The organism is Microcoleus sp. B4-C1 (assembly GCF_036705285.1).
GTDB lineage: Bacteria > Cyanobacteriota > Cyanobacteriia > Cyanobacteriales > Microcoleaceae > Microcoleus.
In genome coordinates, this window is sequence record NZ_JAUBUC010000034.1 from 1 (window position 1) to 57,671 (window position 57,671).

General features: G+C 45.6%; 47 protein-coding genes, 4 pseudogenes and 1 riboswitch. Of the genes and pseudogenes, 26 read left to right on the top strand and 25 right to left on the bottom strand.

Annotation, left to right across the window (positions count from 1 at the left end):
• Positions 1 to 277 precede the first annotated feature (277 nt).
• Together QUB26_RS15345 and QUB26_RS15350 are read right to left on the bottom strand one after the other, a co-directional pair.
• On the bottom strand, positions 278 to 1,636 hold the full coding sequence (locus QUB26_RS15345; protein ID WP_333318677.1) for a DUF3370 domain-containing protein: 1,359 nt from the start codon (positions 1,634 to 1,636) through the stop codon (positions 278 to 280).
• 136 nt (positions 1,637 to 1,772) lie between these two features.
• Entirely contained in the window at positions 1,773 to 2,696 is a 924-nt protein-coding gene (locus QUB26_RS15350) for a nucleoside hydrolase (RefSeq protein WP_333318679.1), read from the bottom strand.
• A 78-nt stretch (positions 2,697 to 2,774) separates the two neighbouring features.
• Between QUB26_RS15350 and QUB26_RS15355 the strand changes: the two genes are divergently transcribed.
• Entirely contained in the window at positions 2,775 to 4,736 is a 1,962-nt protein-coding gene (locus QUB26_RS15355) for a S9 family peptidase (protein ID WP_333246599.1), read from the top strand.
• 236 nt (positions 4,737 to 4,972) lie between these two features.
• Positions 4,973 to 5,191, top strand: a complete 219-nt coding sequence (locus tag QUB26_RS15360) for a hypothetical protein (RefSeq protein ID WP_333055713.1) — start codon at positions 4,973 to 4,975, stop codon at positions 5,189 to 5,191.
• A gap of 210 nt (positions 5,192 to 5,401) precedes the next feature.
• Here the strand turns inward: QUB26_RS15360 and QUB26_RS15365 are convergent, their stop codons facing one another.
• The 4 genes from QUB26_RS15365 to ntrB all read right to left on the bottom strand — a co-directional run bounded on the left by QUB26_RS15365 (position 5,402) and on the right by ntrB (position 9,742).
• Positions 5,402 to 6,187, bottom strand: coding sequence for a universal stress protein (locus QUB26_RS15365; protein ID WP_333242055.1), 786 nt, complete (start codon positions 6,185 to 6,187; stop codon positions 5,402 to 5,404).
• A gap of 46 nt (positions 6,188 to 6,233) precedes the next feature.
• Positions 6,234 to 7,073, bottom strand: coding sequence for a nitrate ABC transporter ATP-binding protein (locus QUB26_RS15370; RefSeq protein ID WP_333242057.1), 840 nt, complete (start codon positions 7,071 to 7,073; stop codon positions 6,234 to 6,236).
• Positions 7,074 to 7,355: 282 nt separating this feature from the next.
• The gene (locus tag QUB26_RS15375; protein WP_333318682.1) at positions 7,356 to 8,786 is read right to left on the bottom strand and encodes an ABC transporter substrate-binding protein; all 1,431 of its coding nucleotides are present in this window, start codon (positions 8,784 to 8,786) and stop codon (positions 7,356 to 7,358) included.
• Positions 8,787 to 8,893: 107 nt separating this feature from the next.
• Positions 8,894 to 9,742 (bottom strand): nitrate ABC transporter permease, encoded by an 849-nt coding sequence (ntrB, locus tag QUB26_RS15380; RefSeq protein WP_333318684.1) that lies wholly within the window; start codon positions 9,740 to 9,742, stop codon positions 8,894 to 8,896.
• A 99-nt stretch (positions 9,743 to 9,841) separates the two neighbouring features.
• A riboswitch (cyclic di-AMP (ydaO/yuaA leader) is annotated at positions 9,842 to 10,054 on the bottom strand.
• A 520-nt stretch (positions 10,055 to 10,574) separates the two neighbouring features.
• Here ntrB and QUB26_RS15385 point away from each other — a divergent pair.
• Positions 10,575 to 11,768, top strand: coding sequence for a sensor histidine kinase (locus QUB26_RS15385; protein WP_333318686.1), 1,194 nt, complete (start codon positions 10,575 to 10,577; stop codon positions 11,766 to 11,768).
• A gap of 140 nt (positions 11,769 to 11,908) precedes the next feature.
• On the opposite strand, the gene QUB26_RS15390 is transcribed toward QUB26_RS15385, so the two are convergent.
• Positions 11,909 to 13,246 (bottom strand): ArsB/NhaD family transporter, encoded by a 1,338-nt coding sequence (locus tag QUB26_RS15390; protein ID WP_333318688.1) that lies wholly within the window; start codon positions 13,244 to 13,246, stop codon positions 11,909 to 11,911.
• Positions 13,247 to 13,452: 206 nt separating this feature from the next.
• Here QUB26_RS15390 and QUB26_RS15395 point away from each other — a divergent pair, with 206 nt between their 5' ends.
• Positions 13,453 to 14,736 (top strand): HAMP domain-containing sensor histidine kinase, encoded by a 1,284-nt coding sequence (locus QUB26_RS15395; protein ID WP_333242067.1) that lies wholly within the window; start codon positions 13,453 to 13,455, stop codon positions 14,734 to 14,736.
• A 34-nt stretch (positions 14,737 to 14,770) separates the two neighbouring features.
• Positions 14,771 to 16,963, top strand: coding sequence for a VWA domain-containing protein (locus QUB26_RS15400; RefSeq protein WP_333318691.1), 2,193 nt, complete (start codon positions 14,771 to 14,773; stop codon positions 16,961 to 16,963).
• An 82-nt stretch (positions 16,964 to 17,045) separates the two neighbouring features.
• Here QUB26_RS15400 and QUB26_RS15405 read toward each other — a convergent pair whose 3' ends face one another.
• Positions 17,046 to 17,369, bottom strand: a complete 324-nt coding sequence (locus tag QUB26_RS15405; protein WP_333242071.1) for a PEP-CTERM sorting domain-containing protein — start codon at positions 17,367 to 17,369, stop codon at positions 17,046 to 17,048.
• A 530-nt stretch (positions 17,370 to 17,899) separates the two neighbouring features.
• Here QUB26_RS15405 and QUB26_RS15410 point away from each other — a divergent pair.
• The 4 genes from QUB26_RS15410 (at position 17,900) to ppk1 (ending at position 25,620) form a co-directional block, all read left to right on the top strand.
• Positions 17,900 to 18,628 carry a Bax inhibitor-1 family protein gene (locus QUB26_RS15410; RefSeq protein ID WP_333242072.1) on the top strand — a complete coding sequence of 243 codons (729 nt, stop codon included), beginning with the start codon at positions 17,900 to 17,902 and terminating at the stop codon, positions 18,626 to 18,628.
• Between the two features lie 242 nt (positions 18,629 to 18,870).
• Positions 18,871 to 20,454 carry a tetratricopeptide repeat protein gene (locus tag QUB26_RS15415; protein WP_333242074.1) on the top strand — a complete coding sequence of 528 codons (1,584 nt, stop codon included), beginning with the start codon at positions 18,871 to 18,873 and terminating at the stop codon, positions 20,452 to 20,454.
• A gap of 9 nt (positions 20,455 to 20,463) precedes the next feature.
• On the top strand, positions 20,464 to 23,199 hold the full coding sequence (locus tag QUB26_RS15420; protein ID WP_333242075.1) for a HEAT repeat domain-containing protein: 2,736 nt from the start codon (positions 20,464 to 20,466) through the stop codon (positions 23,197 to 23,199).
• A 237-nt stretch (positions 23,200 to 23,436) separates the two neighbouring features.
• Positions 23,437 to 25,620, top strand: coding sequence for a polyphosphate kinase 1 (gene ppk1, locus QUB26_RS15425; protein WP_333242078.1), 2,184 nt, complete (start codon positions 23,437 to 23,439; stop codon positions 25,618 to 25,620).
• A 386-nt stretch (positions 25,621 to 26,006) separates the two neighbouring features.
• Here the strand turns inward: ppk1 and QUB26_RS15430 are convergent, their stop codons facing one another.
• Together QUB26_RS15430 and QUB26_RS15435 are read right to left on the bottom strand one after the other, a co-directional pair.
• On the bottom strand, positions 26,007 to 26,177 hold the full coding sequence (locus QUB26_RS15430) for a hypothetical protein (protein ID WP_333242080.1): 171 nt from the start codon (positions 26,175 to 26,177) through the stop codon (positions 26,007 to 26,009).
• Between the two features lie 202 nt (positions 26,178 to 26,379).
• Positions 26,380 to 26,880, bottom strand: a complete 501-nt coding sequence (locus QUB26_RS15435; protein WP_333055727.1) for a hypothetical protein — start codon at positions 26,878 to 26,880, stop codon at positions 26,380 to 26,382.
• A gap of 80 nt (positions 26,881 to 26,960) precedes the next feature.
• On the opposite strand from QUB26_RS15435, the gene QUB26_RS15440 reads away from it, so the two are divergent.
• The gene (locus QUB26_RS15440) at positions 26,961 to 27,512 is read left to right on the top strand and encodes a DUF2854 domain-containing protein (protein ID WP_333245842.1); all 552 of its coding nucleotides are present in this window, start codon (positions 26,961 to 26,963) and stop codon (positions 27,510 to 27,512) included.
• Positions 27,513 to 27,846: 334 nt separating this feature from the next.
• Here QUB26_RS15440 and QUB26_RS15445 read toward each other — a convergent pair whose 3' ends face one another.
• The 4 genes from QUB26_RS15445 to QUB26_RS15460 all read right to left on the bottom strand — a co-directional run bounded on the left by QUB26_RS15445 (position 27,847) and on the right by QUB26_RS15460 (position 31,013).
• Positions 27,847 to 28,191, bottom strand: coding sequence for a DUF779 domain-containing protein (locus QUB26_RS15445; protein ID WP_333242084.1), 345 nt, complete (start codon positions 28,189 to 28,191; stop codon positions 27,847 to 27,849).
• A 167-nt stretch (positions 28,192 to 28,358) separates the two neighbouring features.
• On the bottom strand, positions 28,359 to 29,879 hold the full coding sequence (exaC, locus tag QUB26_RS15450; protein WP_333318694.1) for an acetaldehyde dehydrogenase ExaC: 1,521 nt from the start codon (positions 29,877 to 29,879) through the stop codon (positions 28,359 to 28,361).
• A gap of 547 nt (positions 29,880 to 30,426) precedes the next feature.
• Complete coding sequence (locus QUB26_RS15455) at positions 30,427 to 30,624, bottom strand: hypothetical protein (RefSeq protein ID WP_333242088.1); 198 nt, start codon at positions 30,622 to 30,624, stop codon at positions 30,427 to 30,429.
• Between the two features lie 161 nt (positions 30,625 to 30,785).
• Positions 30,786 to 31,013 (bottom strand): hypothetical protein, encoded by a 228-nt coding sequence (locus QUB26_RS15460; RefSeq protein WP_333242090.1) that lies wholly within the window; start codon positions 31,011 to 31,013, stop codon positions 30,786 to 30,788.
• A gap of 71 nt (positions 31,014 to 31,084) precedes the next feature.
• On the opposite strand from QUB26_RS15460, the gene QUB26_RS15465 reads away from it, so the two are divergent.
• Both QUB26_RS15465 and QUB26_RS15470 read left to right on the top strand, forming a co-directional pair.
• Positions 31,085 to 32,305 carry a phytochelatin synthase family protein gene (locus QUB26_RS15465; protein ID WP_333242092.1) on the top strand — a complete coding sequence of 407 codons (1,221 nt, stop codon included), beginning with the start codon at positions 31,085 to 31,087 and terminating at the stop codon, positions 32,303 to 32,305.
• Positions 32,277 to 32,459 (top strand): annotated as a pseudogene (locus QUB26_RS15470) (homoserine kinase); the annotation flags it as partial. The gene QUB26_RS15465 and the pseudogene QUB26_RS15470, both read left to right, overlap by 29 nt.
• Here the strand turns inward: QUB26_RS15470 and QUB26_RS15475 are convergent.
• From QUB26_RS15475 to QUB26_RS15485, 3 genes are all read right to left on the bottom strand, one after another.
• A complete protein-coding gene (locus tag QUB26_RS15475; protein ID WP_333242096.1) occupies positions 32,451 to 33,806 on the bottom strand; it encodes a serine/threonine-protein kinase in 1,356 nt (451 codons plus the stop codon). The pseudogene QUB26_RS15470 and the gene QUB26_RS15475 sit on opposite strands and share 9 nt — an antisense overlap.
• Positions 33,807 to 33,835: 29 nt before the next feature.
• The gene (locus QUB26_RS15480; RefSeq protein ID WP_333318696.1) at positions 33,836 to 36,361 is read right to left on the bottom strand and encodes an ankyrin repeat domain-containing protein; all 2,526 of its coding nucleotides are present in this window, start codon (positions 36,359 to 36,361) and stop codon (positions 33,836 to 33,838) included.
• Positions 36,362 to 36,566: 205 nt separating this feature from the next.
• Complete coding sequence (locus tag QUB26_RS15485; protein WP_333242101.1) at positions 36,567 to 36,701, bottom strand: DUF4058 family protein; 135 nt, start codon at positions 36,699 to 36,701, stop codon at positions 36,567 to 36,569.
• Between the two features lie 323 nt (positions 36,702 to 37,024).
• On the opposite strand from QUB26_RS15485, the gene fbp reads away from it, so the two are divergent.
• From fbp to QUB26_RS15550, 13 genes are all read left to right on the top strand, one after another.
• Positions 37,025 to 38,098, top strand: a complete 1,074-nt coding sequence (gene fbp, locus QUB26_RS15490) for a class 1 fructose-bisphosphatase (protein ID WP_333318698.1) — start codon at positions 37,025 to 37,027, stop codon at positions 38,096 to 38,098.
• A gap of 244 nt (positions 38,099 to 38,342) precedes the next feature.
• Complete coding sequence (gene tal, locus QUB26_RS15495; protein ID WP_333318700.1) at positions 38,343 to 39,497, top strand: transaldolase; 1,155 nt, start codon at positions 38,343 to 38,345, stop codon at positions 39,495 to 39,497.
• Between the two features lie 261 nt (positions 39,498 to 39,758).
• Complete coding sequence (gene zwf, locus QUB26_RS15500) at positions 39,759 to 41,288, top strand: glucose-6-phosphate dehydrogenase (protein ID WP_333318702.1); 1,530 nt, start codon at positions 39,759 to 39,761, stop codon at positions 41,286 to 41,288.
• 176 nt (positions 41,289 to 41,464) lie between these two features.
• Positions 41,465 to 42,829, top strand: a complete 1,365-nt coding sequence (gene opcA / locus QUB26_RS15505) for a glucose-6-phosphate dehydrogenase assembly protein OpcA (protein WP_333318704.1) — start codon at positions 41,465 to 41,467, stop codon at positions 42,827 to 42,829.
• Positions 42,830 to 43,208: 379 nt separating this feature from the next.
• A complete protein-coding gene (locus QUB26_RS15510; protein ID WP_333318706.1) occupies positions 43,209 to 44,759 on the top strand; it encodes a cobyrinate a,c-diamide synthase in 1,551 nt (516 codons plus the stop codon).
• Positions 44,760 to 44,851: 92 nt separating this feature from the next.
• On the top strand, positions 44,852 to 45,361 hold the full coding sequence (locus tag QUB26_RS15515; RefSeq protein ID WP_445299610.1) for an ureidoglycolate lyase: 510 nt from the start codon (positions 44,852 to 44,854) through the stop codon (positions 45,359 to 45,361).
• Between the two features lie 93 nt (positions 45,362 to 45,454).
• Positions 45,455 to 46,375 carry an FkbM family methyltransferase gene (locus QUB26_RS15520; protein WP_333242114.1) on the top strand — a complete coding sequence of 307 codons (921 nt, stop codon included), beginning with the start codon at positions 45,455 to 45,457 and terminating at the stop codon, positions 46,373 to 46,375.
• Positions 46,360 to 46,644 (top strand): amidohydrolase family protein, encoded by a 285-nt coding sequence (locus QUB26_RS15525; protein WP_333318708.1) that lies wholly within the window; start codon positions 46,360 to 46,362, stop codon positions 46,642 to 46,644. The genes QUB26_RS15520 and QUB26_RS15525 overlap by 16 nt, the downstream gene beginning before the upstream one ends.
• Before the next feature lie 26 nt (positions 46,645 to 46,670).
• Positions 46,671 to 46,979, top strand: coding sequence for a hypothetical protein (locus tag QUB26_RS15530; RefSeq protein WP_333318709.1), 309 nt, complete (start codon positions 46,671 to 46,673; stop codon positions 46,977 to 46,979).
• An 11-nt stretch (positions 46,980 to 46,990) separates the two neighbouring features.
• Complete coding sequence (locus tag QUB26_RS15535) at positions 46,991 to 47,443, top strand: hypothetical protein (protein ID WP_333318711.1); 453 nt, start codon at positions 46,991 to 46,993, stop codon at positions 47,441 to 47,443.
• 168 nt (positions 47,444 to 47,611) lie between these two features.
• Positions 47,612 to 48,103, top strand: coding sequence for a KGK domain-containing protein (locus tag QUB26_RS15540; RefSeq protein ID WP_333318713.1), 492 nt, complete (start codon positions 47,612 to 47,614; stop codon positions 48,101 to 48,103).
• A gap of 119 nt (positions 48,104 to 48,222) precedes the next feature.
• On the top strand, positions 48,223 to 48,399 hold the full coding sequence (locus QUB26_RS15545) for a DUF4089 domain-containing protein (RefSeq protein ID WP_333318715.1): 177 nt from the start codon (positions 48,223 to 48,225) through the stop codon (positions 48,397 to 48,399).
• 24 nt (positions 48,400 to 48,423) lie between these two features.
• Positions 48,424 to 49,887, top strand: a complete 1,464-nt coding sequence (locus QUB26_RS15550) for an AtzE family amidohydrolase (RefSeq protein ID WP_333318717.1) — start codon at positions 48,424 to 48,426, stop codon at positions 49,885 to 49,887.
• 11 nt (positions 49,888 to 49,898) lie between these two features.
• Here the strand turns inward: QUB26_RS15550 and rpsU are convergent, their stop codons facing one another.
• The 4 genes from rpsU to QUB26_RS15570 form a co-directional block, all read right to left on the bottom strand.
• Positions 49,899 to 50,093: a 30S ribosomal protein S21 gene (gene rpsU, locus QUB26_RS15555; RefSeq protein WP_006632476.1), complete on the bottom strand. Its 195-nt coding sequence runs from the start codon at positions 50,091 to 50,093 to the stop codon at positions 49,899 to 49,901.
• A gap of 254 nt (positions 50,094 to 50,347) precedes the next feature.
• Positions 50,348 to 51,464 (bottom strand): peptide chain release factor 2 gene (gene prfB, locus QUB26_RS15560; RefSeq protein WP_333318719.1). Its coding sequence is split into 2 segments (ribosomal slippage): positions 50,348 to 51,391 and positions 51,393 to 51,464, totalling 1,116 coding nucleotides; the frame shifts between segments, so codons are not numbered across the junction.
• Between the two features lie 66 nt (positions 51,465 to 51,530).
• Complete coding sequence (locus QUB26_RS15565) at positions 51,531 to 51,713, bottom strand: hypothetical protein (protein WP_333318722.1); 183 nt, start codon at positions 51,711 to 51,713, stop codon at positions 51,531 to 51,533.
• A gap of 211 nt (positions 51,714 to 51,924) precedes the next feature.
• Positions 51,925 to 52,143 carry a helix-turn-helix transcriptional regulator gene (locus QUB26_RS15570; RefSeq protein WP_333055754.1) on the bottom strand — a complete coding sequence of 73 codons (219 nt, stop codon included), beginning with the start codon at positions 52,141 to 52,143 and terminating at the stop codon, positions 51,925 to 51,927.
• A 306-nt stretch (positions 52,144 to 52,449) separates the two neighbouring features.
• On the opposite strand from QUB26_RS15570, the gene QUB26_RS15575 reads away from it, so the two are divergent.
• The gene (locus tag QUB26_RS15575) at positions 52,450 to 52,920 is read left to right on the top strand and encodes a hypothetical protein (RefSeq protein WP_333242135.1); all 471 of its coding nucleotides are present in this window, start codon (positions 52,450 to 52,452) and stop codon (positions 52,918 to 52,920) included.
• 279 nt (positions 52,921 to 53,199) lie between these two features.
• Here the strand turns inward: QUB26_RS15575 and QUB26_RS15580 are convergent, their stop codons facing one another.
• From QUB26_RS15580 to QUB26_RS15595, 4 genes and pseudogenes are all read right to left on the bottom strand, one after another.
• Complete coding sequence (locus QUB26_RS15580; protein ID WP_333055756.1) at positions 53,200 to 54,588, bottom strand: UDP-glucose/GDP-mannose dehydrogenase family protein; 1,389 nt, start codon at positions 54,586 to 54,588, stop codon at positions 53,200 to 53,202.
• Positions 54,589 to 54,809: 221 nt separating this feature from the next.
• Positions 54,810 to 55,238, bottom strand: a pseudogene (locus tag QUB26_RS15585) (GDP-mannose 4,6-dehydratase); the annotation flags it as partial.
• Positions 55,239 to 56,594, bottom strand: a pseudogene (locus QUB26_RS15590) (LAGLIDADG family homing endonuclease); the annotation flags it as partial.
• Positions 56,577 to 57,095: pseudogene (locus QUB26_RS15595) on the bottom strand (GDP-mannose 4,6-dehydratase); the annotation flags it as partial. The pseudogenes QUB26_RS15595 and QUB26_RS15590, both read right to left, overlap by 18 nt.
• Positions 57,096 to 57,671: the final 576 nt, after the last annotated feature.

The window sequence follows — 57,671 nt, forward strand, 5'->3', positions numbered from 1 at the left end:
TCCAAAAAAGACGGGCGGGACGCCCATCCCACAATAACTATTAAAATTGTAAGTTATTTAATTCGCGATCCTTAAACGCTCTCAAACACATTGTCGAGATGGGAAATCCGGTTAATATCATGTCCGCTCGATTGACCCTAATATCCCGGTCGGGCGGGTTTTTGAGATTGTTAATTATTGGCAGATATTGTTTGTGAACCCGCCCCTACCTGATTTCTGGTAATCGACCGGACATAATATAATTGCTAATCTTAAACAAGTTCAAATCAAATCAAATTTAATTTGTTCTCACTGTCAAAACTTGTGGAGGCGACGCATCGGGCGGATAAATAAAATCTACTTGTACAAGTCGCTTTTCTCCCGATTTCATCTCTAATTTTACCAAAGGTTCCCCCTGCTGTCCCCGCCGCTGCACTAAATGCACGTACCGAGTTTGAGGCACTTTATTGTCATCAGTATACCGCACTCTGACCGTCCCCCTAAAAAAAGTTTGAGGTGCCGGAGGTTCTAAAAAACTAAGTCCTCCTGAAGTTAATTTGTCTGTCTTAATTGGAGTTTGAATTGCGACAGTTACAGTTTGATTGTTGCTGGTAGAATTGTACAGCGGCAAGCTGAGACTGTATTGAATTCCGTAATTGCCGTGGGCGCGGTATGCTGTATCTGGGTAGCGGACTAACATTCTCGCACTTTGCACTTGATTTGTGCCCAGCATTCCGCGCGGGAGGCTGCTTAATGGGTAGGAAAATGCTGTTCCGGGTTGGGGAATTGCTAGGCTTGAGGTGGCGGGGTTGTCTGAGAGAAGTGCTCGCCATTGTGAACCTAATGCTACACCGGCAACTCGGCCGTAAATTATTTGACCTTCGGTGATTTCGGGCGGTGTGGGAGTTCGATCGCGCGGCCCGGCTATATTACCATTGTCTAATAAGTTTTGCCATTCTGTTAAATTGGGCGATCGCTCGTTTCCCTGTCCGTTTTCCTCTGGGTCAACTCGGGCAAACATCGCCAGACTGGCAACATAGACTATACCATCGCTCCGCAACCGCATCAAGGTCGATCGACCGTTTAGCGGCGGTACCAATTCCCGCACCGGTATCGGATGATTCATCAAAAGTTGGCTTTTTCCCGGTGGAATAATTAACTGCGGCTCAAAGTCAGACTGTCTCCTTCCTCTGAGAATATCATTCACAGCGCGGCTTCCTGGCCCCGCGTAAATATTGCTGTTTGAATTATCGACTTGCGGCGGTAATTCAATAAAAGGTGCATCGGGTTGACTGAGATAACTCGCAGCTTGCAATATATCTAATGTTACAGGTTTATTGCCCGGATTATAAACAATTACTCCTTGATACAATGTTCGCAAATCTTCGGGCGAAGGTGCGCGGGCTATGTGGTGGGCAAATATGTCGAAACGTCCTTGAAACGGAAAGTTTAAATGTGCCGCCGGAAATCTTTTACTATCTGGGGGAAATGTCGAAAGCAAAATTCCTTCTTGCAGCACTAATTCGGGACTGTTGCTGTTAAATACTGGTATGTTGTCTAACTGTCCGGGGAGTGGTCGCACTTCTTGGATTTGGACGATTTCTTGAGGTGCGGGAGGGGTTTGGGCTAAGGGGATGATTGATAGAATTGGTAGCATTTTTGAGATGAGTTTTTTTTACCGCAGAGGGCGCAGAGGGCGCAGAGGAAGAGAGGGAAGAGAAGAGGATGTGAATATTTGTGTCAGGGGGGGTTTGTACGGAGATTTTGCTCGATTCTAGCAGAGATTGGGATTTTTACCGCGCCCACTGTTGTAATATGTATTTGTAAAATTTGGCTGTGTCTACTTTATCCATTGCTTGAATTTTTCGTCCTCCTATTTTAACTTTTGTGCGTCCTTGGCTGATGCCTTCGGTCACAATTTCTGTTTCCCATTCTCGCAGTTGGTAATATTCGGGATGCGCTAAATAAGCGGTTGCCAAAATGTCCCAAAAATAGTAATCTTGAGATATTGCTAGGGCATAACACTGTCCTGCTAAGTCGGAAATTGGATATTTGCGCTGTTTTGCTAAGAGATTGGAAAATTCAACAGTCAGCGGTACATTATTAGTGATGTCTAAAGGACACATGACAACGGGAATTTGGGTTTGCCAAATTCTCTCGATTGCTATCGGGTCCCAGTAAGCATTCCATTCCGCCGACATATCTTGTCCGGGTTCCATATCTTTGCTAACATTGCCGGTAACATTGAGTGCGCCTCCCATCCAGACAATTTCTTGAATTTTGCTTTCAATTTCTGGCGCGATATCTAAAGCTTGCGCTACTGTTGTTAACGGCCCCGTTACCATTAATGTGACTGGTGTGGCCGCATCCCGCAAAACTCGCACCATAAAGTTTTGTCCGGGTTCTGATATTAACGGCGTGTCAATGGTTCCTTTTTCATTTAGAATGGGAAGTCGATCGACTGCAAAGGAATCTCGCCGAAATAACACCGGAAATGGATTCAGCCCCCGCACCGTACTCGCCGCCACCGGAACCTCTGAACGCCCCATCAAATCGAGGATTTTGCGCGTTGCACTCACGGCCGGTTGAATGTAGCAGTCCGCAGGAGTTACAATTACTCCCAGAGTTTCGACTTCCTCCATTGTCATCAGCAACACGACTGAGAGATAGTCGTCAACTGCACCGTCGTGATCCATTATTACGAGTTTTTTAGACATTTTGCTTCCCGGTAACTGAATTAGTGTAAAGTACAAATATTAATTTTTTTGTGCGAGAAACACAACTGCCTCAACTATATGAATACAGTATCACCTTACGGCTCTTGGAAATCACCTATTTCTTCCGATTTAATTGTTTCTGGAACTGTCGGACTGGGACAAATTGCTATTGACGGCGATGATATTTACTGGGTGGAGGGAAGACCTTCGGAAGCGGGAAGAAGCGTCCTCGTGCGGCGCACTCCTGACGGTACAATCAACGACGTGACACCGCCTCCTTTTAATGTTCGCACTCGCGTTAACGAATACGGTGGCGCTGCTTTTGCAGTTGCTGGCGGTGTTGTCTATTTCTCTCATTTTGCTGACCAACGTATTTATTCTCAAACATTAGATTCTCAACCCGAACCTCTGACTCCTGCTGCTAATTGTCGCTATGCAGATGCGATAGTTGACAAGCAACGAAATCGCCTGATTTGCGTGCGCGAAGACCATGCGGGTGAGGGGGAACCTGTCAATACTATTGTTAGCATTAATTTAGATAACGGCGAAGATATTCAAATCTTAACTCAGGGCAAGGATTTTTATGCTTCCCCTCGTTTAAGTCCAGACAATTCTCTACTTTCCTGGATTTGTTGGAACCATCCAAATATGCCGTGGGATGGCACAGAATTGTGGGTAGCAGAAATTAAGGCTGACGGTTCTTTAGGTGAAAAATACTTAGTTGCTGGCGGGGTTGATGAGTCGATTTTTCAACCGGAATGGTCGCCCGATGGAGTTTTGTATTTTGTTTCTGACAAGTCGAACTGGTGGAATTTCTACCGCTGGCCATCTAGAACCCCCCTCAATCCCCCCTTGGTAAGGGGGGAAGCAGAGATAGAAACCAGCTTGTGCGAAATGGCGGCTGAATTCGGACTTCCTCAGTGGGTTTTTGGAATGTCTACTTATGCTGTTGTCTCGGAAAGCAAAATTATTTGCACCTACACTCAGCAAGGCAAGTGGTATTTAGCTAGTCTCGATTTAACGACAAAGCAGTTGACAACTATTGAAACGCCTTACACTGATATTTCCTCGGTCAAAGCGCGGGGAGAAACTGTGGTTTTTCTGGCAGGTTCGCCGACTGAATCTACTGCTATTGTACAACTGAATTTAGCAACAAGTCAACTAGAAATTCTGCGAAAATCGAGCGATTTAAGCATCAACTCTGGTTATCTTTCTGTACCGGAACCTATCGAATTTCCCACGGAAAACAATTTGACTGCTTTCGGTTTCTTCTATCCCCCGAAAAATCAAGATTTTGCAGCACCGGCGGGTGAAAAACCGCCGTTAGTTGTGAAAAGTCACGGCGGCCCAACTGCTGCTACTTCTAGTAGCATGAATTTGAAAATTCAATATTGGACGAGTCGTGGTTTTGCCGTGCTTGATGTTAATTACGGCGGCAGCACTGGTTACGGCAGAGAATACAGAAAAAGACTGCAAGATAGTTGGGGAATTGTCGATGTTGACGACTGCGCTAACGGTGCTAAATATTTAGCTCAAAAAGGTTTAGTTGATGGCGAAAGAATGGCGATCGCCGGAGGCAGTGCAGGGGGGTACACTACGTTGTGCGCTCTTACTTTCCGCGATGTGTTTAAGGCCGGTGCGAGCTATTATGGAGTTAGCGATTTGGAAGCTTTGGCAACGGATACTCACAAGTTTGAAGCGCGCTATCTGGATGGATTAATCGGGCCTTATCCTGAAAGAAAAGATTTGTATGTGGCTCGTTCGCCGATTCATTCCGCCGAACGTTTATCTTGTCCAGTTATCTTTTTTCAAGGATTAGAAGATAAAGTGGTTCCGCCTAATCAAGCGGAAATGATGGTAGAGATATTGAAAGCTAAAGGTTTGCCGGTTGCTTATGTTGCTTATGAAGGGGAACAGCACGGTTTTCGCCGCGCTGAAAATATCAAAAGAACTCTGGACGGCGAATTCTATTTCTATTCGCGGGTGTTTAAGTTTGAGTTAGCTGAACCTGTGGAGGAAGTGGTGATTTTCAATCTTTAGAAAACATAAAGTTTGCAGTTGCTGGGTGTTCCCTAAAACGCACCTGCAAGCTTTATCATAATTCGCCAATTTTAAATGTGATTTCCTTCACAAATTTTGCGGTTTATTGTCACAAATTTTGCGGTTTATTGTCACACATTTAAAGGCAATACAGCTATAAATTTTTATAGTGCGATCGCCTTTTGTTGTTGCAGAAACGCCCGATCGCGCGATCGTCGAGTAGAGAGTCAATTACTATGCAAACTCCTGTCCACCTGATTCCATCTGCTTTGGGCGAGCTGTTTGCCGAAGTGAATCAAAATGGCTACATTACTCTAGCGGATAGGTACGGTTTGATGGCTGCTATTTTTGATGAAACTTTGACTGAGGAAGACAAACGCTCGATCGATCGCCTGCTGCGCTCTGTGTGCCGGGGAAAGATAAAATTAGTTAACGAACTGTCTACGATCAGATAAGTGCCGATAATTTTATTTGACGAGAATTTTTAAAATTCTCCACAATCAAAAAAAGTCCTAATTGTCTCATAATTAGGACTTCGAGGGAGGAAACTATTTTTAATTTTTCATCAACTTAGGACTAAGGCAAAAAAAGTTTGGCGCGCGAATTATAGCGGTAGGGTGCGCTGCACCTTACATATTAGATTCTGGCCCAACAAGTGAACAAGTTTAACGTGCAGGTATAGTTGTCGCCAACTGTAACTTGCTCAAACTTTCTTCAGGCTGAACATCCATGTGATAGCTGAGTGCCGAAGGAATCCCGAGTACGCAGCACGGAAAATTATTGCCTAGTTCCCTAACCAGCCGATGGTTGCCAGAACCACAGCCCAAGAACAGTAAATTTGCTGATTCTAATTCAACCACATTTCTCAGTTCTGTAGCAACCCGCCCGATGCGTAAATGAGCTTTGAATAAACCGCGCCATTCCTCAGCCAAACAGCGCGCTTGCCACAGCAACTTATCTGCTACCTCGTACTCATTATTTTGACCATAAATTGCTTGGAAATAATGCGGATCGATCCAAGTGTTTTGCTGGGATACCGATGGGATTTCGGTTGGTAAAGCGAGTGCAGGTGCTGCACAATTAAGGGCGAATGTTCCCTCTAAATCAGACACTTTCTGCTGTGCCGCCAAGGCATTTGCTACAGCAAGTTTGCAACTATCTTCGCCGTAACTTTTGGGCGATTCGTCGATCACGTAGACAACTTGAACCGTGACTTCTTTAGTTGTTACTAAACGAGTTTGATGCGCCATCCAAAGGGTAATATCCAGAGCTATTTGACTTTGGGGAGAACTGTTGTAACCGACAATAAAATTGATAGTTTTTGGCTGTTGTGGAGATTTGGATTTCTTAGAAATGGGTACTTTTGGCTCCGGCAGCAACACCATTTCTTCTGCTAAATTTTGGTATCCCAATGCACTTTCAAAACGCGCTAACATTGTTTTGAGATTCACAGGCTTGACCTCTATTAAGTGAATTGTTTTCTCTGTTCGTCGGGCGTTATTCGTCTTGGGTAAAGTAGCGATCGAGAAAATTCAAAGCATAGTTGCGGAGTTCGTAATACTCCTGGGATTCCCGCAACTCTTGGCGATCGCGCGGGCGCGCAAACGGCACTGACAAAATTTCACCTATCGTCGCAGCCGGGCCATTTGTCATCAGCACAATGCGATCGGACATATAGATAGCTTCATCCACATCGTGAGTAATCATCATTGCAGCTTGTCTGTGATTTTCCCAGATGTCCAGCACCTGTTTCTGCAACTTACCGCGAGTCAGAGCATCCAGCGCTCCAAACGGTTCGTCCATTAATAACATTTTCGGTCGAATCGCCAAAGCTCGCGCAATCCCAACCCGCTGTTTCATGCCCCCTGAAATTTCGTCTGGATATTTATCGGCTGCCGATGTTAAGTTTACCATTGCTAGGTGTTCGTTGACAAGACTAATCTTCTCGGAACGGCTAAGACTTTGCAAAACTTCATCAACTGCCAGCCGAATATTTTCCCGCACCGTCAGCCAAGGCAGCAATCCGTAGTGCTGGAATACCATCATGCGATCGGCTCCCGGTTTGCGAATTTCTTTTCCTTCCAGTGTCACCATTCCCCCGCTCTGTTTTTCCAAACCCGCCACTATTTTTAGCAGCGTTGATTTGCCACACCCAGAGTGACCAATTACCGAAATAAATTCGTTTTCTCCAATACTTAAATTGATATTTTCGAGAACGCTAAATTCTGTACCGTCACCATTTTTATACGACTTGAACAAGTTGTCAATTTCTAGAAATAGACGATCGCTCTTGACGGAATTTTTGGTACTGGTAGAAGTAGAAGGGTATTGGCTCACGGTATTCTCCTAAAAAGTAGTAAAGTGCTAATTGAATTTTCGGGCTATTGCCTAAATCCTAAAATTGGTCAGTCGGTTTCAACTCACATCTTGCACCATTGTCAGCAACAGGCAAGATACCTGTTCCACAAAGAGTGAATTTTCTTGTGGAACAGGCATCTTGCCTGTTCCTAAAATGCTTATTGAGAATGGTGCAAGATATAAGTTTCAACCGACTGTCTTCTATTAGCCAGGGAATTCATTCCCTGGCGGGACATTAGGAAAAGCGCAACATCTCAAACATTAAGACTGAAAAAAAGACTGAGGGCGGTGGGCTCGAATTTCAAAACTATTCAAATAACCCACCGGATCGCTAGGATCAAATGCCTTTTTATCAATGAAAAGTTCCGCAGGTTCCACTTGGTAATCCTCCTGGGGACAATTGATACCTATTTCGGCAACAATCTTGCGGTAAAGGTCGGTTCTCCAAGCTTTTTTAGCTAATTCCTCAGCATTTTTTGGCACTTCTTTAATCTGTCCCCAGCGAGCGGCTTGAGTCATCAACCAAATACTCTGAGACTGCCACATAAATGTTGAATGATTTCCGGGTATTTGAGGCAAATTCTTAGGAATGTCATAGAAAATAGTTGCATCTTCCGATTGTATGGTGCGGTCTTTTTCGTCAAACCCTCCATAGTTGTAGTCGCCAACAATTGCCGGCCGCGTAAATTTGTCGATCGCCCCTTTTTTCGGTTTCGCCCCCGTAAACGATCGCTCAGTCAGCAGCGCCGCTATTTCACTGCGATTTTCCGGCTGGCTGCAATACTGACAAGCTTCCACCATTGCCTTAACCAGCGAGTAATAAGTCTTCGGATTTTCCTCAATGAAAGATTGCATTACTCCCAAAAGGCGATCGGGATGCCCCAGCCAAACTTCCTTGCCTTGCACGAAGGTAAAACCCACTCCCAAATTGCCTTGAATTGCCCGCGTATTCCAAGGTTCTGCCACCATGTAAGCCTGCATCGCGCCAATTCTGATATTAGTTACCATCTGCGGCGGCGGCACAATAATTACCCGAAATTCTTTGAACGGATCGACACCTGCCGCCGCCGATATGTAGCGGACAAAGTATTCGTAAATCGCAGAACTCAGAACCACTGCCCAAACTCTTTTTTCCGGCGGCTGACTGTCAAAAAAGGCTCGAAATTGTTTGCCAAATTCTTCCAAATTGCCGTTGTATTCGTGCCACGGGCGCAAACCGAAATCCCACATAGCTTTGTTCATCGTCATGGCGTTGCCGTGGCGGTGAATTGTCATTGCCGCGCACAGGGGTGCGCGCCGCGCTCCTTCGGCGCCAATTCGGGCGTTTGTGACGGCGCCGGATACGACTGGGGAGGCGTCGAGGCGGCCGAAGATTACGCCGTCGCGGGAGGTTGCCCAGCTTGCTTCGCGGTTGAGTGTGACGTTTAAACCGTATTTGCGGAAAAAGCCTTTTTTCCAGGCGATCGCAAATGGTGCACAATCGTTAACCGGTACGTATCCTACGGTTAAATTTGGTTTTTCTAAGGTTCGGTAATCGACGACCGGCTTTAGGGCTGAGGCTTCTTCTGTGAGTCCTTTTGCCGATAGATCCGCGCTAATTCCACAACTAGATAAAGCCATTCCCGCCGCCGCCGAGCCCATTCCTTGCAAAAACTCGCGGCGCTTCCATTCATTGGAAAACTTGTCACTCATATTTAATTCTCGATGGCTAATAGCTAAATGTCTGTCATCAAAAGCCCTGAGCTTTTAGCTAATGACTAATGACTGATGACTGATGACTGATGACTGATGACTAATGACTAATGACTCTGGATCGATCGATGCGTTACCAATTCCTGAACTTTGTCAACCGCAGCGTCGAGCAAAAGTCCAGTTAAGCCAATTACAAACACCGCTAAAAATACCGAACTCAGATTCAAACGGCTCCACTCATCCCACACAAAAAAGCCAATTCCCACACCGCCTGTCAGCATTTCCACCGCCACAATCACCAGCCAAGCAATTCCCAAACTAATCCGCAAACCTGTAAAAATGTATGGCAAACTCGCCGGCCAAATTATCTTGGTAATCCGCCTCCATCGCGGCATTTCCAACACTCGCGCCACATCCAGATAATCCTTGGAAACGCTAGAAACTCCCAAAGCTGTGTTGATAATTGTCGGCCACAAAGAGGTAATGAATATGACAAAAATTGCAGACGGCTCTGCTAAATTAAAAATCGATAAAGCTATCGGCAGCCACGCTAGCGGCGACACCGGTTTGAAGATTTGAATCAGCGGATTGAGCGCCATCATTGCCGGTTTCGACATCCCGATCAGAAATCCCACGGGAATCGCAACTGCTGCACCCAGGAAAAATCCCACCAATACCCGTCGCAAACTCGCTAGCAGCAGCCAGCCAATGCCTAAATTTCCAGGCCCGCGCTGGTAAAATGGATGCAATATGTAATCTAAATTAGCGATTAACGCCTGATAGGGAGTGGGAATCAAATCGCTGTTGAAGCTGGCAACAATCCACCACAAGCCAAGAATTCCCAAAAAACCGGCAGCAGGCAACAAAACTGCATCTCGGATGACAACGGGTTTTACACGCTTCCACGTTGCAACTCCTGCAACGGCGATCGCAGATAAATTAAGCTGTATGAACATTTCAGTCTCCTTCAGAGTCAGGGCAGGTACAAGAATCTTGAACAATACCAACCTGAGACACTGACGAAGCCAAACTATCTTGTTCAGAAAGTTGGCTTTTCAGTCTCTTCTCAATGCCTGCGAAGTTAGCTGACGGGCTAGGACTGAGAGATGTCCTTCTCCTTAGATTTCAAAATCAAAAACTACACTCAAGTTTGGCAATTTTTAACTTTGCTTTTTAATTCTGTAGAGATTCGCCCCGAAAATTGGTTCCTCCGCTCCAGCCACACGCTTGGTTTGATGGCGCAGTGCTGGATTAGGCTTGACTTTTTAAGCCAATTTAACATAAGGTAGCACGAGCATTTAAGTTTGTCAATATGTCTTTAGGAGTAGCCAGTGGCGATCTGCAAAGCCCAAAAGTTAACAAATTTTTCAAACAGTTAATTATTAAAGTAACCTAGAGAGATAAAATGCGATCGCTGACTTAATTTATATATTAAGAGCCGTCAGGAACCTCAGCCTAAAGGCATGAGGCTTGAAAGAGAAATATAACAAGCCATCCTGACGGGCCTAAGTCTTAACTGACTACGTTTTTTGAGTCACGACACCGGGCGGATGCGAAGCTAGTCCCCTGCTCTGTCGCTAGTAGTTAAACAACTTTAAGGTCACTCTCGGTAGTGCTGCTAGCCGGCGCAAGCTCAGAAAACCTTGGCGAAGCTAACTTTACCCCAGAAATGGGAGTGTGAGGCAACCATACCTCATCGGAGGGGCAACTATACCCCTCCACCCCGCGAGGGGATTTAAATTAATGTAAAGCCCTGCTAAAAGCACGGGGTTTCTACCCATTTTTCTGATGATAGATTTTAGCCAAGCGCTACAAGATAAAATTGACATAATTGTCCACAACTGGATCGAAGCTGTTCGCTCCGACGACCAAATCGACACCGCCAAGCAACTCACCTACGATTCCGTGCGCGACAGCCTTCCCATCGTACTGCATGCGATCGTAACTATGCTTTCCGAATCAGAAGACAGCGACCTTCGGACAGTCATACAAGAAAGTTTAGACCACGGGACTGTCAGGGCCGGGCAAGGCTACGATGCCAAAGAAATTGCGCGGGAATACCGCTTGCTGCGGAGGGTAATTTTCGATGCTTTAGAGCCAGAATTGCTAAAAGGCTCAGCCGCTGAAGTGAACCGAGCTTATCGCTTAATTGACAGTGCCCTCGACGAAGGAATTGCTGACTGTTTCCAAACCTATACCCAGGCAAGATTCCAAGAACTACAGGAGTTGCAAAACCAATTGCAACTTACAAATCAAGAGCTGACTCGCTTACTTCGCGCCAGTCAAGAGAATCTATCTCACTTAGCTCACGAATTGAAAACCCCCCTCACCTCTATTATTGGCTACTCACAATTGTTTTTGCGCCAAATAAACAATCCTAGAATTCAAGATTCTGCTCCCAATTTGGCACATATTGATAAAGTCCTCAACAACGGCAGACTATTACTTAGATTAATTAACGATACTCTCGAAATCTCGCGGTACGACACGGGACGCCTAAAATTGCAGCTAACTGCTACAAATGTGCGATCGGCGATCGGCACTGTTGTCGAAATAATCGAGCCTTTGGCCAAAGCAAAAAATTTAGAGATCGCCCTTGAATGCGATCCGGTTCTCGATCAAGTTATAACAGATTACTTGCGCTTGCAGCAAATTATCACCAACTTGACGAGCAACGCCATTCGCTACACCCAAGCTGGTACTATTACCATAAAAACCGAATTATTGTCAGACAAACATTGGAGTCTCTGCATCACCGATACAGGAATTGGCATTGCTTCAGAAGACTGCGATCGGATTTTTATGCCCTATTTTCGGGCCGACAACTCCCAGGGAGCTTACATTCCTGACAGTACCGGCTTAGGGCTAGCAATTGTCGCTCGATTAGTCAACCTCTTGCAAGGTAAAATCGAATTAGTTTCTGAAGTAGGAGTTGGCTCTTCCTTCACTGTAATTTTCCCCTTTGAATTGGAAGGATTTTAGATTCAGGACTGACTTCAACCTCTATATGTAGGCTACGCCCTAAGCACCTTACCCCTTCTTTACTTCTCTAGCAACAAAAGTAATCACTAATGACTAATGACTAATGACTAATGACTAATGACTAATGACTGATGACTTCTTCAAATCAGAAACCGAATCGTTACATAAACAGCCGCAGCCACCAATTGAACCGCCATCACAGGCAGCCCGTAACGCATAAAAGTTTGAAAAGAAATCCGGCGCCCGTGCAGTTCAGAAATTCCCGCCGCCACTATATTAGAAGAAGCTCCTACCAAAGTGCCATTTCCGCCTAAAGTTGCTCCGTACATCATCGCATAAAACAGTGGCAGCACAGCAGGTGGAAACTGCCCTGCAAAATCGGGAGCCAGCACCTCTGGCGGTGCGAGTCCGATATTGACAACATACTGTTTTAGCAGTGGCACCATGGCCACTACCAGCGGAATATTTGGCACCACGCTCGACATCAAACCCACAAAAAATAACAAAACTAAAGAACCCAGAAAAATATTCTTACCTAAAATCACTGCTAATATTCCAGATATATTGCCGATAACTCCAGTTTTTTCCAAACCGCCAATCAGCACAAAGATAGACATAAAAAATAGCAGCGTGCTCCAATCTAAATCCCGCAAAATATTATTAACAGAATCAATTTTGGAATGGTGAGCTAAAAGCATTGCCAAAGCAGCCCCCAACAAAGCAACCGCTGCCGGTGAAATAGGCACGGGCAGAGAGTCTCCTATGACAAAAAATGTCAGCACAAAAGCTATAATTAAGCTGCCCACTGCTAAGACTCGCGGGTGATTGATTTTTGGGTGCGGCAAATGTTCCAAATCGTCTAATTTTTTGTTCCAAATGTCTCGGAACATCCAAGGCAACATAACTAATATAACTGCTAATGCGATCGCCCCTCCCCAACTTAACTTTACCAGGTAATCTGCAAAGCTCATGTTAATAGCATCGCCGACAATGAATGTCGCCGGATCGCCTACGATTGTCAGCAGTCCCGAACTGTTAGCCACAAATACCATTAAAATCAGTAACGGCACAAAATCTACACCGACTTCTTCTGCCATTGGCGGAATTAATGGTGCTAGCAGCATGACTGTCGTGGCATTGGGCAAAACTGCACAAAGTGGCGTAGTAATCGCGACAATGCCCAGCAATAAATTTTTGCCTTTGCCTTTAGCCAAAATAACTATTTGAGTTGCCAAATATTCAAATACTTTGGTAGGCTCAAAGGCTCTCACCATTACCATGACTCCGAAAAATAAGCCCAGTGTTGCGTGACTCCGACTGATATATTCGATCGCGTTGTTTAACGTCATCACATGGGTAAAAACCAGAATCACCGCTCCCAGAAATGCCGCTACTGTGAGGTGTATCCATTCTGTAATTATTAAGAAAACTACACATATAAATGTTGTTGCAGCAATCACAGCTTGTACGTTTTCCATTTATTCCCCTAAAAAATTTAAAACTTAAAATTAAAAACTATTAGTGTGAGGCAATCTACTACTTTATGGCTCTTCTGTCAATAGGTTGAAGGGCTGATTATTGTAGAAACAAGCTGGGATCGACCCCTAGAGAGAGTTCCGGCACTGGGAAAAAATCACCTCAAAACTACTTCTTTTGGCAGGGTCGCGATCGCCCGAAGTTTGGTATGGCAATCTGGCGATCGCTCCACTACAATGAAGCATGGGCAATCTCTGCCAAACTCAACCCCCACGCCGACATCATGGACTACAGCCAAGTGCTCGCCGACAAAACCGATACTATCGTCAAAAACTGGATTGAAGCAGTTCGTCAGGATCGGAAAATTGAAACCGCTGATGGCTTACCGCACTCAGCAATCGAAAATCACATACCTCACCTGCTGGCGGCGATGGCCACAGTGCTTTCCCAATATCAACACAGCGAAATAAAAGTAATAATTGAAGCCAGTTTAGATCACGGATTTCTCAGAGCAGAACAAGGCTACGACGCTGCAGAAGTAGCGCGGGAATACCACTTATTGCGTCAAGTAATATTCTCGCAGTTAGAATCAGAATTGCTAGCAGGAACCACCGCCGACGTATTCAGAGCTGTTAGGCTCATAGATGCCGTAGTAGACGAAGCAATTGCCCAGTGTTTCAATAGCTACGTTGCTCAGAGGCTGCAGGAACTTCAACAAATCCAAACTCAGTTAAAACTCACCAATCAAGAACTCTCTCGCCTCGTCAGCGTCAATCAAGAAAACGTCTACCATTTGGCTCACGAACTCAAAACTCCTCTCAACTCAATTATTGGTTATTCCGAATTATTCCTGCGAAAAGAAAGATGGCAATCTGAAGTCAAAGATACCCTCCCCGGCATCGAACACATCGAGCGAGTATTGCGTAACGGCAGACAGTTGCTCCGCATGATTAATGACACACTAGAACTTTCTCGCGCCGATGCCGGAAAAATTAAACTTAACCTGCAGCGAACTAATGTACGATCGGTAATTAACACCGTAGTAGAAATGATGCAGCCCATTGCTGATGCTAAAGGACTAAAGCTCGCTGTTACCAGCGACGGCGGCCCAACACAAGTAATCTCCGACTCTGGGCGGCTGCAACAAATTCTGATCAACCTGCTGAGCAATGCCATTCGCTATACAGAATCTGGTAGCATCGAATTAAGTTGCCGCCATGCTGGAGAAGGAAATTGGGCGATCGCAATTACAGATACCGGCATTGGCATCGCCCCCGAAGATACAAACCGTATCTTTGACCCCTTCTTTCAAGCAGGAGAAGCAGGCAAACAGCTCTTTCCTACCGACAGCACCGGTCTGGGATTAGCGATAGTATCGAGGCTCGTCACGCTGCTGCAAGGCAAAATCGAGTTAGTATCAGAAATAGGAGTCGGCTCAACTTTTACCGTGATTCTGCCGCAAGAAGTTAAAATACTCCAAGAAGTAAGCTAAACATTAAGTTCAAATTTTTACATCCGAAAATCCTATGCCCGCAGCCAACCTTAGCCCTTCCACCACCGCCTTTCCCCTCACCGCCGTAGTCGGGCAAGAAGCAATCAAATTAGCCCTGCTGTTAGCAGCAGTCGATCCCGGATTGGGAGGAGTTGCGATCGCAGGCCGTCGCGGTACAGCAAAATCAGTAATGGCCCGCGCCTTGCACTCCTTACTGCCACCCATTGAAATTGTTAAAGATTCTTTTTGCAACGCCGAACCTCATGAAATTATTGCAGAACAGGCATCAGGCTTGTTACCAGAAAATGGCGGGCAAGATGGCCACACCACCGATACTAATTCCCCAAATACAGAAATAATTCCCACACCCTTCATTCAAATTCCTTTGGGTGTCACCGAAGACAGACTCTTAGGTTCAGTCGATGTCGAACAATCAGTGAAATTCGGCCAAACCGTATTTCAACCCGGACTCTTAGCCCAAGCAAATCGAGGCGTACTTTATGTTGACGAAATCAACCTCCTCGACGACAACATTTCCAACCAATTGCTAACAGTATTAACCGAAGGGCGCAACCAAATAGAGCGCGAAGGCATTAGCTTCCAACACCCCTGCAAACCTCTATTTATCGCCACCTACAACCCCGAAGAAGGGCCACTGAGAGAACATTTGCTCGATCGCATCGCGATCGTACTTTCAGCCGACGCAGCACTCGAACTACAAGAAAGAGTCTATGCAGTAGAACAAGCTTTATCCTACTCCAGCTCCCCCCAAGACTTTCTCAATCAATACAGCGAAGACACCGACAACCTCAAAACCCAAATCATCCTAGCCAGAGAATGGCTCAAAGATGTCAGCATTAAACGCGAACAAATTGCCTACCTAGTAGAAGAAGCCATCCGGGGTGGCGTTCAAGGACACCGCGCCGAAATATTCGCAGTCCGCGTCGCCAAAGCCGCCGCCGCCATCGAAGGACGCACAGAAGTTAACGCCGAAGACCTGCGCCGCGCCGTAGAATTAGTCATCGTACCCCGCGCCACCATCATCCAAACTCCCCCAGACGACGAAAACTCTCCTCCTCCTCCCCCCCCACCGCCTCCCCAAAAGCAGTCAGAACAAGAACAAGACGAACCAGAAAACGAGCAAGAAGACGAAGAAGACCAAGAGGATGAAGACAACCCGGAACCTGAAGAAGAACCAGAAAAAGATACCATTCCCGAAGAATTTCTCTTCGACCCCGAAGGAGTAATTCTCGACCCCAGCGTGCTTTTATTCGCCCAACAATCCGCCAACAAACAAGGCAAATCCGGCAGCCGCAGCACCATTTTCTCCGAAGATAGAGGCCGTTACGTCAAGCCAGTATTGCCCAAAGGCCCCGTCCGCCGCATCGCCGTTGACGCCACCCTCAGAGCCGCCGCACCTTACCAAAAAGCCCGTCGCGACAGGAATTCTAACCCCCCCCAACCCCCCCTTAGTAAGGGGGGGCAAGAGGCGAGTCAACCCCCCCGAAGCTTGGGGGGGCAACAGGCGAGCCAACCCCCCCTTAGTAAGGGGGGTCAAGGGGGGGTTCAGCGCAGTGTATTTGTGGAACAGGGAGACATTCGGGCGAAGCGCTTGGCCAGAAAAGCTGGAGCTTTAGTCGTCTTTGTCGTCGATGCATCCGGTTCGATGGCCCTCAACCGGATGCAGTCGGCCAAAGGTGCAGTCATGCAGCTACTGACAGAAGCTTATCAAAGCCGTGACCAAGTTGCTCTGATTCCCTTTCGCGGAGAACAAGCAGAAGTGCTGCTACCGCCGACTCGCTCGATAGCCTTGGCCCGCAAGCGTTTGGAACGTTTGCCCTGTGGCGGCGGTTCCCCCCTGGCCCACGGTTTGACTCAAGCCGTGCGCGTCGGAGTCAACGCGCGTCAGTCTGGAGATATCGGTCAAGTTGCGATTGTCGCCATTACTGACGGACGCGGTAATATTCCTTTGGCTCGTTCTTTGGGGGAACCGATTGTAGATGGAGAAAAGCCTGATATTAAGAAAGAATTGTTAGAAATTGCTGCCAAAATTCGCGGTTTGGGAATGCAGTTGCTGGTGATTGATACCGAGAGCAAGTTTATTTCGACTGGCTTTGCGAAGGAATTGGCCAAGACTTCTGGAGGGAAATACTATCACTTGCCGAAAGCTACCGAACAGTCGATCGCAGCTATGACTAAAAATGCTCTGCGCGACGCGATCCGCTAAAATCCTGATATCCTGATTTATCTGCGATTATCCGCGTGTATCTGCGGTTAAAAATCCAAAAATTAGACTTTTGGCTAAAAGTCTAATTTTTAACTCTCACTTTCCGGCGAGTCAGCGCCAGCGAACCCGCAACTAAACCCAACCCTACCACCGCCGAAGGCTCAGGAATTCTTGCCGGGAGAGGCTCCGGCTTTGCCGGCCCCCGGCTCGGTATTCCAGAATTTGCTTGGGTGAATTGCTCGGTATTTTTAGCCAGCAGCAAATTTTCTGAACCCTGCCCAGAAGTAGCGGTATAAACGGCTCGGACATTAGCTGCAACGGCAGGTTGACCGCCGGAAATAACGGCGGCAGCCAATAAAATTCCGGCTGTAGGTGGCAATAATTTGCGCTCAAAAAATGTGGGCATTGGACATTACCTATTTAGCAGTTTTTCGATAGAACTCGATCTATTCATTAATTTTCTGGGTATCCTCTGTCTGAGCTACCTTAGTAATTAACGGAAGCGATTTTTGATTGGCGATTTTACATTATTGAAGTTTCTGGTCTCTAGTTTAAACTAAGTCGCCCATCAAAAGCCTAAAATTAACTGTGATCCCTGCCTCTAGCATATACTCCTTAATCCGCAATCGTAAATCCCCCATCCCAAATTGATTTACATCCGCTATTTGCGATTTTATCGACTTTAAGGTAGCCCTTGACCGCAGATAGCGCCGACCTCTTAAACTCAATTATAGCTTAGCCACGACGCGCAACGGTGCGAGAGGGCGACACGGCACAGACCTGTACGCAGTCGATTATAAACAATCGATCCCTGCGTTGGAGTGATTTCACCCCCGTTCTTTATCAAATCTTTAAACTCTTTGAGGTTTTGCAAACAAAGTGTAAAGCTGTCAAAATGATAGATAGCAATTCTCAGCCAAAATTAGGTAAATCCTCGTGAGTAACACTAGCAATTTCCGCGAAGCCGTGCGCGAGGCCAAAAACCACGCGCTGGTAGGCCCCAACGTCATCTCCAACGCTCTCCCCTTCGTGGGCGGCGGACTTGTTTTAACTGCTGTCGGCACCTACGGTGGCCTCGGAGTGATTCGTAACTATCCTGGGATCTTCTTTCCCACGTTCATCGCCGCGATCGTCCTACAATTAATTCTGTTCTTTGTCGCCCGCGGCGCAGCCGAACAAAATAACAAAAATACCGCTTTGCCTCTGCTGGCAACCTACAGCTTGCTTACAGGCTACACCCTCAGCGGATTGGTGTCTATAGCCCTCAGAAGCGAAGGCGTCGGCATCGCCGGTATTGGTTTTGCCGCCCTCGGCTGTGGCATTACTTTTATCGCCGCCCGCCAAATTGGCTCCAACCTTTCTGAACAAGACGGCATGGCCCTCACCAAAACTATCAGTTTAGGTGTGATTGCTTTGTTAGTCGTCGTTGGCGGTCAGTTTCTGCTATCTCTATTTGGCGTCTACACCCCAACCTGGTTGGAAATTGGCATTTCTGGCATCGGCGTGTTTATATTTGCCGGCGCTGCGATCGTCGATTTTTACATATTACCCCGCAGCTACCGCGACGATCAGTATTTGCCCGCTGCTCTGTCGATGTACTTGACCTACGTCAACTTGTTCATTTTCATTCTGCGCCTGCTGATTGCTCTCAACGGCCGGGATTAATTGAAACTTTAGCTTAAAAAAACCGCGGCTCGATGTCGATCGAGCTGCGGTTTTTGATTAAGATTTGAAATCAAGATAGTCGTCATCGCCGCCTCGGTCTTTATACAAAAAACTTATATCATGTTCACAGCCTGCAGGCATAAGGTATAATTTTAATTTTTAATCACTCAATCACACCTCTTGTTATCTAATTGTGTCGATCGCGATTTCAATATTAATCACAAATTAATTGGAGAAAACTCATGTACTTAAAATATGAAGATATCAGGAGAGTCAGCGTAGAAATTACCTCCAGGTGCAATGCAGCTTGTCCCCAGTGTCCCCGCACCGGCAACCCGATTTTGCCGGGGGCAGAATTAAAGATGGAGGATATTGAGAGAATTTTCCCACAAGAGTTTTGCTCTCAGTTGGATTTGGTGTATATGTGCGGCAACTACGGCGATGCTATGACTAGCAATACCACAATTCCGGCGATCGAATATTGGCATCGCATGGGAGTTCCTCAAATCGGGCTTTATACTAATGGTAGCGGACGCAATCCAGACTGGTGGCAAGCCCTGGCAAAGGCGATGACAGGAGAAAACGACAGCGTAACTTTTAGTATCGACGGCTTGGCAGATACTAACAGCATTTACCGCAAAAATACCAACTGGGATAGAATAATGCAGTCGGTTAATGCCTTCATCCAAGCTGGCGGAAAAGCTGTATGGCACTACTTGATATTTGAACACAACCAGCACCAAGTAGAAGCAGCACGGGATTTAGCCCAAAAATTAGGATTTGTCGAGTTTGTACCGAAAGCAACCTCTCGTTTTGTGGCGAAAGAGATTTATGATAAAGAGTCCGCCAATCAACAGCCTCAGAAAGCAGAAAACTCTCAGGTAGACGCTAAGATCGATCGCCCCAACCAACCAGCAACAACTAATGCGTCAGCCCCTCAAAATCAAACACATACAGCGCTTCAGTTCCACCAACAAGCTGAGGACTGTTTGAAACAAGGACTGCTAAGAGAGGCGATCGCAGCCAGCCAACAAGCCCTAAAAAATCAACCTAATTTTGCAGCAGCATGGAAAACTTTAGGCAATGCTGTTCAAGGTTTGGGGAAGATGCAAGCAGCAGCAGACTGTTACGCCAAGGCCCTCAAAATTCAGCCTAATTTTCCAGAAGTTTATGCTAATGTCGGCAGTCTTTATGCTCAACAGCAACAGTGGCAGCCAGCTAGTGCTTATTACCAAAAGGCGATCGAGCTTAAACCCAATTTTGCAGGAGCTTATCGCAATTTGGCTAAAGTGTTGACGCAGTTGGGGCAACCAGAAAAAGCAAATTATGCTTGGTATCAAGCTATAGCAATCGAAACCACTCAAGCACCAGAAGCAACTCCTTCTGTCCCATCAAAGCCAGCCAGCGAAGAACTCCAACCCCCATCCTTGGAACAATATAAAAATCCCCAGGGAGACCAATTTATCCAAGCTGTAGAAAAATTTGGTAGCCTAAACAATTACTACCGAAATGTAGAAATTAGCTGTCAAACTCAAGCTAGCAAAGACATTTTTATCAGTTTTGAAGCGGAACTCTGGCCTTGTTGTTGGGTAAGTCATACTAAATACGCTGTTTATAACCACACTTACAGACCGCAAATGCTGGCTTTAATTGAAAAGTATGGAAATGGCTTTAATTCTCTCAGAACTCAATCAGTGAAAGATGCGATCGCCAGAGATTGGTTTCGCGAAGACCTCACGAAAAGTTTTTCCTGTTCCAAAAGGTTGGACGTATGCGCTCACGAATGCGGTAAAACTTTCAATTCAACAGGTTCGCAGTATATATAGCAATCCTAAATGAATCGTAAATTTTTTACCCCACCCCAACCCTCCCCTTATCAAGGGGTTGGTGTGTACACGGTAGCCTTAGCAAGGGGGGCTGGAGAGGATCTTTCTCAACAGCTACGCGAAGCATTAGCAGCACCGGGGAAAGAGCGAATTCGAGATTTAGTGAAAAATCCCCTGAGATGTTCCCTGCTGTGCGACACTTGGCAGTCGTTGGATGGGGATTTGCCGGATACTAAGGCGAAGCTTTATCAACGATTTGTGACAACTTTGTATCAGTGGAAAAAACCGCGCCTGAATTTGATTCAGCAGCAGGAATTGAATGCTGCTTTGGGGAAATTGGCACTTTCAGGGATGTTAAATGAAACGTCCCGGTTTCAGTTGCGAGAAAGTGTGGGATATCGGGTGATGGGTGCATCGCAGTTTGAGTTAGCTTGTCGTTTGGGTTGGCTGAATTTAGTGGCGAGGGATGCGGAGACGGCGGAGGGGATTTATGCTTTTTACCATCCGACGTTTCAGGAATATTTTGCGGCGTTGGCGGTTGAGGATTGGCACTTTTTCTTGAATCACATTCCTAAGAATCCGCAACATCCTGATGCTAGGTATCGCATTTTTGAGAAGCAGTGGAAAGAGGTTATTTTGCTGTGGTTGGGGCGTGACGATGTAGGGAAGGAGGAGAAGGAAGCGTTTATTAAGGCGTTGGTTAAGTTTAAGGTTGGGTGGGATAAATTTTATGGATATCGGGCATATTTTCTAGCGGCTGCGGGGATTGCTGAGTTTAAAGATTGTAGTCTTGCTGATGAGATTGTGTCGCAGATTGTTATTTGGGGATTTGGTTATTTTAATAAGCAAAAACAGGATTGGCGGACATTTCTCGATCCAATTGTCGAGAGGGCAAGGGAAGTTCTGAAAGAAACAGATCGCCAAAGGGCTATCTCCGCTTTAATCGAGTTGATCCGCAATTCAGGTGATGAATATACCCGGAGGGAAGCGACCAGAAGTTTGGGGGAAATCGGCAAAAATTGCCCAGACACGATCGCCACTTTAGTCGAATTAATCAATACTTCTCAGGATGAAGTTACTCGGTGGCAAGCGGCAGATATCTTGGGTAAAATTGATAAAGATAGCCCAGTAGCGATCTCCGCTTTAGCAGAGTTAATTCACACTTCAGTTGAGAAAAACACCTGGAAGCGATCGGCATATAGCTTGGGGGAAATAGGAAAAGATAGCCCAGAAGCGATCGCCGCTTTAGTCGAACTAATCCGCAATTCAGTTGAGAACGGTTTCTACCCGGTTTTCGGGTGGTCTAACGTACCTACCTGTATAATAGTGGCATATAGCTTAGTGAAAATAGGCAAAAATAATCCAGTGGCGATCGCCGCTTTAGTCGAGTTAATCCGCACTTCAGATAATAAAGTTACTCAAGGGCGAGCGGCAGAAATTTTAGGTAAGATAGACAAAGATAACCCGGTAGCGATCGAAACTTTATTGGATTCAATCCGCAACTACCGTCCTAAAGATAATCGTTATCAAGCGGCAGAAAGATTAGCAACAATCGGCAAAAATAACCCTGTTGCGATCGCTGCTTTAGTCGAGTTAATCAGCACTTCCCGCAATCAAGTTACCCGGTGGCGAGCCGCAGAATGTTTGGGGAAAATAGACAAAGGTAACACAGTAGCGATTTCAGCTTTAGGCGATTTGATCCGCAATTCAAACAATAAAATAACCCAGTCATCAGCAGCAGAAAGTTTAAACAAAATAGGCAAATATAGTCCAGAAGCAATTTCCCTTTTAGTCGGTTTCATCCGCAATTCAGGTGATGAATTTACTCGGCGTTTAGCTGCAGGAAGCTTGGGGGAAATCGGTAAAAATAGCCCAGAAGCAATCTCCGCTTTAGTCGATTTAATCGCTAATTCTCAGAATGAAGAGACTCGACGGCAAGTCGCAGAAAGCTTGGGGAAAATCGGCAAAGATAGCCCAGAAGCAATTTCCGCTTTAGTCGATTTAATCGCTAATTCTCAGAATGAAGAGACTCGACGGCAATCTGCAGAAAGCTTGGGGGAAATCGGCAAAGATAGCCCGGAAGCAATCTCCGCTTTAGTCGATTTAATCGGTAATTCTCAGAATGAAGATACTCGCTGGCGAGCGGCAAATAGCTTAGGGAAAACAGGCACAAATCACCCTGTTGCGGTCGCCGCTTTAGTCGAGTTAATCGGAAATTCTGGAAATTCTAATTATAACAACCAGTATCGAGCGGCAGATAGCTTGCGGGAAATTAGCAAAAATCAGCCAGTTGCAATATTCGGTTTAGTTGAGTTAATCCGCCATTCAGGTGATGAATATACCCGGAGGATAGCGGCATCTATATTAGGGGAAATAGGCACAAATAACTCAGAAACACTCGCCACTTTAGTTGAGTTAATCCGCAACTCACCTGATGCAGATACCCGGTGTGTAGCGGCATATAGCTTAGGGAAGCTAGACAAACATAACTCAGTGGCGATCGCCGCCTTAGTTGAGTTAATCCGCAACTCACGTCCTGAAGATACCGTGTATGACCCAGCAGATTGCTTAGGGAAAATTATGACAGGTAAACATTTCGCTACCGCAGTTTCAGGTTTAAAAAAATGCCTAACTTCCGAAATCTACAAAAATAATTTGGGTCGCAATGAGAAGTGCTACGGAGTCATCTGGGAGTGTGCCGAAAATATGACTTACCCAGAATTTTATCAAGCATGGCACGCTTAACCCACCGCTGGAATTGCCCTTAACAGGTTTTCCGCCAAATCAAGAGGACTTGCCGAATGCGGTACAGAATTGGATGGGAGGGATGGGTTCGCGATCCAGGGGCCGGACACGGCAATGCCGTTTCCCTACAGGTATTACAAAAACGTGCGATCAAAAGCAGATGCGAACCAATCCTTTAACCTACAATACTATTTTTAGAGATGCCATCACCGAGCCTCCCAAAGACTCCCCCAAACCATGCCCAAACCAAAAAAGACCCCCGCCAAAACCTACACTGAAATCAACCTCAGCGATCCTCAATATTACTTCAACCGAGAACAAAGCTGGCTAGAATTCAACAACCGCGTGCTTCACGAAGCTCTCGACCCCCGCACGCCCATCCTAGAAAGGCTCAAATTTCTAGCTATTTTTAGCTCCAACCTAGACGAATATTTTATGGTGCGCGTGGCTGCCCTCAAACAGCAAGTACAAGCAAAAGTCAGCAAATTGACTTCCGACGGCAGCACCCCTCAACAACAGCTAGATGCCCTTAACCAGCGACTTTTGCCAATGGTTTCTCAGCAACACTCTTATTTTGAGCAAACCCTGCGGCCGAAACTAGCAGCAAGCGGCATCTACATTCTTGACTACATTGACCTCAATCAAGAACAGCGGAATTACTTGCATCGCTACTTCAAAGAACAAGTATTTCCCGTACTCACTCCCCTAGCAGTTGACCCCAGCCACCCATTCCCCTACCTTTCCAATCTCAGCCTCAATTTAGCAGTAGTAGTCAGGGACCCCGACACGCGGGAAGAATTATTTGCCCGCGTCAAAGTACCGCAGGTTTTGCCGAGGTTTTTGCCACTACCGGGGGATTTGCAGTGGCAGCAGAGGGGCAAATCTCCGGTTTGGACTGGCGTGCCCCTAGAACAGGTGATTGCCCACAATTTAGAAGCTTTGTTTCCGGGGATGGACATTCAGGAATATCACCCGTTCCGCATTACTCGCAATTCCGATTTGACGGTGGAGGAAGATGAGGCGGAGGATTTGCTGTTGGCAATAGAACAGGAACTCCGCAAGCGCCGATTTGGAGGTTCTGCGGTGCGGATGGAAATTCAAGCGATTATGCCGCCTGCACTGCGAGATATGCTGATGGAGGAGCTGGATCTCGGTGAGCAAGATGTTTACGTCGTAGAGGGGCTGCTAGGCCTCAAGGATTTGATGTCTTTTGTGGGGCTGCCGGTGCCGGAACTGAAAGACCCGCCTTGGACTCCGGTTGTGCCGCCCCGTTTGCGGAACTCGGAATCACCAATGATTTTAGGCAAATTAATGTTGGATGCTGAGGAGGGCGAGGATATTTTCACCGCCATCCGCCAGGGGGATTTGATGCTACACCATCCTTATCACTCGTTTGCGGCGACGGTACAGCGGTTTATTACTGAGGCGGCGCACGATCGCTCTGTGTTAGCGATTAAGATGACTTTATACCGCACTTCGGGAGATTCGCCGATCGTCAGCGCCTTAATTGAAGCAGCAGAAAACGGCAAGCAGGTAGCCGTTTTAGTAGAGCTCAAAGCTAGGTTTGACGAAGAAAATAATATTAATTGGGCTCGCAAGTTAGAACAAGCTGGAGTCCACGTAGTTTACGGTTTGGTGGGGCTCAAAACCCACACCAAAATTGTGATGGTAGTGCGTCGCGAGGACGATTACATCCGCCGCTATGTCCACATCGGCACCGGCAATTACAATCCCAAAACAGCCGGACTCTATACCGATGTGGGTTTGTTGAGTTGTCGCGAGGATTTGGGATCGGATTTGACGGATTTGTTTAATTATTTGACTGGTTATTCGCGGCAGGTATCTTATCGCAAATTGTTGGTGGCACCGGTCAATATGCGCGATCGATTTTTAGCTTTAATCCGCCGCGAGGCAGAATTCTGTCGCTTGCAGGCCGAAGGTGGCACCGGTAGCTGTGGCCGCATTGTCGCTAAAATGAATGCTTTAGTTGACCCTCAAATCATTGTTGCTTTGTACGAAGCTTCCCAAGCGGGAGTGAAAATTGATTTGATTATTCGGGGGATTTGCTGTTTGCGTCCCGGCGTTGAAGGTGTTAGCGAAAATATCAGAGTTATCAGTATTATCGGCCGCTTTTTAGAGCATTCTCGGATGTTTTATTTTTTCAACGGTGGCGACGAAGAGGTGTATATTGGTTCTGCTGACTGGATGCAGCGCAATCTCACCAGACGGGTTGAGGCCATAGTTCAAGTGGAAGACCCGACAATTGCTAAGGAATTGCAAGAAATTTTGGGCGTAATGCTGGCTGACAACCGCCAAGCTTGGGATTTGCAGCCGTCAGGACACTACTCTCAGCGGCGGCCGCCTGCTAATTGCCCGGAGGTGAGCTCTCAGCAAATTTTGATGGACATGGTTTTGAATTAGTTATTAGTCATTAGTCATTAGTCATTAGTTGTCAGTTGTCAGTTGTCAAATTTGCAGTTAGCAGTGTAGGTTCTTGTTAGCTATTAAGCTGTACTGCATTTGATTTTAACTTTTTGGGCGGGCTAGAATCCCACCCCACCAGATTTTTACTAACATGACTATAGCAATCCTTGCATGATTTGTGGGATGGGCTTCTAGCCCGTCCCTCCCAGTTGTGGGATGGGCTTCTAGCCCGTCCCGACTAGAAACCCAAACCACGTTTATAACTGACGAAAGGATTGCTATGTGCAAATTAAAGGCGCGACAGCTTAGCCAACCACTGACAACTAATGACTACTGACTGACAACTAATGACTACTGACTAATGACTACTGACTACTGACTACTTAACTGTTAAAAGTACGCTTGAATTCTTCTAAGAGATCATCAATTTCTTCGATCGCCTGACTCACATCTATTCTCAGGGCTCCCAAGTCCGATCGATCTAACAGCCGCACGAGGGATTCCCGCTTGACTTCGATCTGTGCTACGCGCTCTTTGAGTGTTTGTGCATCCATGGTTTTTTGCCTTTGCTAGTATTAACAAAAATATTTGACATTCCCCCCTGCGAACAGACGGAGATTCTTAATTCACCGACATACCTTTTTGGGCAAATCCTTCACTGTTTTTATATGGTAAGTGATGAACCTGCTCAGGATTTTTTGGTCTGTGTTATAGTTTGATTGTACATCAAAACCTCAGCCAAACTTCAGCCACATTTTAGCGCAAAAAAGGCGGACGTTTGGTATCTGCGGGTTTATTTTTCATCATTCCAGCTAAAAATCGCTTCAGGGCTTTCTCCCGGTTTTTCATAAAAGCAGCCCAAAATCCCGGTTGATATTCATCCATTGTCTTGGCTAGGGCCCAGACATCGATCGCTAAGATATTATAAAGCCTTTCATCTTCACGTTTGAGCGAGTTAATCTGCTCCAGAACCGCCTTGTTTGCTCCAGCAGTTTGTTTGTCTTCGTCTTTAATCATGTCCGAAAAATGGTTGAAAGGGCAAGAGTGTCGATCGCGATCGCCACTCTGTATACTTTGATGATACTGCCGATCTCGATTGCCTTCTGGAACCAACGCCGCGCAATTAACACGGATATTTACCAATGGCGCGCCCGGACGAGTCCGGCTGGATAAGCTTCTGAAGCTAGAGACAAGACTGTGGATGCACACCGCTCCCGCGCTCATCGATGCTAGCAGTTTTTGCAGGTCTTTTGGCAAAAAAACTAAATTTATTCCAGACTTTTTGACAGATAATAATTAAAGTATATTTTTTCTGTCCGACTACTTACCTCACTAATATGTTACGTAAAATTTCTTTAGCAAACCTAGCCTTAGTTGTGGGCGGTATTATAGCAGCAGTCGGGTTCGGAGCCTACTTCACAGACAGACCTACCCTGAACCTAGCCGGTTTTTTTTATGGAATTCCGCTGTTGCTGGGAGGTTTGGCCCTGAAAGCGGCCGAACTCGAACCGGTGGAGTTCACCGAACCGACATCTCCCGAAGTTCTTCTCCTGCGAGAAAGTCAGGCCACAGATACTCAAAACCAAGTCCGCAAAGATATCACCCGATTTCGCTACGGCCAACCCGCGCACTTAGATGATGCTTTGGAGCGCTTGGGCTTAGCCCCGACAGACGAGGAACGGCCCCTCCTGCAAGGGTTGCGGGAAGTTGATGTTGATGGTGCTTATGGGTTAATTTTAGAGTTTTATTCGCCACTACTGCCGATCGACTTATGGGAAGAAAAGCAAGACAAAATAGCTACTTTTTTTGGACCAGGTTTGCGCGCACAAGTGACTCAAAAGGCTGGTGACAAAATTGAATTGGCTCTAATTAAAAATACTCAAGCTTAAAGTATTCTAAAGTTTTGAGTGCAGCAATTTTGCAGCCACCAATTAATAATTAATCCTGCATCGGCTCAGATACTGATTTTAGCGGCAGCGTGAAACCTGTCGCTATCAACAAAAGCTCTATCCGCAATTGAGCGATCGCCCCAATTGGATTTTCTTTAATTAAAATAGTAGTTGAGAAGTTATCGGCAATCTTACAGCAATTTGCGACCAAATTGCTGTATATCAAAACTTAAATAAAAATAGGTTTTTTCGCTCCCCTGAAAGAAACCGGGTTTCAGACTTAAGCAAATTAATGTTTTTAGAGAAACTGCAGGCAAGTTAAGGATAAACAGAGTTAATCAGCCTTAACAAACAAGCGAGAACGAGTAATAAAACGCTCTCCCTCCGGCCCTTCTAGGGAAAAATCGCTGCCTCCTGGCCCCGATGCCACGTCTATAATTAACTGCGTGTGCTGCCAATATTTGTATTGCTGGGCTGCAATATAAAACGGACAACCCCCTATTTCGCCCAGCAATACGTCACCATCACCGATGATCAATTCGCCATCGGGATAGCACATGGGGGAACTACCGTCGCAGCAGCCACCGGATTGGTGAAACATCAATTCTCCGTGTTGAGTTTTGAGATGGTTGATTAATTTTAAAGCGGCTTCTGTTGCGGTGACTTTGGCAGTTTCCATTGCAGTCTCTTTGTGTAGCAATTTTATTTCGTTTTTGAATGAGATTTTTTTTTATAAACCGCAGAGGGCGCAGAGGGCGCAGAGAAGGAGAGGAAAGAGAGAAAGAAGGAGTTCGCGAATCATTGAAGTTTGTCTTTCTTCTTTCTTTCTTCCCAATGACTAAAATCTTAGAAGAAACCTAATGCTTTCGGGCTGTAGCTGACTAACAAATTCTTGGTTTGCTGGTAGTGATCTAACATCATTTTGTGATTTTCGCGGCCGATACCGGATGATTTGTAGCCGCCGAATGCTGCGTGGGCTGGATATAGGTGATAGCAGTTTGTCCACACGCGGCCTGCTTGAACGGCGCGGCCCATGCGGTAGGCGGTGTTGATGTCGCGAGTCCAAACTCCGGCACCTAAACCGTAGAGGGTATCGTTGGCAATTTCTAATGCTTCGGCTTCGTCTTTGAAGGTGGTGACTGCTAATACTGGGCCGAAGATTTCTTCTTGGAAAATTCGCATTTTGTTGTTTCCTTTGAAGACTGTTGGCTGGAAATAATACCCATCTTGCAAGTCGCCGGGTAAGATGTTTCTTTCGCCACCAATCAGGCATTCTGCGCCTTCGGCGTGACCGATTTTGACGTATTCGGCGATTTTTTCCATCTGGTTGATGGAGACTTGGGCACCGAGGGCGGTTGTCGGATCTAAGGGGTTGTCTTGTTTGATTTGGCGGATGCGATCGATCGCCCTTTCCATAAATCGATCGTAGATTGACTCCTGAATTAAGGCGCGGGAGGGACAGGTGCACACTTCTCCTTGATTAAACGCAAACATCACTAATCCTTCGACTGCTTTGTCGAGGAATTCATCGTCTTGGGCGCAGATATCTTCAAAGAAAATGTTGGGGGATTTGCCGCCTAATTCTAGGGTGACGGGGATGACGTTTTGGGAGGCGTATTGCATGATTAGCCTGCCGGTGGTGGTTTCGCCGGTGAAGGCGACTTTGGCGATCCGGGGACTGGTGGCGAGGGTTTTGCCGATTTCGGCGCCTGGCCCGTTAATGACGTTGATTGCGCCGTCTGGTACTAAGTCGGCGATGATTTCCATCAGTACCAAGATGGAGGCGGGGGTGGGGCCTGCTGGTTTGAGCACGACGCAGTTTCCGGCGGCGAGGGCTGGGGCGAGTTTCCACGCGGCCATTAATATCGGGAAGTTCCAGGGGATGATTTGTCCGATGACGCCTAGGGGTTCGTGGAAGTGGTAGGCGACTGTTGTTCCGTCGAGTTCGCCGATCGACCCTTCTTGAGCTCGGATGCAGCTTGCGAAGTAGCGGAAATGGTCGATCGCCAGCGGTATGTCTGCGAGGCGGGTTTCGCGAATTGGTTTGCCGTTGTCCCAGGTTTCGGCGATGGCGAGGCGATCGAGGTTTTCTTCGATGCGATCGGCTATTTTGTGCAGAACCCGCGCCCTATCGGCTGGGGAAGTCTTACCCCACTTGTCTTTCGCTGCGTGGGCGGCATCCAGTGCCAATTCTACATCTTCGGCGGTCGATCGGGGGATTTGACAAATTGATTTGCCTGTAATTGGAGACAGGTTTTCCGAGTATTTCCCTTTCACCGGTGGCACCCACTTGCCGCCGATAAAGTTGTCGTAGCGAGTTTGAAAAATCGACTGACTGCCGGATTGAACAGGTGCTGCTACTACCATTTTATTACCTGATTAAAATTTGTTTTCGCGGACGCTTGAAATCTCTTGAGCATCAACTATCGTCTATTTTCCGCAACTTCGGTCACTTCATATACAAAATTTTACATTTGTTAAATATTTGGCAGTCACTGTATGGGCGGGTTCACAAACAATCTCTGGCTAAAACAAACCATCTCAAAAACCCGCCATACCAACGGTAAATACTATTATTAATTAACTGTTCCAGTATCGTTTATTTTCGCTCTCTTCGGTCAGTTTATATACGAGGTTTTACATTTTTAAATTATTTTTCAGTCACTGTAGGCGCGGGTTCACTAACAATCTCTGGCTAAAACCAACAATCTCAAAAACCCGCCATACCAACGGTTAATACTATTAATTAACTGTTCAATTATCATCTATTTTCGATCAGTTTGGTCAGTTTATATACAAAAATTTACATTTTTAAATTATTTTGCAGTCACTGTAGGGGCGGGTTCACCAACAATCTCATGCTAAAACCAACAATCTCAAAAACCCGCCCCCACCCAACGGTAAACACTATTAATTAACTGTGACGCAGATATCCTTGGTGCTGCTCTACAATTATCCGATAGCTGAGAGGAATCTTTGACGAGATGGTTAGTTCTGCCAACCAGGGAGCAGAAAGTGGATCGGGAAGATATTTGCTAATTCCCATATCGCTATCAGCAACCTCAATATAACTCCCCTGAAAATCGACCACATCATTGCCAACCCAAATCACCGGCTTAAATTTGATTTATTGCAACTATTACAACTCTTGAGCCGACTCTTATAAAACATCGCGTGATTAAGGCTATTCATAAAAGTTTGATTTATCAGAGATGTCGCACCATTCTCAATAAGCTTTTTATGAACAGGCAAGATGCCTGTTCCACAAGAAAATTAACTCTTTGTGGAACAGGCATCTTGCCTGTTATTGAGAATGGTGCAAAATGTGAGATTGATCCAAGCTGCATAACGCTCAATCTGTGGCAAATTGCCAAATTGTTTCATCAGCTTGATTCCTAGCCGTCCCTCGCCAATGGTCACGTTTGTTAAATTTGCACCCAGAAAGTCAAACCTTCGCAGCGTTTTATTGCTAAAATTGAAAAAAATAGTAAATAAGTGCATTCATCATTCTCAATGTGACAATATTGCATAATATTTATTAGCACCATAAGCAATAAGGGTTAAAACACTCAATGTCTGCTCAAGGGTTTTATCGTCGTTCACTCCCCGATTCTGCTATTGCCTTTTCCTCCGTAGAGGGAAAGCAAATATTTCGAGAAGCGTTGGCACGGGGAGGTATGGAAGGGTATTTTGCTCTAGCGGAACAGTTTCACACTCAAGCAGAACCCGCTTTTTGTGGATTGGGTAGTTTAGTTGTTGTTCTTAATGCCTTATCCATCGATCCGGGTCGCATTTGGAAAGGGGTGTGGAGATGGTATGGAGAGGAATTTTTAGACTGTTGTTTACCTCTTTCAGTCATTAAAGAAAACGGTATCACCTTTGATGAGTTTGTCTGTATAGCACGTTGCAACGGTGCTGTTGTAAAACCTAACCGTTACCACCAAAGCAGTTTGGAAAACTTTCGGCAAGCAGTTGAGGAGGTGACTACGGCGTCAGGTGATATTCATCTAGTTGTTTCCTATAGCCGAAAGGTATTGGGACAAACAGGTGATGGTCACTTTTCACCAATTGGTGGCTATCATCCACAGCGGGATCTAGTTCTTCTGCTGGATGTTGCCCGTTTCAAATATCCACCTCACTGGGTTTATTTGCCTTTGTTATGGCAAGCATTTGAACCTGTCGATTCCGTCACTAATCAATGTCGAGGTTATATTTTATTGCAGAAGAGTGAAAGGTTGCCAGAAACCTTCTTTCATGTTGCTTGTGATTTACATCAGTGGCGTAGTGTTGCTCCTTACTTTACAGAAATACTCCCAGACATTCTGAGAAAAGAGCAACCTGATTCAATTGCTTCATTTGTCAGTACCATCCTGCACCATTTGCCTGTTGAATTCACAACTATGGTGCATACCTCCTCAGAGACAGCAGAGAAACTTGAGAAATTACGGGCAGCTATTGAGTTAAATTCACTGTTTGATATTGTTGACCAATGCTTGTCAAGCGATGACTCGGATGCAATGTCTGTTGTAGGGAATTGGCCGCAACAGCCATTCGTAGCAGAGATAATAACAGCAATATTACTCTCCTGTCCCGAAACGCTCTATGCAACTCTCAAACCCGATTTACGACTGTGGTTTAGTGAGGTTCGCCACCTTGAGAAACTACTCCCTCCCTTGGATATAGAGATATCTAGATTGAGAGAACAAATGTCCGCACTCCAGGAGTTTTATATTTTATATTCAAAGGGACATCAGTGTAATATCCCTAGTGCGGGCTTTGGAAACTGGGAATGAAAACTGGCTGCGCTGCGCCTTGCAAGATAAAATTCACCAACCTTATCGTGAGAAAGCGATGGCGGCTGCTTGGGGGGAATTTGGGGTAAAGGCTGAGGTAAGGGCGATCGGGCTTGATACTCAAGGAGCACAAGTTTCGACTGAATTAAGTTAGTTTGCTTAAAAAACCCTTCAATTCCCCTACCAACCATTCTTTCTCAGCTTGCGGCAAAAATAAGCCAAAACAATAGTTACGCGACTTGGCGCGAATCCCGCAAAAAGTCATCGATTTTTTGAGCAATGGCAGATGAATTCCCCTCAACTTTACCCGCTGGATATCTTGAGGGCTGATTTGAATTGGTCTTGGTCTACTGAATAGATAATAATCAATCCAACACAAGCACATCAAAGCATAAAATAGGGTAAATGTTGTTATAGCCAGGATTGATATATTGAAAAATCGCCCGGATAATCTCTGTAGCCAGTCGGTTGTAGTGTATTCACAAGACAAGCTAGATAGAACAAATCCCAGAATCAAAGAGAATGGAAGTAAAAATTTATAACTCAGATGAATGAACTGGAAAAACCACTTGAGTTTGCTAGGTGAACGATCGGGGTGTATCTTGATTAATAACCACCGTTTAGTGTCAATTAAAGTAATTCGGGATTGGGGCGATCGCTTAAACATTTTGTCGGGATTAATCCCGCTTGGCTGTTCCCCTCGCAACGCTGATAAAGCATCTTTTGCTGAGTGAAATCGATCTTCACTTGCGGGTTCAATTATCTTCTCTAACCAGTCGGCAAACTCTGGAGAAATAGAGACGATCTCGCGGAATTGTACCTTCAGCTTGTGTCTGGGTAGATCGGATGGAAATTTCTGGGTTAACAAGAAAAGCAGCGTTGTGCCTAATCCATACAAATCTGTTGATAATACAGCTTTTCCTCGGAATTGTTCTGGTGCCATGTAACCGTAGGTTCCGACAACGGTACTGCCTCCAGTAACGGTATGATGATAAGTATTTTGAACTGCGCCAAAATCAACTAAAAAGACTAGCCCATTTTTTTGCAGAATAATATTTTGAGGTTTAATATCTCGGTGGATCGCAGCAGGTAACAGCGATTGGAGGTAAGCTAGAATTTCTAGCAATTGATAGGCGATATGACGAACTTGCGCTTCATTTGGTTTCCAGCCATTTTCTATCAACTGTGCGAGAGATTTTCCCGGTGCGAGTTGTTGGGCGATATAAAAACAACGATCTTGGGAAGTATCAACTTGAAAGTAGTCAATGTAGCGAGGAATTCCCGGATGATTCAATCCCGATAAAGTTTTTGCTTCTCGTTCAAATAACTCGACTTTCTTCCATTCAGTTGTCAGGCGCAGGGATAAAGCTTTGAGTGCAACTTTTTGATTGCTGTTTAAATCTACAGCAGCATAGGTGATTCCAACTCCACCCTGTCCTAATTTGCCTAGAATGCGATATCTTTCAGCAAGGATTTTTTCCGATCGTTGTAGTGTTTCCATATTTTTCTGCCTGGGTTGATTGTGGATAATTAATAGGTTGCACCGCGAGACCTGAGTATTTTAACTGTTGGTTTTTGGTCAGGGTTCAAGTTAGTTTCTGCTATCTTGAGCGGCGTGTCGCCATAGCAGTTTGTAGTGTCAATTATTGCACCTTTAGCAATCAGTAACTCGAAGATTTCTACAGTGTCATAATGTGCGGCTTTGTGGAGTGGAGTTGTGTTACACATATCTCTATTATTAACATCTGCACCGTTTTTAATTAGCAGTGCAGCAATATCATTGTGTCCGATCGCGATCGCTTGATACAATGGAGTTTGACCGTTCTCATTTCTAGCGTTAACCCTTGCGCCATTAGCAATTAGCAGTTCAGCGATATCTTGAGATCCTTGAGCAACAGCAAGATGCAGGGGAGTTTGAAGCAAGCTATTTTTGGCATTAACGAATGCACCTTTGGCAATGAGTTGTTTTGCTACATCCTTAAGTTTGAAATCGACAGCGATATGCAGTAAAGTTCTGCCTTCTTTGTCTTCACTATTAACATCTGGGTTTTTACTAATTAGCAGCGCCACTGTATCCTGAAGTTTCAGGTCTACGGCGATATCCAGTGGAGTTTTTCTTTGATTATCCTGGATATTAATTTCTGCACCTTTAGCAATCAGCAATTTTAAGATTTTTACAGTGCCATAATGTGCGGCTTTGTGCAGTGGAGTTGTGCCAGATCCATCTATATTATTGACATCTGTACCGTTGTTAATTAGCAGTGCAGCAATCTCATTGTGTCCGATCGCGATCGCTCGATACAATGGAGTTTGACCGTTCTCATTTCTAACGTTAACCCCTGCACCATTAGCAATTAGCAGTTCAGCGATATCTTGAGATCCTCGATCGACAGCTAGGTGTAACGGAGTATTTCCAGATTTGTCCCTAGCATTGACATCCAACATTAGCAAAGCAGCAACTTCTTTTGTGGTTGCATAGTGCAGTGGAGTTCTTCGATAGTCATCGCGGATCGCCACATTTGCACCGTCTTTAATTAGCTGTTGTACCAACTCCTTAAAACCTATGTGGGCTGCGTTATGTAATAAAGCTGTACTCTTGCCATTTTGGGCATTGTCTTCTTTGATGTTAATTTTTGCGCCTGCGGCGAGTAGTATCTTTGCGATCGCCTTCGATCGCGCCATATGTAGAGGAGTCATGCCATATTTGTTTTTGGCATTGACATCCGCACCTTTAGCAATCAGCAACTTGGCCATTTCAGTCGATCGGGCCCAGAACAGAGGAGTTGTACATATAAAATTACACAGCTCAAATTGAGTTTCTCCCCAGGCGTTAACATCTGCACCTTTAGCAATTAGCGTCTGTGCCACTTCTATGCGATCGGACAAAGCAGCGCTGTGTAATGGGGTACCGCCAAATGTATCCTTAGCGTTGACATCTGCACCCTTGGCAATTAACAATTCTGCCACCTCTTTTGAGCCAGCAAAGTGTAGTAAATTCTGATCATTTACCCTGCTATTAGCATTAATGCCAAGATCCAGATAATGCCTAACAGTTTGAGTATCTCCCTGTCTGACAGCCTCGACAACTGCATTGGGTGTAAATCCAATCCGGTTGAGGATGGGATATTTAAAGTGATTGAAAACAGCAACAGTAGCAATAGCAGCAATTCCTATTTTGAGGCGTTTTTTCCATTGCGTCGGATTGGATTTAACGTTAACTATTCGAGGATTACGAAGAGATTCAAGCGCTTCTTTTGCCGATCGAAAGCGGTTTTCTAAATCTGGCGCGATCGCTTCTTCTAACCAATCGGCAAATGCTGCTGAAATCTGAATTTGAGAGCGAAAATCTTTCTCTAGTATATTTGTTGGTAATTCGGCGGGGGAACGGTGGGTTAGTAAATACAACAATGTCGCTCCTAAACCATATAAATCTGTTGCAGGTACGGCTTGTCCGAGAAATTGTTCTGGAGCCATATAACCATAGGTTCCAACTACGGTACTTCCTCGCATTAAAGTATTGTAATAAGTGTTTTGCACTGCTCCAAAATCTACTAAGCAAACTTCCCAATCTTTTGGTTTGTGGGAATTAATGGGGGATTTAAAAACAATATTTTCTGGTTTAATATCCCGGTGGATAACAGGTGGTATCTGTGAATGGAGATAAACTAAAATCTCCAAAATTTGTGTTGCAATGCGTTGAATTTCGGATTCGCTAGCGTGCCAGCCATTTTCGACTAAACTGGCTAGAGATTGCCCTTGGGCCAGTTCTTGTACTATATAAAAACAACGGTTATCGGGAGTATCGACATAAAAATAATCCAAATAACGCGGAATTCCCGGATGATTCAATTTTGATAAAACATTGGCTTCTCGTTCAAAGAGTTCCAGGACTTTCCAGTCATTCATCTTCTGTAAAGACAAAGCTTTGAGTGCGAGTCGCTGATTGGTTTTGAGGTCAACGGCTTCATAAGTTGTGCTACTACCGCCTTCTCCGAGTAGCTTTTTAATTTGATAGTGTTTGACTAAGTTATGGGGAATTTGTTCGACAATATCCATAGCATTATCCTGGGTTGATGAGTACCAACAAACATTTTATATTTGGGTTTTTAAACCCCAACTTTTAAAAAATTTATGCAATGTAAATTGAGTGTTTGAGTATATTTCAAACAAGTCAATAGAAAAGCCAATGACGGACTCTGTATATTTGTTTAAATTTCAATTACCGTATTTCTATGGATAGCTTACCCAGGATTTTGGAGTGTCATATCACCTTTGGCGAAAATTTACGTACGGGATATTGATCGTAATCGAGCCGATAATCATAGCCGACGCGATCGTAAATGCCTGCAATCAATTCCGGCAAATTAACAATAGGTTCTACATCTTCTTCGCGCAAAGGAAGTTGTCGGTCTTTTTGAGATGCTAGCCAACGTTCCTAGGCTTCTTTATCGCCACTTTTTCTCTCAGCGCCCTCTGCGTCCTCTGCGGTTAATCAAAAAAAGTAGTGATTTTGGATACAATTCCCGACTCAAGAGTCGATCGAACTCCTCAATTTTCGATGCGGATCTAAAATTCACCTAAAGTTCGACGCCCTTTGGCAAAACCCTCCCTAAGATAGAACTTAGGGGACGATCGACCTAAAAGCCGATACAGGGGCAAACGCCTTGCACCTGAAAATCCCCAACTAGCGAGCCGCAAGACAGGGAGGACATCAAAATCATGGTAAACGCGCCGACAGGGGAAGCCCGCCTGGGCCCGATCGATCAGGTGCAAGCCTTAGACCGCGATTGCACAACCCTATCTCGTCACGTACTCCAGCAACTTCAAAGCTTTTCAGCAGATGCTCAGGATCTCAGCGCCCTGATGAATCGCATCGGGCTGGCGGCCAAGCTGATCGCTAGGCGACTCAGCAGAGCCGGATTAATGGCAGATGCCTTGGGGTTTACAGGGGCTACGAACGTGCAGGGAGAATCCGTCAAAAAGATGGATATCTATGCTAATGAAGTGTTTATCTCGGTATTCCAGCAAAGCGGACTTGTCTGCCGCTTGGCTTCGGAGGAAATGGAAAAACCCTACTACATTCCCGAAAATTGTCCGATCGGGCGTTACAGTCTGCTCTACGACCCCATAGACGGTTCTTCCAATCTTGACATCAATCTCAATGTAGGCTCCATATTCAGCATCCGCAAGCAAGAGGGGGACGATGCAGATGGCTCTGCTTCTGACTTGCTGCAACATGGACACAAACAAATTGCCGCTGGTTATGTGCTCTACGGCCCTAGTACCATGCTGGTTTATTCGATCGGTCAGGGTGTTCATTCCTTTACCCTCGACCCCAGTCTGGGCGAGTTCATTCTAGCTAACGAAAACATTAAGGTTCCCGATCGCGGCCCGATTTACAGCGTTAATGAAGGCAACTTCTGGCAGTGGGAGGAATCTTTGAGAGATTACATTCGCTATGTACACCGCAGTGAAGGCTACACCGCCCGGTACGGTGGGGCTTTGGTGGGAGATTTCCACCGGATTTTGTTCCAGGGAGGCGTGTTTTTGTACCCCGGAACGGTGAAAAACCCCGATGGCAAATTGCGTTTGCTCTACGAATCGGCTCCTTTGGCGTTTTTGATGGAGCAAGCCGGCGGGCGCGCCAGTACCGGTATTCAAGACATCTTAGACGTTGTGCCGACCAAACTGCATGAGCGATCGCCCTTGATCGTCGGGAGTAAAGAAAATGTAGCGATGGTCGAGTCTTTTATTCAAGATCGATCGCGCAATCCTAGAACAGTCCAAAAGTGAAGGAAGTTCGGCAACGGATTATGTAACGGATGTAACGGATGTAACGGATGTAACGGATGTAAAGGATAGAAGGAAGAAGGAAGAAGGAAGAAGGAAAAGGGAAGAAGGAAGAGGGTTTTAACTTATAAGTTTCGATTCCCAATTACCAATTCCCCATTGCCAATTTTCAATTACCAATTTTCAATTTCCAATTTCCAATTTCCAAGTCCCAATTAACAGCTATCAAATTGTAGGAGTTACAGTAATGACAGCAACACCAACGAATCACCTGTTAGAAATCAAAGAAATTGGCCAGAGTATCTGGATGGACAATTTGACTCGCGATCTGATCGAGTCGGGCGAACTCAAACAGATGATTGAAAGTCGGGGACTGCGCGGGATTACATCTAATCCGGCTATTTTTGAGAAAGCGATCGCGGGTAATGTGATTTACGACGCGGATATCGAAGCGGGCATCCGGGCGGGTAAATCTGTCATGGAGATTTACGAATCTCTGGTATTTGAAGATATCCGCAACGCTTGCGACATCTTCGCCCCGGTTTACGCAGAGTCGAATGGTTTGGACGGCTACATTAGCATTGAAGTGCCACCGACGATCGCCAACGACACAGAAAGCACGATTAGCGAAGCCCTGCGCTATTACAAAGCCCTTGGCAAAGAAAACGTGATGATTAAGATTCCGGGAACCGCTGAAGGTTTGCCCGCAGTCGAACGAGTCATCAGCGAAGGCATTAACGTTAACGTGACTTTACTGTTCTCGGTTGACAGCTACGTCGAAACCTTCTGGGCTTACATTCGCGGTTTGGAAGCGCGGGCGGCTAAAGGTTTGGATATTAGCAATATTGCTTCTGTTGCCAGTTTCTTCTTGAGCCGGATCGACATCAATATCGATGGCAAGATTGATGAGAAACTCAAAAATGTCACAGATATTTCCACCAAAGCCAAACTCGAAGCGGTGAAGGGGAAAATTGCGATCGCCAATGCCAAAGTAGCTTACCAGAAGTATAAAGAGATCGTAGCGAGCGATCGCTGGCAAGCTTTAGCGGCCAAGGGAGCGAAAGTGCAGCGCTTACTGTGGGCTTCCACCAGCACCAAAAACCCCAACTACAGCGATGTGATGTACGTCGATGAACTAATCGGCCCGGACACCGTTAACACTTTGCCACCGAACACCGTGGAAGCTTGTTTCGATCACTGCGATGTCGCACCCCGGATTGAGAACAACGTTGCAGAAGCTTACACCCTGATCGAAAGTCTCAAAGATCCCGACATCGACATCAATTTGGACAAAGTGATGGCAGACTTGCTCCTCGACGGGATTGATAAATTCGTCACCCCGTTCCAATCCCTGATGGATTCCTTGCAAGAGAAAGTACAGAAGTTGTCACCCGTCGCTTAGGCAGATATCTGTATCCTGAAAGGCAGAAGCATTTGGGAATCGGAGTAGATAATTATTTGGGTTCTTAAAGGCTGAGTTTTAAATCCTCTCTAGGAATTTTGAGATCAATGGGTGTCATAGTTCCTAGAGAGCAAAATCATCTGCCTCCTCTACCAGTATTAAGAACCGATTAACTCTCTCACCCAGCAACTAGCAGAAATGACCGCAAACTATCATGGTGTCTTGGCAGGGTTAACACCACTAGAACAAGGAAAATAAATAATGGTAACGCTACTTGAAAATCCGTTGCGCGTAGGTTTGCGAAAAGAACGAGTGCCGGAACCACAAATTCTGGTCATCTTCGGAGCTTCTGGGGATCTCACCCAGCGCAAACTGGTACCTGCAATTTATCAGATGAAGCGCGATCGACGCTTGCCACCGGAAACTACCGTCGTGGGAGTAGCCCGCCGCCCTTGGAGTCACGATTACTTCCGAGAGCAAATGCGCGAAGGCATTGAAGAATTTGGCGGCGGCATTGGCAATGAAGAATTTTGGCAAGATTTCGCTAAAGGTTTGTACTACTGTCCGGGCGACATTGATAACCCCGAAAGCTATCAAAAACTCAAAGCTTTCTTAGCGGAACTCGACGAAGACAGGAGAACTCGCGGCAATCACATATTTTATCTGTCAGTTTCCCCGAACTTTTTCCCAGAAGCGATTAGACAACTGGGCGCGGCTCAAATGCTGGTCGATCCAGTAAAACACCGCTTGGTAATTGAAAAACCCTTCGGCCGCGATTTGAGTTCGGCAAAAGCTCTCAACCGAGTCGTGCAGCAGGTTTGCCAAGAACAGCAAGTTTACCGAATCGACCACTATTTGGGTAAAGAAACTGTTCAGAATTTAATGGTGTTCCGGTTTGCGAACGCGATTTTTGAACCGCTGTGGAATCGGCAATTTGTCGATCACGTACAAATTACAGTTGCAGAAACAGTAGGCGTAGAAGACCGGGCTGGTTACTACGAATCCTCTGGGGCGTTGCGGGATATGCTGCAAAACCACTTGATGCAGATTTTCTGTCTGACGGCGATGGAACCGCCGAACTCGCTCGACGCAGACAGCATCCGCACCGAAAAGATGAAAGTTCTGCAAGCAACTCGCTTGGCAGATTTGAATAACTTGGAGTTCTCAGCGATTCGGGGTCAATATTCCGCGGGTTGGATGAAGGGCAAACAGGTGCCAGGATATCACGAAGAACCGGGCGTTGCTCCCAACTCGACAACGCCGACTTTTGTGGCGATGAAGTTTATGATTGACAACTGGCGCTGGCAGGGAGTGCCTTTTTACCTGCGAACCGGCAAGCGGTTGCCGAAAAAAGTTAGCGAAATTGCGATTCAGTTCCGCGAAGTGCCGCTGTTAATTTTTCAGTCTGCGGCCCAACAAACTACTCCTAACGTTTTGACTATGCGGGTACACCCGAACGAGGGGATTTCGCTGAGGTTTGAGGCGAAAATGCCGGGGCCGGATTTGCGGACGCGGACGGTGGATATGGATTTCAGTTACGGTTCTTCGTTTGGGGTGACATCTTCGGATGCTTACGATCGCCTGTTAATTGATTGTATGCTGGGCGACCAAACTTTGTTTACCCGTTCTGATGAAGTGGAAGAGGCTTGGCGGGTGGTAACGCCGGCCCTGATGGCTTGGGAATCGTCCAACGACCAAGATTTGGTTCCTAAATACGAAGCGGGTACTTGGGAACCGGCGGAAGCAGAACTGCTAATTAACAGAGATGGTCGCAAGTGGCGCAGACTTTAAGAGTGATTAGTCAGCAGTTATTAGTCATTAGTTATTGGTCAGCATTAGTATTAGTGATTAGCTAATAACTACTAACTAATAACTACTAACTAATAACTAATGACTAATGACTAATAACCAATGACTAATAACCAATGACTAATGACTAATGACTAATAACAAAGGAGAAAAGATTTATGACGATGACACCGATGAAAGCTCCGCCTCTGGTTTCGCTACAAAGTCCTAAAGATGTGTCGATCGACCAAATAGAGGCCGAATTGAGTCAAATTTGGGAAAGTTACAGAGAATCGGGGTCGAAGGGCGATTTTCCGATCGCTAGTAGGGCAACAACTTTTACTTTTGTAGTCTACGAACCGGAAGAAACTCAGCGGTTATTGGCGGATCTGGGGTTTTACGACGGGCCAGTGGACGGTATTACTGGGCCGATGACGGCATCTAGCATCAGGGCGGCTCAAAAAGCTTACGGGCTACCGAGAACTGGCAAAGCTAATGCTGAATTGCTGGCGACTTTGCGGGAAGAAGTGGCTCGCAAAAATTCCAGTGGTGAGGAGATGGGATCTAGTGGCTTGGGTTCCGGGGGTTCGGGGGTGGCTGATGCGATTGTGGCTGCCAATCCCTGCCGGATTATTGCTCTGTGCCCGACGGCGGGGGAAGATACGGGCGTGCAGGCTCAAGTGGCTGCTTATTGTCCGGTTCACAAGCGCACCAGTGGCAATCTGATCTGCTGCGAGTACATTACGCTGCGCGGTACGGAAGCTGCTTTGGAACGGGTGAGCGGCATCGTGACGGCGTTGACTATCGCTGATTTGCCGACGCTGCTGTGGTGGAAAGCGAATCCTGATGCCGATCGAGGTTTGTTCCAGCGGCTGGCGGCAGTTAGCAGTTCTGTGATTGTTGACTCTAGCAGCTTTGCTGAGTGTGAAGCTGAATTGCTGTTGATGCAAAGTCTGATCGAGGAGGGAATTCCGATCGCGGATCTGAATTGGCGCCGGTTGGCCGCATGGCAGGAGTTGGCTGCTGAGGCTTTTGACGCCCCGGAACGTCGCGCTGCGATTCGGGAAATCGATCGGGTGACGATCGATTACGAACAAGACAATTCTACTCAAGCGCTGATGTATTTGGGTTGGCTGGCGAGTCGGCTTCAGTGGCGTCCGGTTGCTTTCAAACAGGAAGAGGGCGATTACCAAATCAAGCGAATTAAATTCGCCGGGCCCGACGAACGGGTTGTCGAAGCTGAGTTGGCTGCTATTCCTACTGCTGATACGGGCGATGTCGCGGGCGATTTGATTGCTGTGCGTTTGAATTCTACAAACGAAAAGGCTGACTGCGGTACGGTTCTGTGTTCGGAAGCGGGTGGCTGTATGCGGATGGAAACGAAGGGTGGCGCTCAAACCGATCGGTTTAACCAGGTGAGTCCTCTGTTCGATCAGGTGACGGAACACTTGCTGGGCCAGCACTTGCAGAGTTGGGGCCGAGATGTGCTTTACGAGGAAAGTTTGGCAGTGACGGCTCAAATGCTGAAGTTGGCTAAGCGGTAAAAAGAAGTTCGGCAACGGATTGTGTAGCGGATGTAACGGATGTAACGGATGGATGGAATCAGGAGAAAGGAGAAAGGAATAAGCAAGACGGATTGAGTTAATATTCAGTGGGGCAGGCAATGTCTGCCCTACTTTTATTCTTCTCTTTTCTTCCTGCGCGCTCTTCGCGGTTCGTTAAATTGTTATTATTTGAGCAATTTGAGAGCAATACTCATAACTTTATCAACCGTCTATTTTTATGAGGAAAGATTGCATAAATCTTTGATTGATACAGAAACCGCAGATGCAAGGCAGATTAACACAGATAAACGCAGATAATTTCATGATTGGGAAGGACTTTGGCAATCTTATCTATTATTTATTTTAACTAACTATAACTATGAGTTTAGTAATTGCTGGTGAACGTAGCGGTGCGGGAAAGACTACTGTAACGATCGCCCTTTTAGCTTATTTAATCCGCCGTGGCTTGAATGTTCAGTCTTTTAAGGTTGGCCCCGATTACATTGACCCCATGTTTCATGCTTTTGTTACTGGCCGCCCCTGTCGGAATTTAGACCCGGTATTAACGTCTGAATCTTATGTAAAAAAGTGTTTTTCTCGTCACATTCAAGATGTCGATTATGCCTTAGTTGAAGGGGTGATGGGACTCTTTGATGGAGTGAGTCGAAAAAATCAGGAATCAGGAAGGCACGACACGAATTTTGACAGGGATACACGGATTAATTATCGAAAAGAAGAAGGCAATTATGATTTTTCCTTTGCTTCTACGGCTCATGTTGCTTATTTGCTGAATTTGCCGGTATTGTTTGTGATAGATTGCAGCAGGCTGTCTGGTTCTGTGGCTGCGATCGCCCACGGTTTCCGTTCTTTTAACCCTGAACTTAAATTCGCTGGTTTGGTGCTGAATCGGGTGGCGAGCGATCGACATTTGGAACTGCTTCAAGATGCTCTCAAACCGCTCAATTTACCAATTTTAGGCGTTTTGCGTAGGGATGAGGCTGTTACTATTCCCGATCGACATTTGGGGCTGATTCCGGCTGAGGAGTTGCCGAATCTTCATGCTGCGATCGATAAACTGGCTGATTTGGCTGCTGTTAGTTTTGACTGGGAGCAACTTTTGCCTTTGTTGGCTGCAACTCGAAATGAGGGGGGTGAGGGGTCAGAGCAACTTTCGGGTACGCACAGTCTCCCTTCGGGAATCATAACTCAAAAAGATGATGTTGTCAACAGTTTGGGAAAACAATTTGGAGTGAGGATTGCAGTTGCGCGCGATCGGGCTTTTAATTTTTACTATCAGGACAATCTTGATTTGTTGGAAGAGTTGGGTGCCCAGTTGGTATTTTGGAGTCCGCTTGATGACTTGGTTTTTCCTGACAATGTGCAAGGGTTATATTTTGGTGGTGGTTTTCCCGAAGTGTTTGCTCAAAAATTGAGCGGTAATGTTTTAATTCGGGAGGCGGTAAGAAGTGCGATTTTTTCGGGAATGCCGACTTATGCGGAGTGCGGCGGTTTGATGTATTTGTGCGATTCTATTGTAGACTTCGATGGCAATTCTTGGCCAGGGGTGGGAGTGTTGAAAACTGCTGCTGCGATGGGTAAGCGTTTGACGCTGGGATACCGAGAAGCTGTGGCGGTGAGGGATAGTTCGGTGTTAACTGCTCTTGATGAGGTTTGGGGACATGAGTTTCATCGATCGCATTTAACTGTTGAACCGAGTAATCCAGTTTATCACAGTTGGAGGTATGGGAAGCGGGGGGAAGTTGAGGCGGTTGCTGAAGGTTGGGGAGTTTGTCGGGTACACGCTTCTTATTTGCATTTACACTGGGGTGCTCGGCCTGATATTCCGGCTCGTTTTTTGCAGCAGAGTGCTGATTTTGATTGTAAGGGTGTTTTGGGCGATCGAGAAAGTGAACTAGATTTTTTTATTTAATTAACCGCAGAGGACACAGAGGGCACAGAGAATAGAAGAGAAGAGACAGGAGTTACTGTATTAGAATGTTTTTGATGGAAAGCAGAGAGGGGATGTTGGAATTTATGAGCGAATCAATTTCGACTAAGCAATTGTTGGCACAATGGGTGACACCGGAGAATTTTCGGAGTTACGGTCAAGTTATCTTTGCGGCTGTTGATGGCAAGTGTTTCGATGCTGAGGATGCTCAGTTAAATTTGCAAAATGGTATTCCTAGATTTTACATTATGCGGCTGCACAATAAAGGTCGCAAGTTTCGCAAAATTACGCGGCACGTTCAATGTACTCAGTGTTTGGGTTCTTTGGATGGGAAGGATTGGTTGATGGCGGTTGCGCCTCCTGGGGATAGCTATAAACCGAGTTTAGAGGATATGGCTGCTTTTCGGATTCCGGGCAATTGTTTTATTAAGTTAGATGTGGGGACTTGGCACGCTGGGCCTTATTTTGATGCGGATTTTGTTGATTTTTACAATCTGGAATTGAGCGATACTAATGTGGTTGACCATTTTACCTTTGATTTTGTGAAAAATCACAATCAGGAATTTGAGATTGTCTGGATTTAAGAAAAATTTATCGTAGAATTTTGATAGGATATCAACTAGGCTGATTATACCTGCTTAACCGTGTTTAATAGTTTTGGGAGAGGTCTAATAATTATGAATTATCCACTCTATTCTCTTTTGATTTTACCATATACGCGCCGGGAACTCCCTGGATGGGGAAAATTGATGACACTCACAGGGGTGTACCGGGATGATTTGTGGAAAAATGCTCCTATACGGGAGATTCGAGGCAAGTTCCACGGTTATCGGATGGCGATGGATCTTTCCAAGTGGAACGATCGCATGAGCTATTTTTTAGGTCGTTATTATGACTTGCCCACGCAACTTTTCATCCAAAATGCTGTACAGCCTGGGGACAGTTTTATTGATGCGGGGGCAAATACGGGCATGATTACTCTTTTGGCTGCTTATCATACAGGAACAACGGGATGCGTACACTCTTTTGAACCAAATCCTCTGGCGTTTCAAACATTAAAAGCTGCGGTAACAGACAATGAATTGCAGAAAGTTTTTCTGCACCAGTGTGGGCTTTCTAACGAGCGAAATGAACTGACACTGACAGTGCCTACAGATGTTACTGGTTTGGGTACTTTCGCTCAACTCCCAGAAAAAGATCGAAGTCTGATTTCTAATCAGTATCAAGTACCTGTGTATCGCGGAGATGAAATGCTCCCAGATAATCTTCCTGGTGCTACTTTTATTAAAATTGATGTGGAGGGGTTTGAGGTGAATGTGATTAAAGGTTTCTCCCAAACGCTGCAAAAGCTTCGCCCTGCGGTGTTGACAGAAGTTGTAGGAAGTCATCTGGAACGGGCTGGTTCAAGTGTAGCAGAACTTTGCTCTGTGATGGGTGACTTTGGCTATGAAGCTTTTAACTTGGAGGCGAAACGGGAAGGTTTGGGCCATCGGTTACAATTGTCTAAAGCGCAAGGAGGAAAGATGACTGATGATGTGGTTTGGCTGTATTCTGAGAGTCCTTTATTTTCTCGCCTGCAACAGTGGATGACACACTGATATTGCAGAGAATAAGAATTGCAAGTGCAGGGAAATCTAGGCTGATTTCCCTTTGTTTTAATATGGTGACTGTCAACGGTGCTAAAACTCTCAATCTGGGAGATGATAATTATGGGATAGATGCGGGTAAACCTGCAAATTTGATTGTGTTGGATGCTGAGGATTGTTATGAGGCAATTAGGAGGCGCGCTGCGGTTCGGTATGTGATTTCGCGCGGTAAGTTGCTGGCGGAAACTGCACCGGCTAAAATTAGTTTTTATCCTGTTTGACAAACTATATTTTAAGCTGTTAAATTGTGAATCAAGGTGCTATTCCCGATGAGAGTCCGAGAAATTTACCAGAGCAACTGCTACTGCAAGATGCTAAAGCTGGTAATTGTAGAGCAATTCAGGGCGGGCCTGGCGATATACTAGGGGATGTTTCCAGACTTGTTGCCATCTATGGAGGTAATCCCGAAGACTGGTACAAAATAACCAGCATTCAAGCTTTTGTAATTAATGGAGCTTCCGTACAAGTGCACTGGTTTGAAAATGGGGAAATTTTGCAACAAGTTGAATTAAAGTTTAAACGACAATATCCTAAAATAGCACCTAAGAATTTATAGGTAGACGAGTTATGATTGTTCGCTGTATTGCTAATACTGGGGAAGTTCTACCGGAAAATTATATCGATCCGGCCCGAGGTTATACTAAAAAGGTCGAATTGCCGTTGACTGTTGGCAAGGAATATGTTGTTTATGCAATCCGATCGTGGCAGGGAATAGTTTGGTACTATATTTGTGATGATAATTACAGTTATTATCCCATACAGACTCCGGCACCGCTGTTTGAAGTAGTTGATAACCGAGTTTCTAAGTATTGGCAGTTTATGCTTGACCCGAATGGGGTGTTAAGGTTTGCTTTTGAGCAGTGGTTTACTGACCCTTATTTTTATGATAAGCTGACAGACCAGGAAGAGGCGGAGGTAGAGATTTTTGAGAAGGTTAAGGAATTGATGGATGCTGAGGATTTTACTTTGCCTCCGCTGGATGTTGCCGTTGAGAAGTTGCGGGAAACTGTCAGTGTTTGAGTTGGAAACAAACATCGAACCGGGCTGAGTTCATGAAATCTGCTAAACAAGCAGACCTAAAAAAGGTTAAGATAGTTGTATTCCTAGGGTGGACCCTCCCACGGGAACATTTGTAACTCCTGCTTCTACAGGGATGATATTTAAAGATACATGACAGAATCAAATTTTATGAATGATAAATTTCAACCACTAGACCGCGATGATGATGTTTTGTTGTTCGATAAGAATAATACATTTACAGTTGGTAAATTAAAGGATTTAATTAGTAAAGAGTTTCAGGAAAAATTTTTAATAAGTTATCAAAAAAAACCAAGTTATCGTGGTGATTCTTACGAAGAACGTACTGATATTAAATCCGAATTAAGCACTATCTCGTTTGATTCAGGAGGTTTTATCTGTAGTGAGATTCAATGGAAATGTATAAAAGCAGTAAATTGTAAACTTCTCAAAGTGGGTTCTGGAGGATGGCAGGAAGGAAAATTGAGAATGCAGGCAAAAGTCGTAAATTCATATTACGAAAATGATGACTATAAAAAGTATAATAAAGCTGTTCTTGATATATGTATAGAATTCAGTCCAGATATACCAAATGAACCTATATCACCTTTAGATGATATCAGACAATCTGAGGAATACAAAAAACTGAGCAATAATAAATGACAGCCCGATCGCGCTTACAATACAATAATCGATCGCACTTATATCTGAATCTTAAATTTTAAACCGCAGATGGGGACGGATGTACGCGGATGTACGCTGATGTTTTTGGGGAGGGACTCATGGTAAATGTAGAAGAATATGTCGATCGCACCGCCGAACTGATAAACTTACCCTTAGACCCGGAACACCGCCCCGGTGTTGTGCTAAACTTCGAGAGAATAGCTGCGATCGCCCGACTCGTTACTGAATTCCCTTTACCTCAAGCAATCGAAGCTGCGCCAGTGTTTGAACCTTAGATTTTTAACCGCAGATGAGGGCAGATGAACGCAGATGAACGCAGATGTTTTTTAGAGAAGGCTGATGCGGTTGCTACGGCCGCGGCTGTTAAATGTGGTAAGGTTACGGCTACAGAGGCGGTAAGTGCTGCTTTGGAACGGATTGCTGTTAAGGATAAAGCTTTTAATTGCTTTACTGCAATCACTGCATCAAGCGCACTCGCAGCAGCCGAAAATATAGATAATTCGATCGCAAATAACCAAAACCCAGGCCCTTTAGCAGGCGTTCCCTTCGCTGTTAAAAACCTGTTTGATGTCGGCGGAATTACTACTCTAGCTGGGTCAAAAATCAACGCTGACAATCCGACCGCTACCCAGGACGCGGCGGTGGTCGCCCGACTCAAACAAGCCGGGGCTGTGCTCGTGGGTACTCTCAACATGGATGAGTACGCCTACGGTTTCGTCACGGAAAACAGCCACTACGGGCCGACTCGCAATCCCCGCGATACGACGCGAATCGCCGGCGGTTCCAGTGGCGGTTCAGCAGCAGCAGTCGCCGCCGGTTTTGTACCCGTCACTCTCGGTTCTGATACTAACGGTTCCATCCGCGTACCGGCTGCTTTGTGCGGTGTCTTTGGGTTTAAGCCTACTTACGGCCGTTTGTCAAGGGCTGGCGCTTATTTATTTTCGGGTAGTTTGGATTGTGTGGGGCCGTTTGGGCGATCGATCAGAGATATGGCGCTGCTGTACGATATCCTGCAAGGCCCTGATTCTCGTGACCCAGTTTGCACTCAACGCCCGCCAGAACTTTGTTCGCCGCAGTTAAATCAAGGTATCCAAGGATTGCGAATTGCTGTTGCTGACGGGTATTTCGCCACAGGGGCCGAACCGGAAGCAATGGATGCTGTAGAAATAGTTGCTAAAGCCTTGACAAATGTCTTGAATTGTGGTATTGACACACAAAAAACAACAAACCCCCCAAAAATAGGGGGGCTTGCAACTGTCAGCATACCGGAATCCGATCGCGCCAGGGCTGCGGCATTTATCATTACCGCTTGCGAGGGGGGAAACCTGCATTTAGACAATTTGCGATCGCGCCCTCAAGACTTCGATCCTGCCACGCGCGATCGTTTTTTAGCGGGAACCCTGATCCCTGCGACTTGGTACTTGCAAGCGCAGAGATTCAGACAGTGGTACCGATCTCGAATTCGCGAAATATTCCAACAAACAGACATCATCCTCGCACCCGCCACCCCGATAGCAGCCCCTGAAATTGGCGTCGAGAAAATGGTAATAGCCAGACAAGAAATCTTAGTGCGTCCCAATCTCGGACTGTTCACCCAACCCCTATCATTTATTGGCTTGCCCGTTCTTTGCGTGCCCGTACAGCGGCCCGGCGCTTTGCCCTTGGGGGTACAAATTATTGGTGCTCCCTACAGCGAAGCGGTGATTCTCCGAGTCGCTGCGGTACTAGAATCGCAAGGCATTATATCTGCCGAATCAATTTAGTGCTAATAATTCTAGGGTTTGTTGTTGCGGTGGAAGCGTCTCTTAGTCCTTCTGGCAATAGCTTTGCGCTTCTGCTTTTCCAACGGGGTTTCAAAGTGGCGGTGCTTTCTCATGTCGGGGAAAATGCCCGCTTTAGAAACTTGTCGCTTAAACCGTCGTAGGGCTGACTCAATCCCTTCATTTTCGCCTATTACAACTTGGGTCATTATTTCTCCTTTTGTTCGGTAGATCAAGTTTTATCATATCAAGCTTTTTGGCCGCGCGACCTGTTGAAGGTCGGGCGATCGGTCAAAACCCCAAAATCATACCAGAAAATTGGTTCGTAGTGAGGACTTCAGTCCTTAGACTTCTTGCAAAAGTCCTTTTAAGCAAATTTTCGGACGGGATCTTCTTTTTTGCGGACTGAAGTCCTCATTAACAACTGTCAACTGTCAACTGTCAACTGTCAACTGTCAACTGACTACTGACTACTGACCAACTGATTTTCCTGCCGCAGGTAAGCTTGAATAAACGGGTCTAATTCGCCGTTCATCACATCTTGGATGGCAGTTGTTTCTACCCCTGTACGCAAATCCTTGACCATTTGGTATGGGTGAAAAACATAATTGCGAATTTGCTGGCCCCAAGCCGCCTCCACCATATCGCCGCGAATCTCGGCAATTTCCGAAGCCCGCTGTTCCTTAGCAATCACCAACAGCCTAGCCTTGAGTAATGCCAAAGCTTTTTCCTTATTTTGCAACTGACTGCGTTCTTCAGTGCAACGGACGGCCAAACCGGTAGGAATGTGAACGATGCGGACTGCGGTTTCTACCTTGTTAACATTTTGCCCGCCCTTGCCGCCAGCGCGGGAAGTAGTGACTTCCAAATCTTTTTCTGGGATGTCCAACTGTACGGATCGATCGAGAATTGGCATCACTTCAACGCCAGCAAAACTGGTTTGACGCTTGTCGTTAGCATTAAAAGGCGAAATTCTGACCAAGCGGTGAGTGCCTTTTTCCGATCGCATATAACCGTAAGCGTAGCGGCCGACAATTTCCAAAGAAGCCGATTTAACACCTGCTTCCTCTCCCTCGGAAATTTCCATTAAATGTACTTTGTAACCTTGACTTTCCCCCCAGCGGGTGTACATCCGCAGCAGCATTTCCGCCCAATCTTGAGCATCTGTACCGCCGGCCCCGGCGTTAATTGTCAAAACGGCGCCGCCTTCATCGTAGGGCCCCGATAGTAATTGTTGCAGTTCCCACTGGTCGAGTTCGCGGGTTAACTGAGAAAGACTCGATGAGGCTTCTTGGAACAGGGACTCGTCGGCTTCTAACTCCAGCAGTTCTAAAATAGCTCTAGCGTCTTCCAAGCTCGTTTGCCAGCCGCGATATTGGTCTAAATGAGATTTGAAGTCATTAAGTTCTTGGAGGGTTTCTTGAGCTCTATCTTGGTCGTCCCAAAATGCTGGTTGGGCGCAGATTTGCTCTAAGTCTTGAATTTTGGCTGTGAGTGCGGGGATGTCAAAGATAGTCCTGGGTTGTACCCAGTCGATCGGACAATGTTTCGATATTGTGTTTGATGTCTAGAACTTCCACTGTGAGTTCTCCTAGTTGTGGGGTGTATTTTTGAGTTTAGCTGAAATTTTGCTCTAAATGTGCAAATCAATTTTTCAGCAGCACACCAGCTTTGATAAATGAGTCAAGTTTGCCGCCCGTGCACTTCGGCGACTGCTGTTGTTTGGATTCCTGTACGGACATCCAAAACTTTGCCGGCAGTTCGCACTGTCGCTGGGAAATTGATATTCCCGAATTTGTTGGTTCTGGACTGTTTTTAGGATTTCGCACTGAATGTCTGCAAGCTGTTGAACTCCTGGTCTTTGCATAATAGCAAACAGTTTGGTTCTCCTGACGCGCTGCTGCAAGCGAGTTACTTTAATGATAGGCGATCGAGTTTGGTTGCGGGCGATCGACAATTGCTGAAATCATTACATCAAAACTTCGATGATCGCATCAAAAGTCGATCGCTACCACATTATAATTTAAGCAAAACCTTCTACTATTTTTCTAGGATTACCACGAAATCCTCAATCATCACATCAAAAGTTTGAGCCAGCTTGTGAACTGCTGCAAAGTCAACCATTGCCATACCCTGAGAACGGGCATAATTGCTAATCGTACTGTAGCCCACGCCCGATCGCTCCGCAACCTCTTTGAGCGTCCATCCCTTCTGGGCCGCCAACTCTCGAACCCGCAACCTTACTAAGCCTTTGCTCATATTCACTATTTACAAAATTTTGGATTTAGTATAATATATCAAAAAGCGATCGCCCCCGGTCATTCGATTTTAGATTTTAGATTTTAGATTTTAGATTTTAGATTGACTCTAAAGATGAATCTGGGAGCTTGAACGTTGGTCGAAAATTTTGCGCCTCTCATGGCAGAAGTCGGGGCTTGTCTCCGTTTTGCGGCGGAGTCAACGAAACTAAAGACGATCGCCAGTTAAAATTAATCCCGACAGATAATTTCTGTCGATCGCACTTAGCAGAGATAGATTTAGCTACCACCACCAGATGCAACTACAATGATATCAGAAAATCAGTTAAGATCGTCAACTATCAGCGCCTCAAAAATTATTCACAAATCGTCGATCGTCAATCCGCGATCGAGATTTGTCACCGAAGAAACAGTAGCACTCCTGTTCAACATATCACCGGAACAGATATACCGGATCGATTGCTGCCACAACGTGGTGTACGTTCATGCCAAAGGCCTGAGTCGATTTGTCAGCTACGCCGATTTCCCCCCAATCTTAGAAGTAAAACCGCCCTGTGCTCAAGATTTTGTCGCCTGGTACAAACGCTGGAAACGGACACAAGCACCAGAATTTTGGACTAAATTCTATACGTACAACTTCAAAGCGGCTGTTTCAGTTGACAGCTTGCTTGAATGGGGTAAATTAGTAGCTACAGTTAAATCGGTAATTTCTGCCTCAGCGCTGCAACAACTACGAAATGTTTACGCTCAAGAAAAAACATTGATGGAAAAGTTTTAAAGCAGGCGGGGCGGATAAATCGGCAATTGTTGGCCACCAGCAAGATACAGCATATTCCATGTATATGTAGTACACACTATCTTGTAGTAAGCATCGGTGCGTCGCCACCCATCAATCTGCAATTTCTATTTAAAAGGTCGCAGATCCGCACCCTACATATTAAAATCACACAACATAAATATAGTGGCTACTGTACTTCATCAACCACCGAATATGCTGTAAATGTAAGGTGCGCTTCGGCGCACCCTACGGGATAGAGGTTCCGATCAAAACTCTTCTTTACCTTCCAATCCCCACATATTGGAAACCAGCCGCTTCTAAAGCCTTCTTGTCTAAGAAATTGCGGCCATCAATCATCACCGGATGATTCATCAACTTCGCCATTTTATCGTAATCTAAATTGCGAAACTGTTCCCAGTCAGTCACCAACACCAAAGCATCGCAACCGTCGGCCAACCTTTCCGGGTCAGTTTCTACCAAAACTCCCGACAAACCGTGACGCATCCCAGTTTGAGAAACAATCGGATCGTAAGCTTTAACTTTCGCTCCCAACCGATTCAAATTCTCGATTAAAATCAGCGCTGGGGCATCCCGCAAATCGTCAGTATCCGGCTTGAAAGTCAAACCCAAAAGTCCGACAGTTTTACCTTTGAGAATCTTCAAAACGTGCTGTAACTTTTCAATAGCAATGAACCGCTGGCGTTGGTTAACTTCCACTGCCGCTTTCAGCAAATGCGCCTCGTAGCCGTAATCGTCAGCAGTGTGAACTAAAGCCGAGACATCTTTGGGGAAACAGGAACCGCCCCAACCAATGCCAGCTTGCAGAAACTTGTTGCCAATCCGTGAATCTAAACCGATACCTCGGGACACTTGACTAACATCTGCACCGACACGATCGCAAATATTAGCAACTTCATTAATAAAGCTAATCTTCGTAGCCAAAAAAGCATTAGCTGCGTACTTAATCATCTCCGCTGAACTGATATCAGTCATCACCACAGGAACTTCCGGCAAAGACTGATTTTCTGCAAACTTGCGATCGACAATCGGCCGATATAACTGTAGCATCATATCCATAGCCCGCCGAGAGTTGCTACCGAGAACAATGCGATCGGGATTAAAAGTATCAAAAACAGCACAGCCCTCCCGCAAAAACTCCGGGTTGCTAACCACATCAAATTGAACACCTTTGTTTGCGGCTACTTCCTCACCAGTAACCTCATCACCGCTGTGAGGTTTTTGACGTTCTGCTAAACCGTCTAGTACAATTCTTCGCACCCAGTCCCCGGAACCGATGGGCACAGTAGATTTATTAACAATGACTTTGTAATCGCCATCGAGGTGAGCTCCTATTCCCCGAGCAACCGCTTCCACGTAGCGAGTATCGCTTTCCCCAGTAGGCAAAGGAGGCGTCCCCACCGCAATAAACAAAATATCCCCGTGAGACACTCCCGCTGCTAAATCCGAAGTAAATTCTAGATTGCCAGATGCAGATGCAGAGGACATTAATTCAGACAGTCCAGGTTCAAAAATAGGCGACTGTCCCGACTTCATTAATTTAACTTTTTCTTCGTTGTTGTCTACGCAAATCACGTGGTGGCCGATGTGGGCCAAACAAGTGCCGGTGACTAAGCCAACATATCCTGTACCGATGACACAAACCTGCATAGAAATCTCCTCAAAGCTAGTAAATAAATTAGATGGGATGTTGAAACAAGAAGGAAGAAGGGAGAAGGCTTTAGTTATCTAGGAGAGAAGGAAAAAACAGCTTGTAGGGGTAGTGCTACCCCTACTCCCCGTGCCTACCCCTAGAGGGCAACCACGGGGGGTTTGCCCCTACCAATTTCAGGGCCAACCACAGGGGTTTTGCCCCTACAAATCCCCACTCTCTACTTTTGGTTTCCCTCGATGCGATCGCGAAAATCCTTTATAGTCAACTCTAAACCTTGATCCAGCGGCACAGTTGGCTCCCACCCCAACCAAGTTTTAGCACGAGTAATATCCGGTTGTCGCTGTTTTGGATCGTCTTCCGGCAGCGGTTTAAAGATAATTTCTGCCCCTGGATTAATCGTGTTTTGAATTTTTTGTGCCAGTTCCAATATAGTGTATTCGCCGGGATTCCCCAAATTCATCGGCCCGATTTTGTCGCTATTCATCAAACGAATAAATCCTTCCACCAAATCAGAAACGTAGCAAAAACTACGTGTTTGGGAACCGTCGCCGTATACTGTCAGCGGTTGATTCCGCAAAGCTTGAGCAATAAAATTGCTGACTACTCTGCCGTCATTTTCCAACATCCGGGGGCCATAGGTATTATGACAGCAAACGCAGTAAGTACCGCCTACAAAATTCTCTCCGTCGGGAACAGAAAAGTCGTATACATCCTCATCGATTTCAAACTCTTCTATGGCTTTAACTTTTGCCCAAGCTAAATCCCCTGTGATTTGAGCTTGCAGTTTTTGTTTAGCATTAGCCAGATTGAGAATGCTGTACTCGTCCAACCCTTGAACCGTTATCCGGTAAGACTTGTATTTTTTGCTGTCTCCTTTTCGCACTGTTGTCTCGAATTCCGACACACTTCCAACTATCCCGAATTTAGCTAGAATTAGCACCAGTTTTTCAATAATTTTTTGGCTGGAACTGTTAAACACTAGCAGCGAACCCGTTGTTTTCGCGTCGTGATTCCCGTCGCCTTCCCAGAAACCGTGTAAAAAGTGAACTAACTGTTCTTTGGGAAGTTGCAAAATCCAATTGGGTATATCTTTTTTGGTGCTTAATTCTTTGCCAAACCCCAAAATATTGACAACTAGATCGACAATTATTTTTGACCTGACGTTAACGGATGGCGCTCTTTTCTCCTCTTTGTCAAATCTGATTTCACACTCGCAGCCAAATAACTCTCGCGTCACCCGGATCAGCTTTTCCAGATATTTGACATTTGAGCTAAATACGAGCTGGCGGTCTTTTTCTGTATGAACCAAACAGCCTTCTGCTAAGTAAAATCCCAAAAACCACAGGAAATCACTGACATTTTTGATGTAATTGTTGATTGCTTTGACGGATTGATAGCCAGATATTTTGTCTTTTTGTGTCAAAGGTAATCCCAATTCTTGCCAAAGTTGCCAGGGAATTTTGTTGCCGGCTTCGTATTTTTTGATGGTGCTGAAGTATTGGCGATTGCTGATTCCTTTTCGAGCGAAATATCCATATATCTGCTCTCGGAATTTTTCTAAGTATGCGATCGCATCCTCGCTGATTACCCACAGCCCTGGTGCATTAACTTTATCGCTGATGTAAAAAGGTTCCAAGGGACGATCGATAAAAGGAATGTAACTGGGAACAGCTACATCATCCCCAACCTTTAAGTCTTTGCCAAATACGGCTTGAGGCAACCCTTGGCTGTCGCGAGTAAACAAACTGTGGTCTTCAGTAATTTTTACTTGTTTGCCCCAGGTTGTTGCAATTTTATACCCTTTCTTCGTCACTTTGTGTTTCCAAATTGCCGAGATTGGTTTTAAGCGCATTTTTCCCTGTTCGTCAAAGCAAGGAACTGAAACATTTGATATGTCACCTCCGATCCGGCTGTAGCATTCCTCAAATGTTTCGTAATAAAGTCGATCTCCTTTGTAATAGAGAACTTTTTGATCGCCTGTCAAACTGTTAAAAATTCGCACAACTCGAATGTCTACACCATTTTGACGGTGGTAATCAAAAGATAAGGTTTCAGCTACTCGCTTCCCTTCGTCGTAACACGATCTAATCCCGATACAATTAACGTTGCCGCGATAATCTTCTGTTTGCGGATGTACGTCAGGATCTCCGTACACTTCGGAAGTGGAAGCGAGAAAGAATCTTGCTTTTACCCGTTTAGCCAATCCCAACATATTCATCGTGCCGATGACGTTTGTTTTAATTGTCTTGACAGGGTTGTACTGATAGTGTATAGGGGAAGCGGGACAAGCCAGATGGTAAATCTGATCTACCTCTAACCGAATCGGTTCCGTGATGTCGTGGCGGATCAGCTCAAAATACGGGTTGTCCAGCCATTTGAGGATATTGCGTTTAGTCCCGGTGTAGAAATTATCCAGGCAGACTACCTCATGTCCTTGGGCCATTAAGCGATCGATTAGGTGGGAACCGAGGAAACCCGCGCCGCCTGTGACTAAAATTCTCATTGTGGAAACTGCCGTTCTGTTTAGGGGTAGGACTGGAGTACAAAAATTCAGTCGCTCGAATGAAACTTACTAATAGAATAACAAAATTGCGATCGACGATGTAAACACTTATGCGTCACCTTTATTAAATCTTTAATTAACTTAGCATTTGCCAATACTTTGAACAAAGTGCTATAATTCGCAAATGTCAGCTAGCAATTTTTAGTAAAGCTTCAATATTTTCGCAAAAATACTGTTGACAATAATTCACTTTTGAGTTAATAGGTATTAATTGTTTGTTTGTGGTGATTGGTGAGGCGATCGCTTCTGTCTTGAGTTATCTAAGAAAAGGCTGATTCCCTAGGTATGGCTACGCTTCACGGGCTTGTTTGAGAATAGGTTAATCCAGTTTATGTAAACAGGGCTGACGCGCGTCAATCGATTTTAGATTTTAGATTTTAGATTTTAGATTGACTTGCGCGAGATAAATGCGGGGGCTCTTCTGATTTTAGATTTTAGATTTTGGATTGATTCCACGGATAAATCACGTGGCGGGTACCACCTTTGAAATTCTTGGTCAGAGGCTAGAAACCTTGT

Coding starts and splice junctions, on each gene's coding strand:
- QUB26_RS15345 (WP_333318677.1), bottom strand. CDS start 1,636: ATGCTACCAATTCTATCAATCATCCCCTTAGCCCAAACCCCTCCCGCA.
- QUB26_RS15350 (WP_333318679.1), bottom strand. CDS start 2,696: ATGTCTAAAAAACTCGTAATAATGGATCACGACGGTGCAGTTGACGAC.
- QUB26_RS15355 (WP_333246599.1), top strand. CDS start 2,775: ATGAATACAGTATCACCTTACGGCTCTTGGAAATCACCTATTTCTTCC.
- QUB26_RS15360 (WP_333055713.1), top strand. CDS start 4,973: ATGCAAACTCCTGTCCACCTGATTCCATCTGCTTTGGGCGAGCTGTTT.
- QUB26_RS15375 (WP_333318682.1), bottom strand. CDS start 8,786: ATGAGTGACAAGTTTTCCAATGAATGGAAGCGCCGCGAGTTTTTGCAA.
- ntrB (WP_333318684.1), bottom strand. CDS start 9,742: ATGTTCATACAGCTTAATTTATCTGCGATCGCCGTTGCAGGAGTTGCA.
- QUB26_RS15385 (WP_333318686.1), top strand. CDS start 10,575: ATGATAGATTTTAGCCAAGCGCTACAAGATAAAATTGACATAATTGTC.
- QUB26_RS15390 (WP_333318688.1), bottom strand. CDS start 13,246: ATGGAAAACGTACAAGCTGTGATTGCTGCAACAACATTTATATGTGTA.
- QUB26_RS15395 (WP_333242067.1), top strand. CDS start 13,453: ATGGCAATCTGGCGATCGCTCCACTACAATGAAGCATGGGCAATCTCT.
- QUB26_RS15400 (WP_333318691.1), top strand. CDS start 14,771: ATGCCCGCAGCCAACCTTAGCCCTTCCACCACCGCCTTTCCCCTCACC.
- QUB26_RS15405 (WP_333242071.1), bottom strand. CDS start 17,369: ATGCCCACATTTTTTGAGCGCAAATTATTGCCACCTACAGCCGGAATT.
- QUB26_RS15415 (WP_333242074.1), top strand. CDS start 18,871: ATGTACTTAAAATATGAAGATATCAGGAGAGTCAGCGTAGAAATTACC.
- QUB26_RS15420 (WP_333242075.1), top strand. CDS start 20,464: ATGAATCGTAAATTTTTTACCCCACCCCAACCCTCCCCTTATCAAGGG.
- ppk1 (WP_333242078.1), top strand. CDS start 23,437: ATGCCCAAACCAAAAAAGACCCCCGCCAAAACCTACACTGAAATCAAC.
- QUB26_RS15430 (WP_333242080.1), bottom strand. CDS start 26,177: ATGGATGCACAAACACTCAAAGAGCGCGTAGCACAGATCGAAGTCAAG.
- QUB26_RS15440 (WP_333245842.1), top strand. CDS start 26,961: ATGTTACGTAAAATTTCTTTAGCAAACCTAGCCTTAGTTGTGGGCGGT.
- QUB26_RS15445 (WP_333242084.1), bottom strand. CDS start 28,191: ATGGAAACTGCCAAAGTCACCGCAACAGAAGCCGCTTTAAAATTAATC.
- exaC (WP_333318694.1), bottom strand. CDS start 29,879: ATGGTAGTAGCAGCACCTGTTCAATCCGGCAGTCAGTCGATTTTTCAA.
- QUB26_RS15460 (WP_333242090.1), bottom strand. CDS start 31,013: ATGCACTTATTTACTATTTTTTTCAATTTTAGCAATAAAACGCTGCGA.
- QUB26_RS15465 (WP_333242092.1), top strand. CDS start 31,085: ATGTCTGCTCAAGGGTTTTATCGTCGTTCACTCCCCGATTCTGCTATT.
- QUB26_RS15475 (WP_333242096.1), bottom strand. CDS start 33,806: ATGGAAACACTACAACGATCGGAAAAAATCCTTGCTGAAAGATATCGC.
- QUB26_RS15480 (WP_333318696.1), bottom strand. CDS start 36,361: ATGGATATTGTCGAACAAATTCCCCATAACTTAGTCAAACACTATCAA.
- fbp (WP_333318698.1), top strand. CDS start 37,025: ATGGTAAACGCGCCGACAGGGGAAGCCCGCCTGGGCCCGATCGATCAG.
- tal (WP_333318700.1), top strand. CDS start 38,343: ATGACAGCAACACCAACGAATCACCTGTTAGAAATCAAAGAAATTGGC.
- zwf (WP_333318702.1), top strand. CDS start 39,759: ATGGTAACGCTACTTGAAAATCCGTTGCGCGTAGGTTTGCGAAAAGAA.
- opcA (WP_333318704.1), top strand. CDS start 41,465: ATGACGATGACACCGATGAAAGCTCCGCCTCTGGTTTCGCTACAAAGT.
- QUB26_RS15510 (WP_333318706.1), top strand. CDS start 43,209: ATGAGTTTAGTAATTGCTGGTGAACGTAGCGGTGCGGGAAAGACTACT.
- QUB26_RS15515 (WP_445299610.1), top strand. CDS start 44,852: ATGTTGGAATTTATGAGCGAATCAATTTCGACTAAGCAATTGTTGGCA.
- QUB26_RS15520 (WP_333242114.1), top strand. CDS start 45,455: ATGAATTATCCACTCTATTCTCTTTTGATTTTACCATATACGCGCCGG.
- QUB26_RS15535 (WP_333318711.1), top strand. CDS start 46,991: ATGATTGTTCGCTGTATTGCTAATACTGGGGAAGTTCTACCGGAAAAT.
- QUB26_RS15540 (WP_333318713.1), top strand. CDS start 47,612: ATGAATGATAAATTTCAACCACTAGACCGCGATGATGATGTTTTGTTG.
- QUB26_RS15545 (WP_333318715.1), top strand. CDS start 48,223: ATGGTAAATGTAGAAGAATATGTCGATCGCACCGCCGAACTGATAAAC.
- QUB26_RS15550 (WP_333318717.1), top strand. CDS start 48,424: ATGAACGCAGATGAACGCAGATGTTTTTTAGAGAAGGCTGATGCGGTT.
- rpsU (WP_006632476.1), bottom strand. CDS start 50,093: ATGACCCAAGTTGTAATAGGCGAAAATGAAGGGATTGAGTCAGCCCTA.
- QUB26_RS15570 (WP_333055754.1), bottom strand. CDS start 52,143: ATGAGCAAAGGCTTAGTAAGGTTGCGGGTTCGAGAGTTGGCGGCCCAG.
- QUB26_RS15575 (WP_333242135.1), top strand. CDS start 52,450: ATGATATCAGAAAATCAGTTAAGATCGTCAACTATCAGCGCCTCAAAA.
- QUB26_RS15580 (WP_333055756.1), bottom strand. CDS start 54,588: ATGCAGGTTTGTGTCATCGGTACAGGATATGTTGGCTTAGTCACCGGC.